Source organism: Streptomyces sp. GL_140 (assembly GCF_057834465.1).
The window spans coordinates 5,914,760-5,971,473 of the sequence record NZ_CM174404.1 but is presented as its reverse complement, the minus strand read 5'-3'; the positions used below and the strand labels follow the sequence as shown (position 1 = coordinate 5,971,473).

The following is a 56,714-nucleotide window of genomic DNA, read 5'->3' as shown; positions in this document are numbered from 1 at the left end:
CGGCCCGGCAGTCGCGCGGACGCACCGCGGGCCGGCTTCCCCTGACGTGGGGAAGCCGGCCCGTCGTGTGTGACTCGTGCCCTACTTGGTCTTGCGGGCGGTGGTCTTCTTCGCGGTGGCCTTGCGCGTCGCCGTCTTCTTGGCGGGCGCCTTCGTTGCTGCGGTGACCTTCTTCGCCGCCGGCGCGGTCTTCTTCGCCGTCGCGGTGGTCTTCTTCGCCGTCGCCGTGGCCTTCTTGACCGTGGCCTTCTTGGCCGCGGGGGCGGCCTTCTTCGCCACTGCGGTCTTCGCGACCGTCTTCTTGGCGGTGGCCGTGGCCGTGGTCTTCTTCGCGGCGGTCTTCTTCGCGGCCGTGGTCTTGGCCGCGGCAGCCGCCTTCTTGGCGGTGGCGGCCTTCTTTGCGGCGGCCTTCTTGACCGTGGCCGAAGGCGCGGTATTGCCAAGCGTGAGGCTGCCCTTGGGGGCCTTCTTCACCGACACCTCGCCGCCCTTGGGCAGCTTCTTGGCACCGCTGACCAGGTCCTTGAAGCCCTGACCCGCGCGGAAGCGCGGCACCGAGGTCTTCTTGACCCGCACGCGCTCACCCGTCTGCGGGTTGCGGGCGATGCGGGGGGGGCGGTCGACCTTCTCGAACGAGCCGAAGCCCGTGACCGAGACCCGGTCGCCCGCGACGACCGCGCGGACAATCGCGTCCAGTACCGCGTCGACAGCGTCCGCGGCCTGCTGACGGCCGCCCAGCTTGTCGGCAATCGCTTCTACGAGCTGCGCCTTGTTCAACGTCTTCCCCTTCGGAGACTTCGCCAGAACGAATGTGTTCAAGCTTATTTCGCACGTTAGGCGGATATATACCGCAAATCAAACACGAAACGGGCTTATCACCCTAGTGCCGCAACGCTCTAGGCCGTTACGGAGTTCCTTCGCATCAGTCGCCTTCAGGGAATCGACCCTCGTCGAGGTCCTTCATCAACCTGTCCAGGCGCACTGCCGCATCGGCGAGATCGTGCTTCGCCGCGGCCGTAACGACCAACAGCTTCCGGGTCAGCGCCATCCTTACGCCCTCCGGGACTTGCAGTGAGCGCACCCGCGTGTGCGCTTCTTTCAATCGGTCGGCGACAAGTTCGTAGAGCTTAAGTTGACTGTCGCGTTCCATGCACAGATTGTGCCATCTAGGGCGAGTTGTCGCCTCACGGGGCCTCAACACACAGCTGTGCCCCCTGTCGGACGACAGGGGGCACAGTGTTGCCTATGTGATCACCCGAAGGCGAATAAGCGCTGATCAGACGGGAATCACGCCTGAATCGTGCGCGGCTTGAAGGCGGGGCGAGCGCTTTCGTAGGTGGCGATGTCCGCTTCGTTCTGAAGGGTGAGCGAGATGTCGTCCAGCCCCTCCAGCAGCCTCCAGCGGGCGTTGTCGTCGAGTTCGAACTCGGCCACGACGCCTTCGGCCCGGACCTGGCGGTCGACCAGGTCGACCGTGATCTCGGCGGTGGGGTCGGCCTCGGTCAGCTTCCACAACTGCTCGACGGTCTCCTGCGGCAGGACCACGGTCAGCAGACCGTTCTTCAGCGAGTTGCCGCGGAAGATGTCGGCGAAGCGGGAGGAGATGACCGTCTTGAAGCCGAAGTTCTGCAGGGCCCAGACGGCGTGCTCGCGCGAGGAACCGGTACCGAAGTCGGGACCGGCGACCAGGACGGTCGCGCCTTCGCGCTCCGGGCGGTTCGTGACGAACTCCGGGTCCTTGCGCCAGGCCTCGAAGAGCCCGTCCTCGAACCCGTCGCGGGTGATCTTCTTCAGCCAGTGGGCGGGGATGATCTGGTCGGTGTCGACGTTGCTGCGGCGCAGCGGGACGGCCCGGCCGGTGTGGGTGGTGAAGGCTTCCATCGTTCTCAGACTCCGGCGGTCGCGGTGGCGTCGGACAGGTCGGCGGGCGAGGCCAGATGGCCCAGCACCGCGGTGGCGGCGGCCACCTGCGGGGAGACCAGGTGGGTGCGCCCGCCCTTGCCCTGCCGGCCCTCGAAGTTGCGGTTGGAGGTGGACGCGGAGCGCTCACCGGGCGCCAGTTGGTCGGGGTTCATGCCCAGACACATCGAGCAGCCCGCGTGCCGCCATTCGGCGCCGGCCTCCTTGAAGACCTTGTCCAGGCCCTCGGCCACGGCCTGGAGGGCGACGCGGACCGAGCCGGGGACGACCAGCATCCGTACGCCGTCGGCGACTTTGCGGCCCTCGATGATGCCCGCGACGGCGCGCAGGTCCTCGATGCGGCCGTTGGTGCAGGAACCTACGAAGACGGTGTCGACCTTGATGTCGCGCAGCGGCTGCCCGGCGGTCAACCCCATGTACTCCAGGGCCTTTTCGGCGGCGTGACGCTCCGAAGCGTCCTCGTACGAAGCCGGGTCGGGGACGTTGGCCGACAGGGGCGCGCCCTGGCCCGGGTTGGTGCCCCAGGTGACGAACGGCGAGAGCGTGGTGCCGTCGATGACCACTTCGGCGTCGAAGACCGCGTCCTCGTCGGTGCGCAGGGTCTTCCAGTACGCGACCGCCGCGTTCCAGTCCTCGCCCTTCGGGGCGTGGTCGCGGCCCTCCAGGTAGTCGAAGGTGGTCTGGTCGGGGGCGATCATGCCGGCGCGGGCGCCGGCCTCGATCGACATGTTGCAGATGGTCATGCGGGCTTCCATCGACAGGTTCTCGATGGCCTCGCCGCGGTACTCCAGGATGTAGCCCTGGCCGCCGCCGGTGCCGATCTTGGCGATGATCGCCAGGATCAGGTCCTTGGCGGTGACACCCTCGGCCAGCGCGCCGGTGACGGTGATCGCCATCGTCTTGGGGCGGGCCAGCGGCAGCGTCTGGGTCGCCAGCACGTGCTCGACCTGGCTGGTGCCGATGCCGAAGGCCAGCGCGCCGAAGGCGCCGTGGGTGGAGGTGTGCGAGTCACCGCAGACGACGGTGGTGCCCGGCTGGGTCAGGCCCAGCTGCGGGCCCACGACGTGGACGACACCCTGCTCGACATCGCCCAGCGAGTGCAGGCGTACACCGAACTCGGCGCAGTTCTTGCGCAGCGTCTCCAGCTGGGCCCGGGAGACCGGGTCCGCGATCGGCTTGTCGATGTCGATGGTGGGGGTGTTGTGGTCCTCGGTCGCGATGGTGAGGTCGAGGCGCCGGACCTTTCGGCCGGCCTCGCGCAGACCCTCGAAGGCCTGCGGGCTGGTCACCTCGTGCAGCAGGTGCAGATCAATGAAGAGGAGGTCGGGCTCACCTTCGGCGCGCCTGACGACATGGTCGTCCCAGACCTTCTCCGCGAGTGTCCTACCCATCGCTTTCCCTCCGGCCGGCCGGTTGTGCCGGCGCTTGATAGAGATCTTGTGCGCCTTATCGCCCGTACCCCACGTCCCGGACGACGGCTCGGACCCAGTGGTTCGTGGACCCGCACATACAGACTCGCTGGTTCTTGGAAAAATTGAACTTGCGTTTCACAGTGTGAGACGCGAATATCGTTTCATGGACAACTCTAGCGGCGTCGGCGTTCTCGACAAGGCAGCTCTGGTACTGAGCGCACTGGAGTCCGGTCCGGCCACCCTCGCCGGGCTGGTCGCGGCGACAGGGCTCGCACGACCCACGGCACATCGCCTTGCCGTGGCACTGGAACACCACCGCATGGTGGCGAGGGACATGCAGGGCCGGTTCATCCTCGGACCGCGGCTGGCGGAGCTCGCCGCCGCGGCCGGCGAGGACCGCCTGCTGGCCACGGCCGGACCGGTGCTCACCCACCTCCGGGACGTCACGGGAGAGAGTGCGCAGCTCTACCGGCGTCAGGGCGACATGCGCATCTGCGTAGCGGCCGCCGAGCGGCTGTCGGGTCTTCGGGACACCGTCCCGGTGGGCTCGACACTGCCGATGAAGGCGGGCTCGGCCGCGCAGATCCTGATGGCCTGGGAGGAGCCCGAGCGGCTCCACCGCGGCCTGCAGGGCGCGCGCTTCACGGCGACGGCGCTCTCGGGCGTACGGCGTCGTGGCTGGGCGCAGTCGATCGGTGAGCGGGAGCCCGGCGTGGCCTCCGTCTCGGCGCCGGTGCGCGGCCCCTCCAACCGCGTGGTGGCCTCCGTGTCGGTCTCCGGGCCGATCGAGCGGCTGACCCGGCACCCGGGGCGCATGCACGCCCAGGCCGTCATCGACGCGGCCGCCCGCCTCACGGAGGCCCTGCGGCGCTCAAGCTGACCTTCCAGTCCCCACATCCACCCCCGGGCCCGGGGGCGCGTATGACGCCGCACACGTCCTAACACGCGCCTCCGGGCCCGCACTTGTGCCCGCCCGCGTCCGGGAACGCGAAGAGGCCCTCCGCGATGAACGCGGAGGGCCTCTTCGATGCGTACCCCCGACCGGATTCGAACCGGCGCTACCGCCTTGAGAGGGCGGCGTGCTAGGCCGCTACACAACGGGGGCTAGCTGTCACTGCTGTACTGCGCTGGGCTACCAGGACTCGAACCTAGAATAAGAGAACCAGAAACTCTCGTGTTGCCAATTACACTATAGCCCACAGGTCTAGACCAGCTAGACACCGCGTACCCCCGACCGGATTCGAACCGGCGCTACCGCCTTGAGAGGGCGGCGTGCTAGGCCGCTACACAACGGGGGCCCTAGCGATCCTGCATCAAAACATCCGGGTGCGACCCTGGAGATCTCGCGGGAAGGATCTGTACCCCCGACCGGATTCGAACCGGCGCTACCGCCTTGAGAGGGCGGCGTGCTAGGCCGCTACACAACGGGGGCAAGCACTGCGTTACTGCTGAACTGCGCTGGGCTACCAGGACTCGAACCTAGAATAAGAGAACCAGAAACTCTCGTGTTGCCAATTACACTATAGCCCACCAAAACTCAAGCCCCTGAGGGACTTTCGTTCGGTTAGCGCCTCCGGCCCGGCCTTTCGGCCCGCTCGGGCGGCGCAGAAAGAACATTACCGGATGCCTGACCGTGCTCCAAAACGGGTATCCAAGGCCAGCAGCTCAGGAAGCCCTTCGAGTCCGGAGATCCGGTGCACGCCCTCGGGTCCCGGACCCCGGACCCCGTCGCGGTCGAGCCACACGGCGGTCAGTCCGGCGTCACGGGCGCCGCGCGCGTCGATCTCCGGCTGGTCCCCCACGTAGACCACCTCGTGCGGCTCCAGCGCGAGCTCCTCGCACGCCGCGAGGAAGGCCCCGGCCTCCGGCTTGCTGACGCCCAGCTCGACGGCGCACACCAGGACCTCGAAGCGGTCCCGCAGGCCGAGGTGGCGCAGCTTGGGGTCCTGGTTGACCAGGGAGGAGTTGGAGAGCACCCCGTGCCGGTAGCCGTCCGCGAGGGCGTCCAGTACGGGCACCACGTCCGGGAACAGCTCCCAGGCGGCCTGGTAGTGCCGGACGTACCGCCCGAACCAGTCGTCGGCCCCGGCGTCGCCCATCCCGGGCTCCTCCAGGAACTCCCGCACCCGGTCGCGGCGCTGCCCCTGGAAGGTCCCCTCGCCGGCGGCGAAGCGCTCCCAGTGCCGGTCGGTGATCCGGCGCCACAGGGCGAGCGCCTCGCGCGGAGCCCCGTAGCGCTCCGCGATCCCCTCGTCGGCCAGGTGCGCGGCCAGCCCGGCCCGGTCGGCTCCGGTGTAGTCGAACAGGGTGTCGTCGATGTCCCACAGCACGGCACGAATCGGCATACCGCCGACCCTACGCCGGAACGCCTCAGGGGCGGCGGCCTTTGCGGCCACCGCCCCTGAGGAATTGCGGGTACGACTACGCGGCCAGCTTCGCCAGGGTCGCGTCGATGCGGGACAGCGAGCGGTCCTTGCCCAGGATTTCGAGGGACTCGAAGAGGGGCAGGCCGATCGTGCGGCCGGTGACGGCGACGCGGACCGGGGCCTGGGCCTTGCCGAGCTTGAGGCCGTGGGCCTCGCCGGCGGTGAGGACGGCCTGCTTGAGGGACTCGGGGTCCGACCAGTCGGCCGCGGCGAGGTTCTCGCGGGCGGTGGTCAGCAGGGCCGCCGGCTCGCCCTTCATCGCCTTGTCCCACGAGGCCTGGTCCTCGACGGGCTCCTTGAGGAACAGGAAGTCCACGTTCGCGGTGATGTCCGAGAGGACCGTGACGCGGGTCTGGGCGTACGGCGCGATGCGCTCCCAAGTGGCGGTGTCGAAGTCTTCGGGCGCCCAGTTGGCGTGCGGGGCCTGGAGCCACGGGGCGCAGCGGTCCGCGAAGACCTTCGGGTCGAGCAGCCGGATGTGGTCGGCGTTGATCGACTCGGCCTTCTTGAGGTCGAAGCGCGCCGGGTTGGCGTTGACGTCCGGGATGTCGAACTTCGCGACCATCTCCTCGATCGAGAAGATGTCCTGGTCCTTGGAGAAGGACCAGCCCAGGAGCGAGAGGTAGTTCAGCAGGCCCTCGGGGAGGAAGCCGCGCTCGCGGTACAGGTTGAGCGAGGCCTCGGGGTCGCGCTTGGAGAGCTTCTTGTTGCCCTCGCCCATCACGTACGGCAGGTGGCCGAAGGCCGGGACGGCCTTGGCGACGCCGAGCTCGATCAGGGCCCCGTAGAGCGCGATCTGGCGCGGGGTGGAGGACAGCAGGTCCTCGCCGCGCAGGACGTGGGTGATCTCCATGAGCGCGTCGTCGACCGGGTTGACGAGCGTGTACAGCGGGGCGCCGTTGGCCCGGACGATGCCGAAGTCCGGCACGTTGTCGGGGGTGAAGGTCAGCTCGCCGCGGACCAGGTCCGTGAAGGTGATCGGCTCGTCGGGCATCCGGAAGCGGACGATCGAGGTGCGGCCCTCGGCTTCGTACGCGGCCTTCTGCTCGTCCGAGAGGTCGCGGCACGTGCCGTCGTACCCGGAGGGCTTGCCGGCGGCGCGGGCGGCGTCGCGGCGGGCGTCGAGCTCCTCGGTGGTGCAGTAGCAGGCGTAGGCGTAGCCGCCGTCCTGGAGCTTCTGCGCCACGTCCTTGTAGATGTCCATGCGCTCGGACTGGCGGTACGGGGCGTGCGGGCCGCCCACCTCGGGACCCTCGTCCCAGGTGAAGCCGAGCCAGCGCAGCGAGTCGAGCAGCTGGTCGTACGACTCCTCGGAGTCGCGCGCCGCGTCGGTGTCCTCGATGCGGAAGACGAACGTGCCGCCGTGGTGGCGGGCGAACGCCCAGTTGAAGAGTGCCGTCCGGACCAGGCCCACGTGGGGGTTGCCGGTCGGGGAGGGACAGAAACGTACGCGGGGGGTCGCGTTAGCCACGCTTGATCACCTTGTTGGTGAGAGTGCCGATGCCTTCGATGGTGACGGCGACCTCGTCGCCGACGTTGAGGGGGCCGACTCCGGCCGGGGTCCCCGTGAGGATGACGTCGCCCGGGAGCAGCGTCATGGCCTCGGTGATGTGCACGATCAGGTCCTCGATGGAGCGGACCATGTCGCTGGTGCGGCCGAGCTGGCGCTGTTCGCCGTTGACGGTGCACTGGATGGTCAGGTCGCTCGGGTCGAGCTCGGTCTCGATCCAGGGGCCGAGGGGGCAGGCGCTGTCGAATCCCTTGGCGCGGGCCCACTGCTTCTCGCGCTGCTGGACGTCGCGCGCGGTGACGTCGTTGGCGCAGGTGTAGCCGAGGATGACCTCCTTGGCGCGCTCGCGCGGGACCTCGCGGCACATGCGGCCGATGACCACGGCGAGCTCCGCCTCGTGGTGGAGGTCCTGGGAGAAGGAGGGGTACGTGATCGGGTCGCCCGAGCCGACCACCGAGGTGGAGGGCTTGAAGAAGGTGATGGGGGCATCCGGGACCTCGTTCCCGAGCTCCGCCGCGTGCTCCGCGTAGTTGCGGCCGATGGCCACGATCTTGTTCGGGAGCACGGGCGGCAACAGCCGTACCTTGTTCAGCGGGACCTTCGTGCCGGAGAGCTCGAAGTCCGCGAACGGGATGCCCTTGATGATGTCGAGGACGAGCTCGCCTTCGGACGCCGCGAGGGCAGTGCTGCCCTCGACCGCGCCGAACGCGACGTTGCCGTCGATCGAGAACCTGGCGATACGCACGTGTTGCGTCTGCCCCTCTGTATTTCCGCTGGCTGGAGTCTGCGGGCTCCAGGCTAACGCGGTGGGGGCCGACGCTTCGCGCGGCTTTCGCGGTGGTCGGGGAACACCTCTTCTTACTGGGCGGCGGCGACCGGCGCGTCCATCAGGATCGTGCGGCGCGGGTTGGCGGTCTGGGCCGGCAGCTCGACGGTGTGCTCCGGGGCCGGTACGGCCTGCAGCTCCTCGGCGTCCTTGAGGTGCGCGAGGGTGGTGCGGCGCGGGTTGGCTATGTTGCGGAACAGCATCGTCGTCTTCATCGGAGTCTGGGGCCCTCGGCTCGCTGGTCGGATGGGGACGGCGACGGCGGGTGCCGCCTGCCGTCTTCGGGGTGCCGCTTGTCGGACGCGCCAACCCTGTAAAGGTCAAGGCTAAACATCTGAATCCCCCGCCGAACCGGGAAGTAATGGCCATGGCTGTGTGAGTTTGCTCACCCGTGACCAGTCATTACGGTCATAACGGGCGGTCAATTTCACCTGAAAAAACGGACATTGCGCCACTGAATGCGCCATTCCGCTCCTGATCATCGCGACTGGGACAGCTTGCCAGGCATGGTGTTTGCATGGCGTAAGTCCGATTCCAGATGAATTGGCCCCCACCCCTGGTAGTGCCTGCGTCACAAGCCGTGACCGACGCTCCGGGCGGACACTCGCACCTTGTTGGAGATCCGCCTCTGTGCTGGAATTCGCGGGACCGCCGCGGGAATCAGCCGGCGCGCAGGTGGCGCGAGACAGCGCCGAGCGCGGCGGCAACGGAGAGGGAGACGCGCCGGTCACCGACGACCACCATGGGGCGCATTGCCCCACGACTCGACACCGTCCCACCGGTCGCCCGGAGGGACGCCTGGTCCAGAGGTTGCGACGCTAGTGCAGGGACGATTCAAGAGGGATGGCAAGGGGTCTCCCCAGGCCCGCCAGGGCCGAGGGGATGCTGCGGCAGAGCAGGAGCCGCGCTCCGGAACCGACCGTGGCTCCTCGCCCCAGCACGCCCAGAACCGCGGGCCGGCTGTCGAGGGCGCGAGCTCCGATGCCTCCGCCTCGGTGAAGGCGAAGGGGCGCGCCAAGCCCAAGGGCACGCCCAGGGGCAATGACGAGTCGGCCGAGCGCGACACGGCGATACCCAAGGCCCCCAGTGGGTCCGGTTCCCGTCTCGCCATGCAGAACTGGCGCATCAGCACGCGACTGGTGTCGCTGCTGACCCTGCCGGTCGTCGCGGCCACCACGCTCGGTGGCTTCCGCATCAACGACTCGCTCACCGACATCGCCCAGCTGGAGCACATGCAGCTGCTGACGACGATGACCCGTCAGGCCACCAACCTGGCCGCCATGCTCCAGACGGAGCGCGACCAGTCCGCCGGTCCGCTGTCCGTGGACAAGTCGGGCAAGGCCAACAGCCTCGTCAAGGGCGCCCGCGACCAGACCGACGCCGCGGCCAAGGCCTTCGCCGCCGCGACCGACAAGGTCGACAACGCGGGCGACAAGGACGAGACCCTCAAGTCGATCCGCAACAACGTCCTGCAGATCGGCCGCGGTCTCACCAAGATCGAGGACATCCGCGCCAAGGCGTACCAGAACGGCGCCCAGCAGACGGTCACCGAGTACAACGCGCTGATCGTCTCGCTGCTCTCGCTCTCCCAGGACATGGCGCAGGCCACCTCGAACCCCGAGATGATCAAGCGCACCCGCGCCCTGGCGGCGTTCTCCTCCGCCAAGGAGTACGCCTCGATCCAGCGCGCGATCATCGCGGCGGCGCTCCCCGCCGACCTCTCGCAGAGCGGCAACCTGCCCGAGAACGACCGCCTGTACGCCCTCGCCGCCCAGCGCGGCGAGGAGCAGGCGAAGACCACCTTCGAGCTCGTCTACCAGGGCAAGCCCGAGGAACTCCTCGCGGCCCTCGGCGACGGCAACACGGAGATCGGCACCGCCGACCACTACGCCCGTCGCGTGCTCGGCAACAAGGACCAGTTCGCCAAGGAGAAGAACCGGTCCTGGCTGGACTGGTACGACGCGGACGACAACAAGATCACGGCCATGAAGTCCATCGAGCTCACCCTGCTCGAAGACATGGAGCAGAAGGCCCGCGAACTCAAGAACACCGCTCAGCGCGACGCCATCATCAACGGTGCGCTGATCTTCCTCGTGCTCGGTGTCTCCCTCGTCGGCGCCTTCGTCATGGCCCGCTCGATGATCCGCTCGCTGCGCCGCCTCCAGGACACCGCGACCCGCGTCGCCCAGGACCGGCTGCCCGAGCTCGTCAAGCAGCTGTCCGAGTCCGACCCGCAGGACGTGGACACGACCGTGGAGTCGGTCGGTCTGCACACCCGCGACGAGATCGGCCAGGTGGCCGCGGCATTCGACGACGTGCACCGCGAGGCCGTCCGTCTCGCCGCCGAGCAGGCCCTCCTGCGAGGCAACGTCAACGCGATGTTCACCAACCTCTCGCGCCGTTCGCAGGGCCTCATCCAGCGTCAGCTCTCGCTCATCTCCGAGCTGGAGTCCCGCGAGGCCGACCCGGACCAGCTCTCCTCGCTCTTCAAGCTCGACCACCTCGCGACCCGCATGCGCCGTAACGGCGAAAACCTCCTCGTCCTCGCGGGCGAGGAGCCGGGCCGCCGGTGGACCCGCCCCGTCCCGCTCGTCGACGTGCTCCGCGCCGCCGCGTCCGAGGTGGAGCAGTACGAGCGCATCGAACTCGCCTCGGTGCCCGGCACCGAGGTCGCCGGCCGCGTGGTCAACGACCTCGTGCACCTCCTCGCCGAGCTGCTGGAGAACGCCACCTCGTTCTCCTCCCCGCAGACCAAGGTCAAGGTCACCGGTCACGCGCTGCCCGACGGCCGTGTCCTCGTGGAGATCCACGACACCGGCATCGGCCTCTCCCCCGAGGACCTCGCCGCGATCAACGAGCGACTCGCGTCGCCGCCGACCGTGGACGTCTCCGTCTCCCGCCGCATGGGCCTCTTCGTGGTCGGCCGCCTGTCCCTGCGACACGGCATCCGCATCCAGCTGCGCCCCTCCGACTCGGGCGGTACGACGGCCCTCGTCATGCTTCCGGTGGACGTCGCCCAGGGCGGCAAGAAGCCGGCCCCGATGCCCGGCCAGGGCGGCCCGGGTCTCCCCGGCAACCCCGGTGGGTCCGGCGGCCCCGGCCAGGTCGGTGCCGGCGCTCAGGCTCCGGCCTCCCTGTCCGCCCAGGGTTCCCGTCCCCCCGTGGGCGGCGGTCCCCAGCGCGGCCAGGTCGGCGCCGGCAGCCAGCGCGCGGCCCTGCCCGGCCGCGACGGCGCCTCCGCCGGCCCGCGTCCCCAGGGTCCCGGCCAGCAGGGCGGTCCGCAGGGACCCCTCGCCGGCCGTCCCCCGCAGCAGCAGGGCGGGCCCGGCGGGCAGACCCAGAGCGCGTTCGGCTCCGGTGCTCCGCTGCCGGGCCGCGGCCCGGTCTCCGGTCCCGGCGGCGCTCCCGCGGGCGGCTTCGGCGGTCCGCAGGCCCGTCCGGCCGGCGCCCCCGTGGCCTCCGGCCCCGGTGCCTTCCCGCAGGGCAACGGCTTCGAGCGTCCGCAGTCCCCCCAGTCTCCGCAGCAGGGCCAGCAGCCGCAGGCCGGTGGCCCCGGGGCTCCGGTTCCCGACGCCCAGGGCCAGCGCGGCCCGCGGCCGCAGCTGCCGCCGCGCGGTGGCGCGCCCCGTCCGGAGCTCCCCGGTTCGGTCGGTGCCCCCACCGGGATGCCGCAGACCACCAGTTGGGGCGCCGGGCAGCGCGGGCAGGACGTGCCGCGCGGCCACGACGAGCTGTCGGGCCCCGGTTCCACCTCCGAGTTCGCCCGTCCCGACTTCAACGCCCCGGCCCCGCAGGCCGGCGGCAACGTCAACGGCGGCGGCTACAACGGCGCGGCTCCGGCGGCTCCCTCGGCCGGCGGCTACGCCGATCCCTCCGCCACGGGCCAGTTCCCGCGGCCGGACTTCGCGGACCCCTCGGCCACGGGCCAGTTCCCCCGCCCGGAGTTCCAGGCCCAGCGGCCCGGCGGCCCCGGTGTCGGCGGCTACCCGCAGCCCGGTCAGGCCCCGCAGCCCCAGGGCGGCCAGGCCCCCGTACCGGCCGCGCGCGCCGAGGCTCCGCGGCTCCCGCAGGCTCCCCGGCCGGAGGCACTGCCCCCGGCCGGTCCGAGCACCGTCGAAGGCCGCAGCCCGATCTTCGACACGCTGGAGTCGAACTGGTTCCGGCAGGAGGGCGCCCAGCCCCCCGCGCAGGGACCGGCCGTACCCCAGCAGACTCAGCAGTCGCAGCAGCCCGCCCCGGCGGGCCCTGCTCCGCTGCCGGCCTCCCCCCAGCGCCCGCAGCAGCACCAGCTGCCGCAGCGCGGCCAGGAGCAGGCTCCGGCCGACGCGGCCCAGACCGGTGCCGTGCCGACCGTCAGCTGGCGGTCCTCGCCGAACGACGAACTGATGCGTCAGGCCGAGCGCGTGCGCCAGCCCGCGGCCGGCGGCATCACCACTTCGGGGCTGCCCCGCCGGGTACCGCGGGCGAACCTCGTGGCCGGAACGGCGCAGCAGCAGGCCGAGGCGCAGGCCGGTCCTCAGGTCTCGCGTTCGCCGGACGACGTCCGCGGCCGTCTGACCAACCTCCGACGCGGTATCCAGCAGGGTCGTCAGGCCGGCAACAACGGCCCGGCGACCGGCAGTTACCACATCGACCCCACTTACCAGCAGGAGCGATAGTTGAGTTCGATGAGCCAGGCGGCACAGAACCTGAACTGGTTGATCACCAACTTCGTGGACAACACCCCAGGGGTGTCCCACACCGTGGTGGTCTCCGCCGACGGACTCCTTCTGGCGATGTCCGAAGGCTTCCCCCGCGACCGGGCCGACCAGCTCGCCGCGGTGGCCTCCGGGCTGACCTCCCTGACCGCAGGTGCTTCCCGCATCTTCGAGGGCGGCGCCGTCAACCAGACCGTGGTCGAGATGGACCGGGGGTTCCTCTTCCTCATGTCGGTCTCCGACGGCTCCTCGCTGGCCGTACTGGCGCACCCCGAGTGCGACATCGGCCTCGTGGGCTACGAGATGGCCCTCCTCGTGGACCGCGCCGGCAGCGTCCTCACCCCGGACCTGCGCGCGGAGCTGCAGGGAAGCCTGCTCATCTGACTGCAACCCTCCCGGCCGGACGGTACTTCCGGCCGGGAGACCGGGGCCCGAGCCCCGGAACCCAGTACCACCACCAGGCCGTCATACCCGTCCCCCCACCGGCCGCCCCGTCAGACGGCACGCTGACCAATGCTGTCCAGCCCGGAGGATCAATGACCCCGCCCCCCGCCTACCCCGATACGTACGGAGACTCGTCGTACTCGGACGGCGACCAGCCGCTGGTTCGTCCGTACGCGATGACCGGCGGCAGGACCCGACCGCGCTACCAGCTCGCCATAGAGGCTCTGGTCAGCACCACGGCCGATCCGATGCACCTGTCCGGGCTGCTCCCGGAACACCAGCGCATCTGCACCCTCTGCCGTGAGGTCAAGTCGGTCGCGGAGGTCTCCGCACTGCTGTCGATGCCGCTCGGCGTCGCCAGGATCCTCGTCGCCGACCTGGCGGAGGCCGGCATGGTGGCCATCCACCAGCCGGGCAACGGAGAGGCCGGCGGCACTCCGGACGTAACGCTGCTCGAGAGGGTTCTCAGTGGACTTCGCAAGCTCTAACGGCGGAGCGGCTCCTCGCTCCACCACCTCCGCGAAGATCGTGGTGGCGGGGGGCTTCGGCGTGGGCAAGACCACGTTCGTCGGCGCCGTCTCCGAGATCAACCCGCTGCGCACCGAGGCCGTGATGACGTCCGCGAGCGCGGGCATCGACGACCTCACCCACACCGGGGACAAGACGACCACCACGGTCGCCATGGACTTCGGCCGCATCACCCTGGACCAGGACCTGATCCTGTACCTCTTCGGTACCCCCGGTCAGGACCGCTTCTGGTTCATGTGGGACGACCTGGTGCGCGGCGCGATCGGGGCGATCGTCCTGGTCGACACGCGGCGCCTGGCCGACTGCTTCCCGGCCGTCGACTACTTCGAGAACAGCGGCCTGCCGTTCGTCGTGGCCCTCAACGGCTTCGAGGGATACCAGCCGTACACCCCGGAGGAAGTCCGCGAGGCCCTGCAGATCGGCCCGGACGCCCCCATCATCACCACCGACGCCCGCCACCGCGCGGACGCCAAGAGCGCGCTCATCACGCTCGTCGAGCACGCCCTGATGGCGCGGCTCAAGTAGGCGTCACGCGGGGCGGGTGCTACGCCGGATGCTTATTGGGGGGCGGGCTGTGTCATGGGACACGGCCCGCCCCCCGCGTTCATAACGTTTCGACAGAGAATTGCCGGTAGTTGGCGACACGGTGCGTTCGCCCGGTCTCGCTGCGCTCACAACGGGCCCCATTTATGCCGCAGGACGCTCTTTATGTCCGATTTATGTGGGGCATAAGGCTCTATGAATGGCCGATTTCAACTGTTTGGAACAGGGCCGTCAACCGTGCTGGAATTCAACGAACTAGCTAGTAGCACCGCCGAGAGGTTGTTGGTCGAGTGAGGCGAAGCAACTCAAGCCCCGCGGATGAACCCGCGCGCGGCAACTTCACCCCGCCGCCACGCGCGGCCGCGTCGTCCATCGGCGTACCCCTGGAGGCTCCCGCGAGCAGCGGCAGCACCAGCAGGTTCTCGCCGCGGAACTGGCGCGTGCCGACCCGTCTGAACGCCATCCTGCTCGTGCCCGTCCTCGTCGGACTGGTCATGGGCGGCTTCCAGGTGAAGGGCTCGATCGACACCTGGAACGAGGCCAAGGACGCAGAGAAGACGGCCCGCATCGTCCAGGCGGCGGCCGAATACGGCCAGGCCCTCCTCAACGAGCGCGACCTGACGGCCGAGCCGCTGCTGAGGAACCAGCGCGAGTCCGACCCGGTCATGAAGGCGTACGCCGCCACCGACTCGGCCAAGGCGAAGTTCGCCCAGGCCGTGAAGGACATGCCCGAGGGCCAGGGCATGGAACGCCGTCTGGAGCTCTTCCGCCAGGAGGAGCCCAAGCTGGAGCAGGTCCGCAAGTCGGCCTACATGGCACAGCTGGAGACGGCGAAGAAGGACCTCCCCAAGTCGGCGGGCCCCATCCCGACCGAAGAGGGCTACGTGCTGGTCCAGCACTACCTCATGCAGTTCTCCAACGAGCTGGGCCTGGGCACCGGCAACGTGACCTCCTACGGCCGCATGGTCTACGCGATCGAGCTGTCCAAGGCCGCGAACTCGCTGCAGCGCTCCGTCGGCACCCACCTGCTGGTCCGGCCGAGCGACAACGAGGACGTCCGCAAGGCACAGCTGGTCGCCTTCTCCTCTTACGCGTACCTCGAAGAGATCGCCATCAGCGAGTACGTGGCCGCCGGCACCGAGGCGGACACCACCCGCCTCAAGGAGGTCATGGGCAAGCAGTCGCAGCTCGGCGCCGCCAAGCTCGCGAACGCCAAGACCGAGGCGGAGCAGGCCGGTACGGTCTTCCGCGCCCCGCCCATGGTCAACGGCTCCGCGCTCACCGGTATGACCGAGGCGATAGCCAGCGGCGCGAAGCCGGCCGCCCTCGCCCTGGGCGGCACCACCTCGCAGGCCTGGCAGGCCGCGGCGACCGCCAAGTTCGACGGCTACGCCGAGGTCGAGAAGGACCTGCTGGCCAAGGCCGTCAAGGACGCCGTCGCCGTCTCCGACTCGGCCCGCAACGATGCCATCCTGACCGGCTCGATCGTGGTCGTGGCCCTGCTCGCCGCCTTCATCCTGGCCGGCATGATGGCCCGCCAGATGGGCCGCGCGATGCGCCGCCTGCGCGGAGCCGCCTTCGACATCGCCGAGCAGCGCCTGCCGATGCTCGTCGACCAGCTCTCGCGCACCGACCCGGGCAAGGTCGACACCCGCGTGGTGCCGATCCCGATCGACTCCCAGGACGAGATCGGCGAGGTCGCCCGCGCCTTCGACCAGGTCCACCGGGAGGCCGTCCGGCTCGCCGCCGAGCAGGCGCTCCTGCGGGGCAACGTCAACGCGATCTTCACCAACCTCTCCATGCGCAACCAGTCGCTGATCGAGGGCCAGCTGAGCCTCATCACCGACCTGGAGAACAACGAGGGCGACCCGGACCAGCTGGAGAACCTCTTCCGCCTGGACCACCTGGCCACCCGCATGCGCCGCAACGGCGAGAACCTCCTCATCCTCGCGGGTGAGAACCCGGGCCGCCGCTGGGACCAGCCGGTCCCCCTCGTCGACGTCCTGCGCGCCGCCTCCTCCGAGGTGGAGCAGTACGAGCGCGTGGAACTGTCGGGCGTCTCCGAGGCCGAGATCCACGGCCAGGCCGTGACCGACCTCGTGCACCTGCTCGCCGAGCTGCTGGAGAACGCCACCACGTTCTCCTCCCCCCAGACCAAGGTCCGGGTCAACGCGACGCGTCTGCCCGACGGCCGCGTGATGGTCGAGATCCACGACAAGGGCATCGGCCTCACCGCCGAGGACTTCGCGGACATCAACCACAAGCTGGCCAACCCGCCGACCGTGGACGCCGCGATCTCGCAGCGCATGGGTCTCTTCGTGGTCGGCCGGCTGGCCGACCGGCACGGCATCCGCGTCCAGCTGCGCCCCTCGGGCGAAGCCGCCGGCACGACCTCGCTGGTCATGCTCCCCGACGTCATCACCCACGGTGGCGGCGGCGAGGTGCCCGGAGCGGAGTCGGACGACTTCACCGTCTCCTCGATCATCCCGCAGCAGCAGTCGCAGCACGCGGTACCGCTGCGCACCGCCGCCGAGCTCGGTTTCGACGACTCCCGCTACGAGGTCCACCGGGCCGACCAGCCGGGCCCCGACGGCCTCGATGCCGCCGACCCGGTCGGCCGCTCCCTGGGCCGCGAGGAGCGCCGTGCCGCGCTGGAGGCCCAGGTGGGCTATCCGCAGGCGCAACCGCCGGGGTACGAAGAGTTCGCCGAGGAGTCGGCCGAGGAGTACGCGGAACCCCAGCCGGAACACGCGTACCAGCCGTACCAGGGCTACGAGCAGCAGCCCGTGCAGGACTACGCCACCGGCTACGACACCGGAGTACCCCCGCAGGGCTACGAGGCGTACCCGCAGCAGGAATACGGCTATCCGGAAGCCCAGTACCAGGAGCAGCAGCAGGAGCTCCCGGCCTACGACGGCGGCTACGATTCCCTTTCCCCGCAGGCGGAGTGGCCCGAGCAGAACACGTACTCGGGCTCCTACCAGCAGGATTACGGGACCGAATCGGAATCACCGGCCGCTCCCGAACACGCCCCGGAGCGCGTAGGCTTCGACCGTCCGGGCACCGCTGAGGACACCGGTCACCAAGTGACCGGAGCGGGCCTGCCGCGACGCGGCAGCCAGCAGCAGCGGCAGCCGGCGCAGCAGGATGCGGAGTCCACCGGATCCCTCTTCGAGCAGCGGCCGCAGCGTCAGCAGCAGCCCGCTGAGCCGGAGCGGGACCCGGAAACCACGGAGGGCGACGCTGCATGGCGCTCGCGCAACGACGAGCGCTGGCAGCAGGCCGGCAAGCTCCGTGAGCCGAAGGCGGGCGGGGTCACCCCGTCCGGTCTCCCTCGGCGAGTGCCCAAGGCCAACCTGGTCGAGGGCGCTGCGGAGACGACCCCGCAGGGCGGCCCCCAGGTCTCCCGGGCCCCGGAGGACGTCCGTGGCAGGTTGAGCAACCTGCGGCGCGGTGTCCAGCAAGGCCGCAACGCGGGATCCGAGCAGTCAAGTAACAGCTATGACCAGGAGCGTTAGTGTGAGCGCGATGAGCCAGGCGGCGCAGAACCTGAACTGGTTGATCACCAACTTCGTGGACAACACCCCAGGGGTGTCCCACACGGTGGTGGTATCCGCCGACGGCCTCCTTCTGGCGATGTCCGACGGATTCCCGCGCGACCGCGCCGATCAGCTGGCGGCCGTGGCCTCCGGACTGACGTCGCTGACCGCCGGGGCCTCCCGCATCTTCGAGGGCGGCGCCGTCAACCAGACCGTGGTCGAGATGGACCGGGGATTCCTCTTCCTCATGTCCGTCTCCGACGGATCCTCCCTCGCGGTGCTCGCGCACCCCGAGTGCGACATCGGCCTCGTGGGCTACGAGATGGCCCTCCTCGTGGACCGCGCCGGCAGCGTCCTCACCCCGGACCTGCGCGCCGAATTGCAGGGCAGCCTGCTCAACTAGCAGACAGGCAGTGCGTTTCGCGCCATCGCACCATAGGGTGCGGTGGCGCGGTTCCACAGGGAGTACTGCGTTCTTGGAGTCGGAGGAGGACACGTGACAACACCCGGAGGACATCCCTATGGCGGCGCGCAGCAGCCGCAGGGTGGGCACGACCAGAACCGCTTCAATTTCCCTTCCGCTCCCAGCAGCCGGCCCTCGCCGGAGCACAACCCCGCGGGACAGCCCTACCAGCGGCAGCCCTATCAGCAGCCGTCGTACGGTCAGCCGCAGCAGCCCTACCGGCCTTCGCAGCAGCCTCCGCGCGCTTCGCGTCCGCAGGCTCCGCAGGCGCACAACCCGCTGGTCCGTCCGTACGCGATGACCGGCGGTCGTACCAGGCCGCGCTACCAGCTCGCCATCGAGGCGCTGGTCAGCACCACGGCCGATCCCGCGCGTCTGCAAGGGCAGTTGCCCGAGCACCAGCGCATCTGCCGGCTCTGCATCGAGATCAAGTCGGTCGCCGAGATCTCGGCACTTCTCTCCATTCCTCTTGGTGTCGCCCGGATCCTCGTCGCCGACCTGGCGGAGGCGGGCCTCGTCGCCATCCACCAGCCCGGCGGCGACGAGTCCGCCGGCGGCCAGCCAGACGTGACACTGCTCGAAAGGGTGCTCAGTGGACTTCGCAAGCTCTAACGGCGGAGCGGCTCCTCGCTCCACCACCTCCGCGAAGATCGTGGTGGCGGGCGGCTTCGGCGTGGGCAAGACCACGTTCGTCGGCGCCGTCTCCGAGATCAACCCGCTGCGCACCGAGGCCGTCATGACCAGCGCCTCGGCCGGTATCGACGACCTCACCCACACCGGGGACAAGACGACCACCACGGTCGCCATGGACTTCGGCCGCATCACCCTGGACCAGGACCTGATCCTGTACCTCTTCGGTACCCCCGGTCAGGACCGCTTCTGGTTCATGTGGGACGACCTGGTGCGCGGCGCGATCGGCGCCGTCGTGCTCGTCGACACCCGCCGTCTGGCCGACTGCTTCCCTGCCGTCGACTACTTCGAGAACAGCGGCCTGCCGTTCGTCATCGCCCTCAACGGCTTCGACGGGCACCAGCCGTACACCCCGGAGGAAGTCCGCGAGGCCCTGCAGATCGGCCCGGACGCCCCCATCATCACCACCGACGCCCGCCACCGCGGAGACGCCAAGAGCGCGCTCATCACCCTGGTCGAGCACGCCCTCATGGCCCGCCTGCGGTAGCCGTCCGGTCGTACGCGAAAAGGCCCCCCGCACTCGATGGAGTGCGGGGGGCCTTTTGCTCGCTGCCTGCGGTGCCTAGCCCTGCCAGCTGTGCGGGGCGCGGAAGCCGGGGGTGCGCTCCAGGCGGCGCCAGCCGGCCTGGGAACGGCCGGTGGCGACCGTGGTGTCCTCGGGGGTGGCGGCGGCGCGGGCGAGGAGGATCGCGGTGATCGCGGCCAGTTCCTCGGGTTCGGCGTTGCCCTTTTCGACGCGGAGCAGCGTGTCGGTGCTCATCGGTGGCTTGTCTCCTTACTGCGGCGGGTTGCCGTGCTTGCGGGACGGCAGATCGGCGTGCTTGTTGCGGAGCATCGAGAGGGCGCTGGCGAGCACCTCGCGGGTCTCGGCGGGGTCGATGACGTCGTCGACGAGGCCGCGCTCGGCCGCGTAGTACGGGTGCATCAGTTCGGCCTTGTACTCCTTGACCATGCGCGCGCGCATCGCCTCGGGGTCTTCGGCATCCGCGATCTGCTTGCGGAAGATGACGTTGGCGGCGCCCTCGGCGCCCATCACGGCGATCTCGTTGGTGGGCCAGGCGTAGGTGAGGTCCGCACCGATGGACTGGGAGTCCATGACGATGTAGGCGCCGCCGTAGGCCTTGCGCAGGATCAGCGAGATCCGGGGCACCGTCGCGTTGCAGTACGCGTACAGGAGCTTGGCGCCGTGGCGGATGATGCCGCCGTGCTCCTGGTCGACGCCGGGCAGGAAGCCGGGGACGTCCAGGAGGGTGATGATCGGGATGTTGAAGGCGTCGCAGAGCTGGACGAAGCGCGCCGCCTTCTCGGAGGCGTGGATGTCCAGGACGCCGGCGAGGTGGCCGGGCTGGTTGGCGACGATGCCGACGACCTGGCCGTCGAGGCGCGCGAGGGCACAGATGATGTTGCGCGCCCAGCGCTCGTGGATCTCCAGGACGTCGCCTTCGTCGACGAGCTCCTCGATGACCTTGAGCATGTCGTACGGGCGGTTGCCGTCGGCGGGCACCAGGTCCAGCAGGACGTCCGAGCGCCGGTCGGCGGGGTCGTTCGTCTCGTGGACCGGGGGGTTCTCGCGGTTGTTGGAGGGGAGCATCGTGATGAGGTAGCGGACCTCGGAGATGCAGGTCTCCTCGTCGTCGTACGCGAAGTGCGCGACGCCGGAGGTCTCGGCGTGCACGTCGGCGCCGCCGAGGCCGTTCTGAGTGATCTCCTCGCCGGTCACCGCGCGGACCACGTCCGGGCCGGTGATGAACATCTGCGAGGTCTCGCGGACCATGAAGACGAAGTCGGTCAGGGCCGGGGAGTACGCGGCGCCGCCGGCGCAGGGGCCGAGCATCACCGAGATCTGCGGGATGACGCCCGAGGCCTTGGTGTTGCGCTGGAAGATGCCGCCGTAGCCGGCGAGGGCGGAGACGCCCTCCTGGATACGGGCGCCGGCGCCGTCGTTGAGGGAGACCAGCGGGGCACCGGCCGCGATGGCCATGTCCATGATCTTGTGGATCTTCGTGGCGTGGGCCTCGCCCAGTGCGCCGCCGAAGATGCGGAAGTCGTGTGCGTAGACGAAGACCGTGCGGCCTTCGACCGTGCCCCAGCCGGTGATGACACCGTCGGTGTACGGCTTCTTGGCCTCCAGGCCGAACCCGGTCGCGCGGTGGCGGCGGAGCTGTTCGACCTCCTTGAAGGAACCTTCGTCGAGCAGCAGCGCGATGCGCTCGCGGGCGGTCAGCTTGCCCTTGGCGTGCTGCGCTTCGGTTGCCCGCTCGCTCGGGCCGCGCCGCGCCTGCTCGCGCAGGTCGTGCAGCTCGGCCACTCGCCCACGGGCGTCGGTCGGCTCGCTCGGAATCTGGTCCACAACGGTCATGTACCGACCTTACGAAGCAGGACCATCAAAACCCTCCGTCGAATCCGCACAGTGTCGGGTGTCTTCCGCTGTCCGGGCCGGACAGAACCGGGCGGCGATGAGCGGGGACCACTAGTCGGGACCATGGTCCTTTGTGGGCACCCCACAAAACCCTCCGACACGCATCCAGCTAGTTGAAATTTGAACGGAATGGGTCTAGCGTCATTCTCGTTGAAACTTCAACGAACACGCCGCGTCGAAGACACGGCACGCTACCGAGGAGGAAGCCATGGGTCTCTTCACCCGCCGCCCCCAGACCACCGCCACTGCCGCCACGCTCGAAGTGGACCCGACCCTCGCGAAGCTCACCGGCGACTACGTCATCGACCCCGCCCACACCAGCATCGGCTTCACCGTCCGGCACGCGATGGTCACCAACGTCCGCGGCTCCTTCGCCGAGCACGAGGGCACCCTGCACCTCGACGGCGCCGACCCGGCCCGCTCCACCGCCGCCATCGACGTGAAGATCGCTTCCGTGGACACCGGCATCGCCGACCGCGACGGCCACCTGCGCTCCGGCGACTTCTTCGACGCCGAGACCTTCCCGCTGATGACCTTCCGCTCCACCTCGGCAGCGCAGACCGGCGGCGACACCTACCGGATCGACGGCGAGCTGACGATCAAGGACGTCACCCGCCCGCTCTCCATCGACCTGGAGTTCAACGGTTCGGCCACCGACGTCTACGGCAACGAGCGCGTCGGCTTCGAGGGCTCCGCCGAGATCCTGCGCTCCGACTGGGGCCTGACTTGGAACGCGGCCCTGGAGACGGGCGGCGTCATGGTCAGCGACAAGGTGAAGCTGACCTTCGACATCTCGGCCATCAAGAAGGCCTGACCCCTCCCCGGGACCGGGGGCGGCTCAGAAGTCGCCCCCGCCGAAGCCGCCACCGCCGTCGAAGCCCCCTCCGCCGCCGAAGTCCCCGCCACCGAAGTCGGACGGGTTGAAGTCGGCTCCGGAGACGTCGCCCCCGCCGAAGCCACCGCCGTCGAATCCGTTGCCGCCGCCGAAGTCGGAGGCGTAGGCCGGGGTGGACATCATCGAACCGAGCATCGTGCCCATGAGCAGACCGGGCAGCATGCCGCCGCCGAAGTAACCGCCGGCCCAGGGACCGTACGCCGGGCCGGCGTCGTAGTAGGGGCGCGGCCCGTGCTCGGTGTCGACGGTACGGACCGCCGGGTCCTGGCCGTCGCGCAGCCGTACCGCGTCCGCCGCGCAGACCGGGACCGTACGGGCGGCGCCGCCCGCCGGGGCCCAGTCGGCGTCCTCGGTGCTCGGCCCGTGGCGCGGGTCGAAGAAGCAGGGGGCGCGGCGCTCGGGCAGCGGCTTGCCCTGCCGGCGTGCATCGAGGCACGCCAGGGCGTACCGGCCGTCCTCCAGCGCCTGGGTGACTCCCTTGACCTCTTCGGGGTACTGCACCGAGGCCATGATCTGCTTGGCCTTCTCGTACGAGTCCAGGCCCTGCTCGTAGTCCTTGCGCATCGCGTCGTCCGCGCCGGGCTCGCCGGGGTGGAAGTCGAGGCGGTCGAGCTCCTCGCCGAAGGCCGTGATGTCCTCGTCGACGACCACGCCGAGCCGGGCGACGGCCTCGCGGCGGATCTCTTCCTTCTTCTTGCGGTTGCGCTTGACCAGCAGGTACGCGCCGCCGCCGCCGACCGCGGCCACCGCGCCCAGGCCGATCAGTGCGCCGGCCGGGGACCCGCCGTCGGCGCTCGCGCCGCCCCAGGAGGCCGGGGCCTTGCCCTTGGCCTGGCTCAGGGCCTGGTCCACGAAGTTGTTGAGCTCGGTGTTCGCGTCGACCGCTCCGCCCGCCTTGACGGCATCGACCAGGTTGCGGACGGCGTTGTTCGGCATGACGGCCTTGTCGGCGCCCGCGTTGAACCCCTCGCCGAGCCGGATCGCGTAGAGCCCGGTGATCCCGGTCTCGGTACGGATCGTGCGCAGCACGCTGTCGGCGGGGAACTCCGCACCGGCCGGCAGCACGGCCACGAAGACCGGCTTCCCGGCGTCCTTGATCTTCTTCGCGAGCGCGTCCGCCTGCGCGGGCGAAAGCTGTGCCTCGGCGCGGGGATCGACGTAGACCGGCCCCTTCTTGAGGGCCTGGGCCACGGTGGTGGTCCCGGTGTCGGCCGATGCCTGCGGCGCGACCACGAGCGCGGTCGCGGACAGGGCCAGCAGCAGACCGGCCAGCAGGGGGCCGAAACGTACAGAAATAAGCCTGGTCCTCATGGCCACGACGCTACCGGAACGGGCGTAATCCCGTGTGAGCGGGACATAAGGGCCACCGGCCATTCCCGCCCGTGTGTTCGATCTAGACTCCCGATCAGGGGGTGAGTCGATGCGACGCGTACGGCTGGCGGGGACGGTGCTGGTGACGGCGGGGCTGCTGGCCGGGTGCTCACCCGCGCAGCTGGACCTGATCGCCGTCTACAACGGGGACGACGGCAGGCCCTGGGTCATGCTCGCCCCCTGCGGCAAGGACACCATCACTTCGGTGGAGTTCCAGAGCTGGCCCAAGGGCAACCCGATCGGGCCGACGGACGAGCCGAGCTGGAAGAGCAGACGATTCACCCCTGGCATCGGTGGCGGATCGTTTCCGCTGTTCTCTCCGCCGGCATCGTGGAACGCCGTCGTGAAGGGCGAGCAGCAGGTCCTGCCCGGCTTCAGGTACAGCGTGAGCTTCTACTCGCCCGACGACGGCGCCTACTACGGGAACGGCTTCTTCGCCGCCGAGGACCTCGCCGGGTTGAAGCCCGGCGAGGTGTGGGCCGCCGGGGAGGCGATGACCCGGCAGGAGTTCCGGGACCACCGCTCCGACACCTGCTAGCGGCAGCTACTCCGCCGGCTCGACGCCCGCGTGCAGGAGGCCGTAGGTGAAGGCGTCCTCCAGGGCCTGCCAGGAGGCCGCGATCACGTTCGGGGCCACCCCGACCGTGTTCCATTCGCGGGAGCCGTCCGTCGTGGTGATCAGCACGCGGGTCGTGGACTCCGTGCCGTGCTTGCCCTCCAGGATGCGGACCTTGTAGTCGATCAGCTCGAACTTCGCCAGTTGGGGGTAGAAGCGCTCCAGGGCTACGCGCAGCGCCCGGTCCAGTGCGTTGACCGGGCCGTTGCCCTCGGCCGTCGCGACGATCCGCTCGCCCTTGGCCCACAGCTTCACCGTGGCCTCGTTGGCGTGCGTGCCGTCGGGGCGGTCCTCGACGATGGCCCGCCAGGACTCGATCCGGAAGTACTTGCGCGCCCGGCCCTCCGCCTCGGCGCGCAGCAGCAGCTCGAAGGAGGCGTCGGCGGCCTCGTAGGTGTAGCCCTGGAGCTCGCGCTCCTTGACCCGCTCCACGACCCGGGAGATCAGCGCGCGGTCCCCGCCGAGGTCGACGCCGAGCTCCTTGCCCTTGAGCTCGATGGAGGCCCGGCCGGCCATGTCGGAGACCAGCATCCGCATGGTGTTGCCGACCCGCTCGGGGTCGATGTGCTGGTACAGGTCCGGGTCGACCTTGATCGCCGAGGCGTGCAGGCCCGCCTTGTGCGCGAAGGCGGAGACGCCGACGTAGGGCTGGTGCGTGGAGGGGGTGAGGTTGACGACCTCCGCGATGGCGTGCGAGATGCGGGTCATCTCCGCCAGGGCGCCGGCCGGGAGGACCGTGCGCCCGTACTTGATCTCCAGCGCGGCGACGACCGGGAAGAGGTTGGCGTTGCCGACCCGCTCGCCGTAGCCGTTCGCGGTGCACTGGACGTGGGTGGCGCCCGCGTCCACGGCGGCCAGGGTGTTGGCGACGGCGCAGCCGGTGTCGTCCTGGGCGTGGATGCCCAGGCGGGCGCCGGTGTCGGCGAGCACGGTCGCGACGGTCGCGGTGACCTGTGCGGGCAGCATGCCGCCATTGGTGTCGCACAGGACGACGACGTCGGCCCCGGCCTCGTGCGCGGTGCGCACGACGGACTTCGCGTACTCGGCGTTGGCCCGGTAGCCGTCGAAGAAGTGCTCGCAGTCGACGAAGACCCGGCGGCCCTGGGCGACCAGGTGCGAAACGGTGTCCCGGACCATCTCCAGGTTCTCGTCGAGGGTGGTGCGCAGGGCCAGCTCGACGTGCCGGTCGTGGGACTTGGCCACCAGCACGATCACCGGGGCGCCGGATTCCAGCAGGGCGCGGACCTGCGGGTCGGTGGCGGCCGAGCCGCCCGCCCTGCGGGTCGCGCCGAAGGCCACCAGCTGCGCGTGCTTGAAGTCGATCTCCGCGCGGGCGCGGGAGAAGAACTCCGTGTCCCGGGGGTTGGCGCCGGGCCAGCCGCCCTCGATGAAGCCCACCCCGAAGTCGTCCAGGTGCCGGGCGATCGTCAGCTTGTCCGCGACCGTGAGGTTGATGCCCTCACGCTGGGCGCCGTCGCGCAGGGTCGTGTCGAAGACGTGGAAGCTGTCGTCGGGGCCCGAGCCCGGGGCAGTCGGCTCAGTCGCCTCTGTCGTCGTCATGCTGGTCTGACTCCTGTCGGATGAGTGGTTCCGGATGCCCTGGCTCCACTGCCCCCATCATCGCGCGCTGCCCGCTCCCGGCGTGTTGGGGCCGGAAAACGAAAAAACCTCTCGCGGGTGCGAGAGGTCTGCGCGCGGGTCTGGGGCACCATGGCCGCTTCCGCGAAGTTCTTCCACGGTTCAGCGGTCACTGCGGACCGGCGCGCTGCTGTCCATAATCATGAGCTGAGCAGGCACGTCCGCAGTGTGGCACAGGCGTCCACGCGAATGGACGAACGTCTCACGATACGAGCGCCTCGTCGAGGAATTCCGAGACGTGGGTCAGGATGTCGCCCCGCCCTATACCCGGCAGGCCGACGGCGACCTGGATGCTGAACCCGTCGAGCAGGGCCCGCAGCCTGGCCCCGAAGCGGTCCGGGTCGACCGGGCGGAACTCCCCGCGCGAGATGCCCTCGGCGAGCAGCGCCACCAGGTCCCGGTGCCAGGCGCCCTCGATGGCCGCCTGGCGCTCGCGCTCCCCCGGTCCGGCGTTCTGCGAGCGGTTCCAGACCTCCAGCCACAGGGTCCAGTGCGGATCCCGGGCGGCCCGGGGCACGTACAGGTCCACGTACGCCTGGAGGCGCTCGCGGACCGGGCCGAGGCGGGAGAGCAGTGCGCGCCGCTCGGCGCCGAGGGCCGCCTCGCTCCACTCCAGGGTCTGGAGCAGGAGCTCGTCCTTGGTGCGGAAGTAGTAGAGGAGGTGGCCGCTGCTCATGCCGACCTCGCGGCCCAGGCCGGCCATGGTCAGCCCTTCCAGGCCGCGTTCGGCGATGGTGGCCATGGCGGCGACCAGTACGTCTTCGCGCGGCGGCGCGTTCTTGCGCGCGGCACGTACCTCACCCGCCACCATGGCCCACTCCTCGTTCGGGTCCGCCGTCCGGTCCGCCCTTCCGCTTCCCGGGACGGGTCAGACCTTCGGCTGCTGCTGGGTGATGCAGTGGATACCGCCACCCCCGGCGAAAATCGTACGTGCGTCGACGAGCGTCACGGTCCGCTCGGGGAAGAGACGGCGGAAGATCTCGGCCGCTTCCTCGTCCCGCGGGTCGTCGAAGGCGCACAGGACCACGCCGCCGTTGCAGAGGTAGTGGTTGATGTAGGAGTAGTCGACCCACTCCCCGTCCTCCTCCAGCACGGTCGGCGCCGGGATCTCCACGACCTCCAGCTGCCGGCCCTGGGCGTCGGTGGACGCGCGCAGGATGGCGGCGATGGTCTTGCCGCGCTCGTGGTCCGGGTGGGCCGGGTCGGGCTGGGAGTGGACCATGACCACGCCGGGGCGGGCGAAGGCCGCGACGATGTCCACGTGGCCCTGGGTGCCGTAGGTGCCGTAGTCGCCCGCCAGGCCGTACGGGAGCCAGATCGCCTTGGTGGTGCCCAGGTGGGCGTGGATCTCGGCCTCGACCTGCTCGCGGGTCCAGTCGGCGTTGCGGCCCTTGCCCAGCTGCACGGTGTCGGTGAGCAGGACGGTGCCCTCGCCGTCCACGTGGATGGCGCCGCCCTCGTTGATCAGGGTGGTGCTGTACGTACGGGTCCCGACGATGTCCGACACGTGCCGGGCGATCTTCGAGTCGTTGTCCCAGCGGGCCCACTCCTGGGCGCCCCAGCCGTTGAAGGTCCAGTCGACGGCGGCGAGCTCGCCGGCGTCGTTGGTGACGAAGGTGGGGCCGATGTCGCGCATCCAGGCGTCGTCCAGATCGCGCTCGACCAGCTCCACATCGCCCCCGACGATCGCGCGGGCGCTCTCGGCGTCACCGGGGGACACCACGAGGGTCACCGGCTCGTAGGCGCGCACGGCGCGGGCGACGGCTCCCCAGGCCTGGCGGGCCTCGGCCAGCTCGGTCTCGTTGGTGAAGGTCGGGTTCGGGCTGGGCCAGGCCATCCAGGTGCGCTCGTGGGGCGTCCACTCGGCGGGCATCCGGAAACCGTTGTTCGCGGGCTTTGCAGTCATGGCAGGTCCTTAAAAACGGTACTGGTCTAAAGGAAGTACAGGCGGTTGAGGGAGACCGAGTCGGCCGCTTCGGAGCGCAGCGGTTCCCCGTCGAGGGAGACGAGGCCACTGCGCGCGTCCACATCGACCGCGCCCACCCGGGAGTTGAGGAGGAGGTCCCCCGGGCCGATGCCGCGGGTGCCGCGGACGGCCACGCGGCGGCGGCGGGTCGGCATCTCGTCGCTGCCCAGGGCCGCTGCGGCGGCCGAGACGAAAGCGACGGAGATGTCGGCGGCGGTGGCCCCGTACGAGCCGAACTGCGGTCCGAGGACCAGCGGTTCGCAGGTGTCGGTGGCGGCGTTGGGGTCGCCGGTGACCCCGTAGGCCGGGAAGCCGGACTTGAGGACCAGCTGCGGCTTGGCTCCGAAGAACTGCGGGCGCCACAGCACGATGTCGGCGAGCTTGCCGACCTCGATGGAGCCGATCTCGTGGGCCAGGCCGTGTGCGATGGCCGGGTTGATGGTCAGCTTGGCCATGTAGCGCAGCACGCGGGCGTTGTCGTCGCCCTCGCCGTCGCCGGCCAGCGGGCCCAGCTCGCCCTTCATCTTGGCGGCCATGGCGAAGGTGCGCCGGATGGTCTCGCCCGCGCGGCCCATGCCCTGGGCGTCGGAGGAGGTGATCCCGATGGCGCCCAGGTCGTGGAGCACGTCCTCGGCGCCCATGGTGCCGGCGCGGATCCGGTCGCGGGCCATGGCCGCGTCGCCGGGCAGGTCCGGCTTCAGGTCGTGGACCGAGACGATCATCCCGTAGTGCTCGGCGACCGCGTCCCGGCCGAAGGGCAGGGTCGGGTTGGTGGAGGAGCCGATGACGTTGGGTACGCCGGCCATCTTCAGGACGTTGGGGACGTGTCCGCCGCCGCAGCCCTCGATGTGGAAGGCGTGGATGGTCCGGCCGTCCAGGACGCGCAGGGTGTCCTCGACGGAGAGGCATTCGTTGAGGCCGTCGCTGTGCAGGGCGACCTGTACGTCGTGCTCCTCGGCAACGCGCAGGGCGGTGTCCAGGGCGCGGGTGTGCGCGCCCATGTCCTCGTGGACCTTGAAGCCGCTGGCGCCGCCCTCGGCCAGGGCCTCGATCAGCGGGGCCGGGTCCGAGGAGGAGCCGCGGGCGAGGAAGCCGATGTTGACGGGCCAGGCGTCGAAGGCGTTGAAGGCGTGCTTGAGCGCCCACGGGGAGTTGACGCCCACGCCCCAGACCGGTCCGAACTCCTGGCCGATGATCGTGGTGACGCCCGCGGCGAGCGAGGCCTCCATGATGCGCGGGGAGAGCAGGTGCACGTGGGTGTCGACGGCGCCGGCGGTGGCGATCATGCCCTCGCCGGAGACGATCGACGTACCCGTGCCGACGACCACGTCCACCCCGTCGAGGGTGTCGGGGTTGCCGGCCCGGCCGATCGCGTGGATGCGGCCCTCGCGGATGCCGATGGAGACCTTGCGGATGCCGAGGACGGCGTCGATGACCAGGACGTTGCTGATCACGACGTCGCAGGTGTCGCGGACGGCGGCGGCCTTGAGGTGCAGGCCGTCGCGGGCGGTCTTGCCGAAGCCGGCCAGGAACTCGTCGCCGGGCTTCTGGGAGTCGGACTCCACGCGCACGGTCAGCCCGGAGTCGCCGAGCCGGACGCGGTCCCCGGCCCGGGGGCCGAATACGGAGGCGTACTCGTGCGGGTCGATGTGCCGGCTGCCGGGGGCGCAGTGGTCGCTGTGCCTGGTCTGCTTGCTCACGTCTGGTCTCCGTCCGTGACGTCGGTGGTCCCGGTTCCGAGGTAGCCGCAGGCGGCCGCACGGCGCAGGGCCTCCGCCTTCGCGCCGGGCGCGTCCAGCGGGCCGTCCACCAGTCCGGCGAAGCCGATGGCGATGCGTTCGCCGCCGATCGGGACCAGGCCGACCTCGGCCTCGCCGCCGGGGTCGAAGCGGACCGAGGAGCCCGCGGGCACGCACAGCCGCATGCCGTAGGCCGCGGCGCGGTCGAAGTCGAGGCGGGGGTTGGCTTCGAAGAAGTGGAAGTGCGAGGTGACGCTGACCGGCACGGAGGCGGTGTTGCGCACGTGCAGGTGGACCGTGGGCTCCGGCTGGGGGGCGCCGGGGCCCGGCACGACCGCGCCGGGGGCGTTCTCGCCCAGGCCGAGGGCGCCGCGGATCGGCGAGGAGACCACGGCGAGGCGGGATCCGTCGTCGAAGACGGCCTCCACGTGCACCTCGGTGACCACGTCGCTGACGCCGGGCAGGACGTCGTCGGGGCCCAGCACGGAGCGGGCCTCCTCGATGGCCTCCGCCAGCCGCTTGCCGTCGCGGGCGGCCTCGCAGACGGTGTCCGCGATGAGCGCGGTCGCCTCCGGGACGTTGAGCTTGAGTCCGCGGGCCCGTCGGGCCCTGGCCAGTTCCGCAGCGCTGCGGAGCAGCAGCCGGTCGCGCTCCGTAGGGGTCAGCCGCACGCCGATCCACCACCTTTTGAGTCGATGGGTTAGAGCATCACTCTAACTCTTCATTTCTCCGCAATGAAGCATTGACCTGGGACCAGGGCTTAGGTCACATTGAGTGTCGCTCAAACAATGCATCGCCACCCCCCGCCCTGCCAAGGGAGTCCCCCCATGCCCATCGAACAGCGCGGAGTCGACACCATCCCGGAAGAGGAGCGAACGAGCGGTCCCCGTGACCTGATGTCGATCCTCCTCGGCTCCAATCTCTGCCTCGGTGTGATCGTCTTCGGCTGGCTGCCCCCGTCCTTCGGACTGGGTCTGTGGCCCTCGCTCACCGCAATCGTGACCGGCACCGTCGTCGGAATCGCCGTCACCGCGCCGCTGGCGCTGGTATCGCTGCGCACGGCGACCAACCTCTCCACCTCCAGCGGAGCCCAGTTCGGCGTACGCGGCCGACTCGTCGGCTCCGTGGTCGGTCTGCTGCTCTCGCTCGGCTACACCGCCCTGACCCTGTGGATCGGCGGCGACGTCATGGTCGGCGCCCTGTCCCGGCTCACCGGGCTGCCGGACACCGGCGTCTCCCGGGCCGTGATGTACGGCGTACTCGCCGCGTGTACCGTCGTCGGAGCCGTCTTCGGCTACCGGCTGCTGCTGCGCATGAGCAAGGTGCTGTCCATCGGCATGGTGATCCTGCTGGCCGTCGGCATCTACGCCTACGCCCCGGACTTCACCACCACCGCGCCCGTGGACGCCTACCTGCTGGGCTCCTTCTGGCCGACCTGGCTGCTGGCCGCCGTCGCCGCCGGGCTCAGCGGGCCCGTCGCCTTCATCACCCTGCTCGGCGACTACACCCGCTACATCTCGCCCGCGAAGCACAGCCCCCGCAAGGTGCTCTGGGCCACCGGCTTCGGCCTGCTGATCGGCCTGCTGATCCCGCAGCTCTTCGGCACCTTCACCGCACTGGCCGCCCGCGCCGGAGCCGAGGACTACGCCGGTCCGCTGGTGGCCGCCTCGCCGCTCTGGTACCTGGTCCCGCTGCTCGTCGCCGCCGCGGCCGGCTCGGTGGGCAACGCCGGGCTGATGCTGTACTCCATGGGCCTCGACCTCGACGCGATCGTCCCCAAGGCCACCCGCACCAAGGCCACCGTGATCGCCGCCGCCGTCGCCACCGCCTTCGTGTTCGTCGGCTCCTTCGAGTGGAACGTCCAGTCCGCGATGACCTCCTTCGTGCTGGTGCTGACCGCGATCGGCACCCCGTGGGCCGTGATCACCCTCATCGGCTTCGTCCGCTGCCGCGGGAAGTACGACGCCGACGCCCTCCAGGTCTTCAACCGCCGCTCGGTGGGCGGGATCTACTGGTACCGCAACGGCTGGAACGTGAAGGCCACCCTCTCCTGGGTCATCGGCGCGGGCGTCGGCCTGCTCGCCGTGACCACCCCGTTCTACGAGGGCCCGCTGCTGGCCCTGACCGGCGGAGTGGACTGCTCCTTCATCCTCTCCGGCCTGGCCGGCGGCCTGGTCTACACGGCCCTGACCGCCCGCGAGCAGGCCCCCGTCACCACCGGGGCCCCCACCGCCGCGGAGGAGCCGGTGGCCGCGTAGCAGCCGGCCACCCCACGGGATCCCTGGCAGGGCTCCCCGAACGCACGAAGGCCCGTACCCCCTCGATCAAGGGGTACGGGCCTTCGTGCGTGCGGGGGGCGGCTGCTAGCCGAGCGGGTGCATCCAGCCGTGGGTGTCGGCGGCGTGGCCGGTCTGGAGGTCCAGGAGCGCCTTGCGGAGCTTCATGGTGACCTCGCCGGGCTCGCCGTTGCCCTGGGTCCAGTTGGCGCGCTCGGACTTGACCGAGCCGACCGGGGTGATGACGGCGGCGGTGCCGCAGGCGAAGACCTCGGTCAGGGTGCCGTTCTCGTTGTCGCGCTTCCAGTCCTCGGTGGTGATCCGGCCCTCTTCGGCGGTGTAGCCGAGGTCGCGGGCGATCGTGAGGAGGGAGTCGCGGGTGATGCCCGGAAGGAGCGAGCCGGTGAGCTCGGGGGTGACGATGCGCCGGGTCCCGTCCTCGTCCGCGTAGACGAAGTACAGGTTCATCCCGCCCATCTCCTCGATCCAGCGGTGCTCGACGGCGTCGAGCCAGACCACCTGGTCGCAGCCGTGCGCGGCGGCCTGGGCCTGCGCGACGAGGGAGGCAGCGTAGTTGCCGCCGGTCTTGGCCGCACCCGTGCCGCCCTTGGCCGCGCGGACGTACTCCTCGGAGAGCCAGACGGAGACCGGCTTGACCCCGCCGGGGAAGTACGCGCCGGCGGGCGAGGCGATGACGATGAAGAGGAACTCGTTGGCCGGGCGCACGCCCAGGCCGACCTCGCTGGCGAACATGAAGGGCCGCAGGTACAGCGAGGCCTCGCCGGAGTCCGGCACCCAGTCGCGGTCCTGCTGGATGAGCGCGTCGCAGGCGGCGATGAACAGGTCGGCCGGCAGCTCCGGCATCGCCATGCGGCGGGCGGAGGACTGGAAGCGCTCGGCGTTCGCCCGCGGCCGGAAGGTGGCGACGGTGCCGTCGGGCTGCTTGTACGCCTTGAGGCCCTCGAAGATGGTCTGCGCGTAGTGCAGGGTCATGTTCGCCGGGTCCATCGACAGCGGCGCGTACGGGACCAGCTCGGCATCGTGCCAGCCGCGGCCCTCGGTCCACTTGACCGTGACCATGTGGTCGGTGAAGTGGCGGCCGAATCCGGGGTTCGCCAGGATCGCTTCGCGCTCCGCGGCGGACAGGGGGGTCGAGGAGGGCTTCAGCTCGATCGTGGGCGTCGTCATGAGTGCTTGTCCTTCACCGGTTGTGTATGGCGGACCGCGCTCACGGCGTACTAGGACGTCCGAGCTTCCCCGTAGTCCGCGGCCTCGCGTTCGATTATCGCGCGGGAGGAGGCTTCGGTGAAACGGGGCGATTGCGGCCCAGGGGAGATGGTGGCACCCGGGGCCGCACAGGAAAAGCCGCCGGGTGCGGTGGTCGCGTCCCGGCGGCTTCCTCGAGGTGGGGCTACCGGGTCAGCCGGCTACTCGCGCGGCGAGGGCGTCGCCGATCGCGTCGGTGGAGCGGAAGGTGCCGTCGCGCTCGGCGAGGTCGGCGGAGACCGCGTCCTCGATGCGGACGGCCTGGGCCTCGTAGCCCAGGTGGCGCAGGAGGAGTGCGACCGAGAGGATCGTCGCGGTCGGGTCCGCCTTGCCGGTGCCGGCGATGTCCGGGGCCGAGCCGTGGACGGGCTCGAACATGGACGGGAAGGCGCCGGTCGGGTTGATGTTCCCGGAGGCGGCCAGGCCGATTCCGCCGGTCACGGCCGCGGCCAGGTCGGTGAGAATGTCACCGAAGAGGTTGTCCGTGACGATGACGTCGAAGCGCTCGGGCTGCGTGACGAAGAAGATCGTCGCGGCGTCGACGTGCAGGTAGTCGGTGGTGACCTCGGGGTACTCCTGGCCGACCTTGTCGAAGATGTTCTTCCACATGTGGCCCGCGTACACGAGGACGTTGTTCTTGTGGACCAGCGTCAGCTTCTTGCGCGGCCGGTCGTTGGCCCGCTCGTAGGCGTCACGGACCACGCGCTCGACACCGTAGGCCGTGTTGATGCTGACCTCGGTGGCCACCTCGGCCGGGGTGCCGGTGCGCAGGCTGCCGCCGTTGCCGGTGTACGGGCCTTCGGTGCCCTCGCGGACCACGACGAAGTCGATCTCCGGACGGCCGGCGAGCGGGGTGGCCGTGTTGGGGAAGAGCTTCGACGGGCGCAGGTTGATGAAGTGGTCGAAGGCGAAGCGGAGCTTCAGCAGCAGACCGCGCTCGAGGACCCCGGACGGGACCGAGGGGTCGCCGATGGCGCCCAGCAGGATCGCGTCGTGGTGCTTGAGGGCTTCGAGCTCCGCTTCCGGGAGGGTCTCACCGGTGCGGTGCCAGCGCTGGGCGCCGAGGTCGTATTCCTTGGTCTCCAGCTTCACATCCTGGGGCAGGACCGCGGTAAGGACCTTGAGGCCCTGAGCCACGACTTCCTGGCCGATGCCATCACCGGGGATCACTGCGAGATTGATGCTGGTCGACATGGTGGAACCGTACTCCTTGTCCCATCCCTCAGACATATCGAGTCCACTATGTGGACTCGATATGTCCGGGACGGGGCCTGTGGGCCGACGGTCGGCCGACGGGTCGCTCAGTGGCCGGTCGAGCCGCCGTTGTCGCGGCGGTCCAGCGCCCGCTGGAGGGCGGCGGCGGCGTTCTTGCGGTCCGCGTCGGCGGCGGCGGAGCGACGGACGCGACGGGCGGCGGTGGTGGGGGTGTGGGTCATGGTGATCGACTCCTTGAGATCACAACGTGGCGGGGCCACGGATGAGGGATTCCTTCAAGGCGCCGGATGAGGCGGGGAGCGGTGCGCGACAGGGGTTGCCTGTCACAGGGCGCACGCTCTCGACCGCCATTCGCCCGATCGGCGAGACGTTCGGCTTCTACAAAGCTAGGGCAGCTCCCGCTGTATGTCCCCGCAATTACTCGGACTTCCTAGTATCTGAGACGGCGAACCGCCCGGAAGGCCGCTTCCGGGACCTCGATTTCAGCCGTTCCCGGCACGGAATTCGCTGATCAGAGCCCTTACAGCGAGGGTTGAGGCGGATTCCGGCGTGGTGACGTATCCCACCTGCCTCACCGGCCCCCGCGGACCCAAACCGGTGATGTCGACGGCCTCGGTCGCCTCCCGGAGGGACAGCTCCGGCATGATCGCCATACCGAGCCCCCGGCCGACCATGGTCAGCACCATCGCGTCGTCCTCCGCCTTGACGGTCGCCCGCGGGATCCGGTCCTGCGCCCGCCACCAGGCCCGCGTCCAGGAGCCGCAGGTCTCGTCCCAGTCCATCAGGCCGTGCGCCGCGCCCAGGGTGGCGATTGCCGAGGTCCGCGCGGCCCGCGGCGACCTCCCCGGCCGCGCCTGCGCCGCTCTCGCGGACCACCCGGACCTCCGGGCGGATGCCCGGGTGGCGGGCGGTGAGCCGCTCCAGGACGGGCGGCAGCAGGTGCAGGGCCGCGCTGCGGAACGCGGCGATCCGCAGCACGCCCTCCAGCGCTCCCGCGCCGCCCGGTCCGCCGGCGGGGTCGGAACGGCCACCGGCCGCATCGCCCGGCTCCTCGGCGCCCGCCGGATCATCGGCAGCGCGGGCTCGGCGGCGAGGGTCCACCACCTCACCGGGACCCTCGGCTTCGACGCTGCCTTCGACTACCACGACGGGCCGGTCGGCGAGCAGCTCGCGCAGGTGGCCGCTGCCACCGGGGGCGGTATCGACGTCTACGCGGACAACGTGGGCGGGGACCATCTGGAGGGCGCGATCGACGTGCTGCGCGAGTTCGGCCGGATCGCGCGGGTCGGCGGGATCTCGATGTACAACGGCGACCGCTCCCCCGCCGCGCCCCGCAACCTCTTCGAGGTCGCACACGAGTCGTTGCGCCTGGAAGGGGTATTGGTTCGCAATCACACCAATCTCCAGGACGGGCTGGAAGACCTCCTCGTCCCACTCCTGCGCAGTGGCCGGATCGGCACCGACATCGCCGTTGTACAGGGATTCGATCACACGGTGGACGCCTTCCTGGGCATGTTCCGCGGGGACAATCTGGGCAAGATGCTCGTACGGATCGAAGGCTGATTCCAGCCACCCGGATGTTCACCGAGTTCTTACCGCACGGATGTAGACCTTTGGCGCGGCTACCGTCACTCTTGCCGTCAATGTGCCAGCGGGGCACTTGAGTTGGAGGCGAGTAGCCAGTGACACCGATCAGCCGCAGAGGATTCGTGGGAATCGGCGCCGGGCTGATGGCGGGGGCCGCCCTGCCCGCGATCGCGCCGACGTCGGCGGCCGCTGCCGCCGCGTCCGGCACGATCACCGATGTGAAGCACGTGGTGATCCTGATGCAGGAGAACCGCAGCTTCGACCACTACTTCGGCAAGCTGAAGGGTGTCCGCGGCTTCAGTGACCGCGCCGCCGGCAACATCCCGGGCGGCTGGGGCACGTTCAACCAGCCCAACTGGGGCGGCCGCCAGTACCCGTGGAAGCTCAGCTCCACCCCCGCGGTGGGCGGCGTCGACGGCGAGACCCTCGCCCAGTGCAACGGCGACCTCCCGCACAGCTGGACCTCGCAGCACGCGGCCTGGAACAAGGGCCGCATGGACAACTTCGTCACCGGTGTCGGCAACACCCGCACCCTGGGCTACCTCGACCGCGGGGACATACCGTTCCACTACGGCCTCGCCGACAACTACACCATCTGCGACGCCTACTTCTGCTCCACCCTGAGCGCGACCGGCCCCAACCGCACCTTCCTGTGGAGCGGCAAGGTCGACTCCGGCAGCAAGGACGGCGGCGACGAGTCCGGGCTGACCTGGGAGACGTACGCCGAGGCCCTCCAGCGTGCCGGGATGAGCTGGAAGGTCTACCAGAACGCCCAGGACAACTACGGGGACAACGGGCTCGCCTACTTCAAGAAGTTCACGGACGCCGCGCCCGGCAACCCCCTGTGGGACCGCGGCATGGGCTCCGTCCCCAAGGTCACCGGCTCCACCCCCGACGACATCGCCGCCGCCATCCGCGCGGACGTGGTCGCCGGCACCCTTCCCCAGGTCTCCTGGGTCGTGGCGAACGAGGCCTTCTCCGAGCACCCGTACGCCCCGCCCGGCGACGGCGCGCACTTCGTGGACCTGGTCTACCGCGCCCTGTCGGCGAACCCCGAGGTCTTCGACTCCACCGTCCTGTTCCTCAACTACGACGAGAACGACGGCTTCTTCGACCACGTCCCGCCGCCGATCGCCCCGCCCGGCACGGCCGGCGAGTACATCGACGGCGTCCCGATCGGGCTCGGCTTCCGCGTCCCGATGATCGTGATGTCCCCGTGGACCCGCGGCGGCTGGGTGAGCTCCGAGGTCTTCGACCACACCTCCGTGCTGCGCTTCATGGAGAGCTGGACGGCGGCCCTGGGCACCCCGGCCACCTGTCCCAACATCAGCGCGTGGCGCCGCAAGGTCACGGGCGACCTGACGGGCGTCTTCGACTTCGCGCACCCGGTCTACGGGGTCCCCGCGGGTCTCCCGTCCACGGCCAAGGTCATCGGCCAGGCGACCTGCGGCCCGCTCTCCAACCCGGCGCCGCAGGACAACGCGCAGCCGGTGCAGGAGGCCGGGACGCGGCCGGCGCGCGCCCTTCCGTACCAGGTGAACGGAAACCTGGACCGCTTCGAGTTCGGGGCGGCCGGCAAGATCCTGGCCTGGTTCTCCATGACGAACGCCGGCGCGGAGGCCAAGCAGGCGGCGCACTTCTCGATCCACCCGCACCAGTACCGCGACACGGCCGCCTGGCAGTACACGGTGGACGTCGGCGCCACGTCCACGGACTACTTCAACATCGGCACCGGCAGCGGCTCCGGCAAGTACGACATCTCGATGTACGGGCCGAACCGCTTCCTGCGGCGCTTCATCGGCGACGCGTCCAAGGCGGGCAAGTCGATCGAGGTCGCGGCCCGCTTCGCGGTGGAGCCGGGCACGGGCAAGACGGCCGTCTACTTCAAGATGACCAACAGCTCGGCCTCGCCGGTCACCTTCACCATCCGCTCGAACGCCTACCGCACGGACGGCCCGTGGACGTACACCGTCCCGGCGAACTCCTTCCGGGAGGACTACTTCAACGCCGTCGCCTACAGCAACGGCTGGTACGACTTCACGATCCTGGCCGACTCCGACGGCACCTGGTCGCGCCGCTACACCGGCCACATCGAGTCGGGCGCGCCGAGCATCTCGGGGTCCTAGCCACCACGGCTACAGGACGTCCCCTTCGCGCCAGTCGAACCGCAGGGGACCGGCGGCGGGGTCCGGCCGGACCCCGCCGCCGGGCGGCGTCCACACGTACGTGGACCCCTCCTCGTCGGCGAGCCGCTCGGGCCCCCCGGGCCCGAGCACCCCGATCTCCCCGCCCCACACCTGCCAGCCCCGCCCGGCGTACAACCGGGCCCCGGCGGCGGAGGCACTGAGCGCCCCGAGCACGTAGGCCCGCGCGACGACCCCCTCGATCGCCTCCATCACCACCCCGCCGAGCCCGCACCGCCGCCGGTCGGCCCGCACGGCCACGGCCTCGACGTACCCGGTGCGCAGCGCCCGCCCGTCGTGCAGCACCCGCCGCTGCACGACGCTCCCGTGCGCGACGAGCTCCCCGCCCTCGTACACCAGCGCGTGCATCCCGCCGAGCGCGTGCTCGAAGTCCTCGTCCCCGAACTCCCCCGCGAAGGCCCCGTCGAGCAACTCCCGCACCCGCCCCACCTCCCCCTCGCCGAGCTGTGCGGTGTGCCGCAGGAGCACGGCCCCCGTCCCTACGTCCTGTGCGTCCCGGTCACCCATGCCGCGACCGTACCAATCGGCCCCGGCCCGTGCCGGTGCCCGGCATGCGGACGCGGAGCGGCGCTCACCGGCCGGATTCGGCCGACGCGGGTATGGCGGTCTGGACCATTGCCTCGGCAGACTCGGCCCATGTCTCCCGATACCCAGCAGTGGACCCCGATCCACGGCCAGCCGTACCGTCCCGCCCCCTACCGGCCGGAGCGGATGGCGGGCGAGGAATCCCTCGCGCGCGCCGCCGAGTTGCGCACGCGGATGGACGAGCGCAGGACCGTACGCCACTTCTCCCCCGACCCGGTGCCCGAGCAGGTGGTGCGGGACGCCATCGCGTGCGCCGCGACCGCGCCCTCCGGGGCGCACCAGCAGCCGTGGACCTTCGTCCTGGTCAAGGACCCGGCCGTACGGGAGCAGATCCGGGCGGCCGCCGAGCAGGAGGAGCAGCTGTCCTACGACGGCCGCCTCGGCGACGAGTGGCTCGCGGCCCTGCGCCCGATCGGCACGGACGCGGTGAAGACCCATCTGACGGACGCCCCGGCCCTGATCGTGGTCTTCCAGCAGCGCTACTGGCTCGGCGAGGACGGGACGAAGCACAAGCACTACTACGTGGACGAGTCCGTCGGCATCGCGGTCGGCATGCTCCTGTCCGCGCTCCACCTCTCCGGCCTGGCCGCCCTGATCCACACCCCGAGCCCGATGCGGTTCCTGTCCCACGTCCTGAACCGCCCCGAGAACGAGAAGGCCTTCGCGGTGATCCCGGTCGGTTACCCGTCGGCCGACTGCGAGGTCCCGGACCTGGTCCGCAAGTCCCTGGACCAGGTCCTGGTGGAGGTCTAGGCCGTCTCTTGGGCGCGCGGGCGCCGCGAAATGGAAACCGCCCCCGCTCCGGACTTGGGGGTACCGGAACGGGGGCGGGGTTCAGTGGGGCGCAGGTCAGCCCATGTGCGGGTAGCCGTACTCGGTCGGCGGGACCAGCGTCTCCTTGATGGAGCGGGTCGAGGTCCAGCGCATCAGGTTCGAAGCGGCGCCGGCCTTGTCGTTGGTGCCCGAGGCACGGCCGCCGCCGAAGGGCTGCTGGCCGACGACGGCGCCGGTCGACTTGTCGTTGATGTAGAAGTTGCCCGCCGCGAAGCGGAGCTTCTCCATCGCGTCGGCGGCCGCGTAGCGGTCCTGCGCGATGACGGCGCCGGTCAGCGCGTACGCCGACACCGACTCCATCTGCGCCAGCATCGCGTCGAACTCGGCGTCCTCGTAGACGTGGATCGCCAGGATCGGGCCGAAGTACTCGGTCGTGAAGACCTCGTTCTCCGGGTCCGTGCACGCGATGACGGTCGGGCGGACGAAGTAGCCCTCCGAGTCGTCGTAGGTGCCACCGGCGATGATCTCGCAGGTCGGGTCGGCGATCGCCCGGTCGATGGCGGCCTTGTTCTTCGCGAAGGAGCGCTCGTCGATGACCGCGCCGATGAAGTTGGTCAGGTCGCGGACGTCACCCATGGTGATGCCGTCGACCTCGGCCGCGAAGGCCTCCTTGAAGCCGTCGTTCCAGATCGAGGCCGGGACGTAGGCGCGCGAGGACGCCGAGCACTTCTGGCCCTGGAACTCGAAGGAGCCGCGGGTCAGCGCGGTCTTGAGGATCGCGCGGTCCGCGGACGGGTGCGCGACGACGAAGTCCTTGCCGCCGGTCTCGCCGACCAGGCGCGGGTAGGACTTGTACTTCTCGATGTTGGTGCCGACCGTCTTCCACAGGTACTGGAAGGTCTTGGTGGAACCGGTGAAGTGGATGCCCGCGAGCTCCGGGTGGGTCAGCGCCACGTCGGAGACGGCGATGCCGTCGCCCGTCACCAGGTTGATGACACCCTTCGGCAGGCCGGCCTCCTCCAGCAGCTCCATGAGGAGGACCGCGGAGTGGGTCTGCGTCGGGGAGGGCTTCCACACGACCACGTTGCCCATCAGGGCGGGGGCGGTCGGCAGGTTGCCGGCGATGGCCGTGAAGTTGAACGGCGTGATCGCATAGACGAAGCCCTCGAGCGGGCGGTGGTCGCTGCGGTTCCACACGCCGGCGGAGTTCGCGACCGGCTGCTCGGCCAGGATCTGGCGGGCGAAGTGGACGTTGAAGCGCCAGAAGTCGACGAGCTCGCACGGGGTGTCGATCTCGGCCTGCTGCGCGGTCTTCGACTGGCCCAGCATGGTGGACGCGGCCAGCTTCTCGCGCCACGGACCGGACAGCAGCTCGGCGGCGCGCAGGATGATCGCGGCGCGGTCGTCGAAGGACATCGAGCGCCAGGCCGGGGCGGCGGCCAGGGCGGCGTCGACGGCTTCCTGGGCGTCGGCCTGCGTGGCGTTCGCGTAGGTGCCGATGACCGACTTGTGGTCGTGCGGCTGCACGACGTCGAAGCGCTCGCCGCCGCCCATCCGCTTGACGCCGTTGATGGTCATCGGGAGGTCGATCGGGTTCTCGGACAGCTGCTTGAGCTGCGTTTCGAGGCGCGCGCGCTCCGGGGTGCCGGGGGCGTACGAGTGGACCGGCTCGTTGACCGGCGCGGGGACCTGGGTCACAGCATCCATGGGGCGGGAACTCCTTGAGCTGAGGGGGGAGGAGGAGGGACCTTGAGCTGGTGGGGTGCCTAGTTCTTGGTGATCATCGAGCGGAGGAAGAAGAGCAGGTTGGCCGGCTTCTCGGCGAGGCGCCGCATGAAGTAGCCGTACCAGTCCGTCCCGTACGCCGTGTAGACGCGCATCCGGTGGCCCTCGGCGGCCAGCCGCAGGTGCTCCTCGCTGCGGATGCCGTACAGCATCTGGAACTCGTATTCGTCGAGCTTGCGTCCCGCCTGCCGGGCGAGCTCCTGGCCGATGGCGATCAGGCGCGGGTCGTGGGACCCGATCATCGGGTAGCCCTCGCCCTCCATCAGGATCTTCATGATGCGGACGTACGCCTTGTCGATCTCGGCCTTGTCCAGGTACGCGACCTCGGCGGGCTCCTTGTAGGCGCCCTTGACGATCCGTACGCGGCTGCCCGCGGCGGCCAGGCGCCGGGCGTCGGCCTCGGTGCGGAAGAGGTACGCCTGGATCACGCAGCCGGTCTGCGGGAACTCGCGGCGCAGCTCCTCGTGGATGGCGAACATCGAGTCGAGGGTGGTGTGGTCCTCGGCGTCCAGGGTCACGGTGGTGCCGATGGCGGCGGCGGCCTCGACGACCGGGCGGACGTTGGCGAGGGCGAGCTCGTGGCCGCCCTCCAGCGCTTGGCCGAACATCGACAGCTTCACGGACATCTCGACGGTCTCGCCGAGGCCCAGGTGGGCGAGCTGCTCGATGAGCTGGAGGTAGGCGTCGCGGGCGGCGTGCGACTGCTCCACGGTGGTGATGTCCTCGCCGACGACGTCGAGGGTCACCTCCAGTCCCTTGCCCGTGAGGTCCTCGACGATCGGGATGACCTGATCGACCGTCTCACCGGGGATGAACCGGTTCACCACGGGCTTGGTCACCGGGGCGGCAGAGACGATTCGGCGCATCTTGTCGCTGCGTGAGGCGGCGAGGATCGCGGGACCCAGCACGGGTACCTCCAACGGGTGGCGGGCAGAAGCCGACAAAAGGCCGATGCCGGGACGACGGCGGCCATCAGGAAAACGCAAGTAAAACCACCGTGAAACCTAGGGATCTCCACGATCCTCTGCCATCGACAGCTGTCACGCATCCGTGGCCCGGATCTCATACATGTGTCTGAAGACCCGGTCGCGGGGTGGGAGAATGTCCGAGTGAAGGGCGATTACCAGGACCTGGTGGACGAGATCTCGGCGCTGCTCGGCGCTCCGGCGACGCTGGAGAACCGGGACTTCCGCCTCATCGCCTTCGGCGCCCACGACAGCGACGACGATCTCGCGATGGACCCGGTCCGGACCCGCTCGATCCTCACCCGCCAGTCGACGGCCGCCGTCCGGGCCTGGTTCGAGGGCTTCGGAATCGCCCGCGCCTCCGAACCCGTCCGGATCCCGGCCGCCCCGGAGGCCGGGGTCTTCCGGGGCCGGATCTGCCTGCCGGTGCGCTACCGCGGGATCGTCCAGGGCTACGTGTGGCTCCTCGACCAGGAGCCCGGAATCGACGCGGGAGCGCTGGCCGCGGCCATGGAGGTGGCCCAGCGGATCGGGGTCCTCCTCGCGGAGGAGGCCCGCGCGGGGGCCGACCTGTCCCGGGAGTTCCGCGCGGTGCTCACCGCCGGGCGCGGCTGGCAGCAGGACATGGCGGTGGCGGCGCTACGGGTGGCGCTCGGTCCGGGGGCCGACGGACCGCACGCCGCGGTGTGCGTGACCCCGTGGCCCGGGGAGGCTCCGGCATCGGTCCCCGGGGCGGCGGCGGTGTGCGTGGCCCCCTGGCGGGCGGCCGCCGAGGAGGAGCCCGGCACCGGCCCGGGCGACCCGGTCGGCGGCAGCGCCCCGTCCGGGCGGTCGCTGGCGGTGCTGGTCCGGCTCCGCGGCACGGACGCCCTGGCTCCGGCCCTGACGGCCGTCTCCCGCCTCCTCCCCCGCGCGACGGCGGGACCGGGCGCCCCCGGGGCCACGGCCGGGGTGTCCGACCCGCTGCGGACCCTCGCCGGGCTGCCGACCGCCTGGCAGCAGGCCGCCGCGGCGGCGCGGGCCGCCCTCGCCCAGCCCCTGCTCGGACCGGTCGCGCAGTGGTCCGCGATCGGGCCCTACCGGATGCTGGCCTCCGTGACCGCCGAGGCCCTGGACGACCCGGCGGCCCGCACCCTGCTCGGCCCTGCCCACACCCAACTGGCCCGGACCGCCGAGGTGTTCCTGGACTGCGCCGGGCAGGCGGGCCGCGCGGCGGCGGCCCTGGGCATCCACCGCCAGACCCTGTACTACCGCCTCGCCCGGGTGGAACAGCTGACCGGCCTGGACCTGGACGAGGGCGAGGACCGGCTGCTGCTCCACATGTCCCTCAAGGCGGCCCGGCTGCACGGCTAGGGGGTGCCGCGCCGGATCACCCCGTGATCCGGCCGCCCGCGACGTCCAGGGTGACCCCGCTGAGCCAGGACGCCCCGTCCGAGGCGAGGAAGAGCGCGCAGGCGGCCACGTCCCCGGGAAGGCCGAGCCTGCCCAGCGGGTGGATCCGCGCGAGCTGTTCACGGATCTCCACCGGCATCCCGACCGCGGTCCGCTCGGTCAGGATCACCGAGGGCGCCAGGCAGTTGACGCGGATCCCGCGCGGGCCGAGCTCGGTCGCCAGGTGCTGGGTCAGCATCACCAGCCCGGCGTTGGCCACCCCGTAGGCGAGGTTCGCCTGGCTGGGCCGGCGGCCCGCCGCGGAGGACATGGTGATCACGCAGCCGCGGCCGCGCTCCAGCATGCCGGGCAGGAAGGTCCGTACGGTCAGGAAGGCGGAGGTGAGGTCCGAGTCCAGGACCTCGCGCCAGCGCTCCTCGGTGAGTTCCGGGGTGGGGACCGGCCGACCCTGGCCGCCCGCGAAGGCCGCCAGTACGTCCACCGGGCCCAGCCGCCCTTCGGTCTCCTGCCGGACCCGGGCCAGCGCCGCCGCGTCCGTGACGTCGGCGGTCACGGACATCGCCGTACCGCCCTCGGCGCCGATCGCCTCCACCACGCCGGCCAGTGCCTGCGCGTCCCTGCCGACGACACAGACCCGGGCCCCCTGCGCGGCGAAGGCATGGGCGGTGGCGGCTCCGATGCCGCGACTGCCGCCCGTGACGACGACCGTACGGCCGTCCAGTTCGGGGTAGCTCGTCATCTCAGCGCGCCCCCGCCCGGCCGAGGCCGTGCCGGGTCCGCGGGAGCTTCACCGCGACCCACACCAGCCAGGCGAGCCCGCCGAAGCGCAGCACGGGCAGCAGGTACTGGAACCCGTCCACCACCAGCCCGAGCAGGGCCAGCATCCCGACGGCGGCCAGCACCAGCCCGGCCCACGCCAGGGGCCTGGGCAGCAGCCCCGCGAGCAGCCCGGGGACGGCGACCCCGGCGAGCAGCAGGGCGAACATCGCGGAGTACGCGGGTCCGCCGGCGAAGAACGCCAAGTCGGCCAGGGCCCGCGCGAGGTCGGGTCCGGCGCCGTCCGTGAGCCGGGCCCCCGCCCAGCCGGACATGGCGCTCAGCATCAGGGCCGCGGCGGCCAGCACCCCGCCGGCCAGGGTGATCGCGGATCCGGGTGCGGTGATGCCGAGCGCGCGCAGTCGCCGGTAGAGGACGGCTGCGATCAGGGCCATCGGGACGGCCGCGCCGAGCAGGAGGAGGGCGCCGAGCTGTGCGGTGGTGCGGTGCCCGGCGGCGTAGTGCAGGACCTCCAGGCCGGTGGCGTCGGGGTGCGGGGTGGCCCGGTTCAAGGCCACGTAGGCGATGGTCAGGCCGACCAGGGCCAGTACGGGGGCCAGCAGGGGCGGCCCGGCCTGGGGCCCTCGGCCCGTCCGGTCGGCCGTTTCCACGGGGGCATGTGCGGCGGTCATGGCGTTCTCGTCTCCTCGTCCGTCCAGTCCGTTCCTTTCTAGAATGATTACAAGCCGAAACGATTGTCAAGCTGTTACGGTTTCCCCATGGGAACGACGGATGACGGTGACGGCGGCCCGCGCCCGCACGGCGGCGTGGCCTTCCTGCTGGCCCAACTCGGCGCACACGCGGCCGGCCGCTTCGCCGAGCGGGTCTCCGCGCTCGACCTGACCCCCGCCCAGGCGGGGCTGTTGCGCCTACTGGCCCGCACCCCCGGCCGCAGCCAGCGCGAACTGGCCGACGTACTCGGCATGCCGCCGAGCCGCTTCGTGGCCTTCGCCGACGACCTGGAGGCGCGCGGGCTGATCGAGCGCCGCCGCAACCCGGAGGACCGGCGGCTGTACGCGCTGTTCCTCGCCGACGCCGGGACCGCCCTGCTGGCCGATCTGCGCGAGGTGGCGACGGCGCACGAACAGCAGGTCTGCGAGCCCCTGTCGGCGGAGGAACACGAGCAACTGGCTTCCCTGCTGGGCCGACTGGCGGCCGCTCAGGGCCTGACTCCGGGCGTCCACCCGGGCTACCGCTCGGTGCGCCCGCCCGCGGGCGGCGGCAGCGACACCCCGCCGGGTCGTCCCGGCGGCGGACCGCGTCGGCGCACGGCGCCGCCGAAGTAGGCGGGCGCCGCGCCCGACGCGTACAACTCGAGGGGACTCCCCCTCAGATCCGGCCCCCGGCTTCGGCGTCGGGCGCCGCCTTCGCCATCGCCTCCACCGCCCGCCGCATCCCCTCGGTCAGTTCCGCCGGGGTCGCGGCCGACTCCGGGTCGAAGAGCCACTGGAGCATGAACCCGTTGAGCAGGGCCTGGTAGAAGGCACCGGTCGTCCGCAGATCGCCCTCGGTCACCTCCTCCTCGGGCACTCCGGTGAACATGGAGATCAGCGCCTTGCGCCCCTCCCCCTGCGAGGCGGCGAGCAGCGCCCGCAGCTCCGGCAGCCGCTCCCGGGTCAGCGCGACCTCCATGCTGGCCGCCCAGATCGGGGCCGAGGACTCATGTCCGGCATGCACCCCGTCCCACACGGAACGGAAGCGCTCCAGCGAGCCGCCCTCACCTTCCACACCAGCCGTGAACTGGTCGCCCCACGTCTCGACCAAGGCGAGGAACGCCTGCGTCAGGAGCTCGTCCTTGGAGCCGTAGTGGTAGCCGATGGAGGCCAGATTCGCACCCGAGGCCTTGACGATGTCGCGCGCGGTCGTGCGCACGAAACCCTTCTCGACCAGGCACGCCTTGGCGCCTTCCAGTAGATCTTCGCGATGTCCCATGGCCCCACGGTAGCAAGACGTCCGTATAGGGCAACCGCCCCACACGGCCGTTCCACACGACCGTTCCATACGGCCGTCAGAAATCTATACGGGCGTACTAGACACTCGTTTATGACGCTTGTGCATTGCTGCTCATGACGAACCCCGCAGCACGTCTCGCCGGTCGCCGGGAATGGATCGCCTTCACCGTTCTCGTGCTCCCCCTGCTCCTGGTCTCGATGGACGTCTCCGTCCTCTACTTCGCCATCCCGGCCATCACCCGGGAGCTCGACCCCAGCTCCACCCAGCAGCTCTGGATCTTCGACAGCTACGCCTTCGCCCTCTCCGGCCTGCTGATCACGATGGGCTCGCTCGGGGACCGGATCGGCCGCCGCAAGCTGCTGCTGATCGGAGCGGCGGCCTTCGGACTCGCCTCCGTCGCCGCGGCCTACGCCTCCAGCGCCGAGATGCTCATCGCGGCCCGCGTGCTGCTCGGCGTCGGCGGCGCGACCTTGATGCCCTCCACGCTCGCCCTGGTCCGCAACCTCTTCCAGGACGACAAGCAGCGCGGCAAGGCCATCGCGATCTGGTCCGGGGCCATGACCGGCGGCATCGCGCTGGGCTCGGTGCTGAGCGGCGTGATGCTGAACCACTTCTGGTGGGGCTCGGTCTTCCTGATCAACGTGCCCGCGATGCTGCTCCTGCTCGCCCTGGTCCCCGTGCTGGTCCCCGAGTTCAAGGACCCGGCCCCCGGCCGCTTCGACCTGCTGAGCGTGCCCCTGTCCATGGCCGCCGTCCTGCCGGTGGTCTACGGCCTCAAGGAGATCGCCGCCGAGGGCTTCACCCCGCTCCACGCCGCCTGCATCGCCGTAGGCCTGGCCTTCGGATACGCCTTCGTCCGCCGCCAGCGCACCCGTGAGGACGCCATGGTCTCCCGGGCCCTCTTCCGGGGCCGCGGCTTCGGAGCCGGCATCGGCCTGAACACCATCGCCGCCTTCGCCATGATGGGCTCGGCCTACTTCAACACCCAGTACCTGCAGTCGGTGCTCGGCATGGGCACCCTCGAAGCCGCCCTCTGGAGCCTGGCGCCGTCCCTCCTCATCGGCGCCGCCGCCCCGGTCAGCGCCGTGCTCGCCCAGAAGACCGACCGGGCCTACGTCATCTCCGGCGGCTTCGCCCTCGCCGCCGCCGGGTTCGCCCTGATCAGCCTGGTCGGCACGGACTCCCTGTGGCTGCTGCTGACCGGCGCCGGCGTCCTCGCCAGCGGCATCGTCACCGTGATGTCCCTGGTCTCCGACATGGCGCTCGGCGCCGCCCCCGCCGAGAAGGCCGGCTCCGCCGCCTCCCTGCTGGAGACCGGCCAGGAGTTCGGCGGCGCCCTGGGGATGGCCGTCCTGGGCAGCCTCGGCACCGCCGTCTACCGCTCCGACCTCGCGGACTCCGAGCCCGCCGTACGGGAGACCCTGGGCGGAGCGGTGGCCACGGCGCAGCAGCTCGGCGGCGCACCGGGCGGACAGGTCCTGGCCCTGGCCCGCGAGGCCTTCGTCCACGGAATGCAGTACGCGGCCTGGGGCGGTACGGTCCTGCTCCTCGCGGCGGCGGTGCTCGCCACGGTCCTGCTGCGGGGTCGCGGAGCGCCGGACCCGGCCGAGGCGGAGCAGGCCTGCGGCCGCGGAGCCCTCGCGCACTGATCCGCGTAGGGAAAGAGGCTCCGTACACACGAAAGGGCCCGGGGGAAACCCCGGGCCCTTCGTGTTCGTCCGTTGTGAAGCGGACCGCGGTGGATCAGCCGAGGCTGACCGTGCGGGCCGAGACGGCGCCGATCTCGGTGGAGATGTCCGCGAGGACGTTCACCGGGACCTCGGCGTCGACGGTGAGGACGACGAGCGCCTCGCCGCCCTCCTCGGCGCGGGCGACCTGCATGCCCGCGATGTTCAGACCGGCCTCACCGAGGATGCGGCCGACGGTGCCGACCACGCCCGGACGGTCGGTGTAGCGCAGGACGACCATGTGGTCGGCGAGCGCCAGGTCCACGTCGTACTCGCCGATGCCGACGATCTTCTGAAGGTGCTTCGGGCCCACGAGCGTGCCGGAGACCGAGACCTCCCCGCCGTCCGAGAGGGTGCCGCGCACGGTCACCACGTTGCGGTGGTCCGGGGACTCCGAGGAGGTGGTCAGACGGACCTCGACGCCGCGCTCCTGCGCGAACAGCGGGGCGTTGACGTAGGAGACCGTCTCGTCGACGACGTCCTCGAAGACACCCTTGAGCGCGGAGAGTTCGAGCACCTTGACGTCGTGCTGGGTGATCTCGCCGCAGACCTCGACGTCGAGACGGACCGCGACCTCGCCCGCCAGAGCGGTGAAGATGCGGCCGAGCTTCTCGGCGAGCGGCAGGCCCGGACGGACGTCCTCGGCGATGACGCCGCCCTGGACGTTGACCGCGTCCGGCACGAGCTCGCCCGCGAGCGCGAGGCGCACCGACTTGGCGACCGAGACACCGGCCTTCTCCTGGGCCTCGTCCGTGGACGCGCCGAGGTGCGGGGTGCAGACGACCTGGTCGAGCTCGAACAGCGGGGAGTCCGTGCAGGGCTCCTTCGCGTACACGTCGAGACCGGCGCCAGCGACGCGGCCCTCCTTGATGGCCGAGTACAGCGCGGCCTCGTCCACGATCCCGCCGCGGGCGGCGTTGACGATGCGGACGGACGGCTTCACCTTGTGCAGGGCCTCGTCCCCGATGAGACCGAGGGTCTCGGGGGTCTTGGGCAGGTGCACGGTGATGAAGTCGGCGACCTCCAGGAGCTCGTCCAGCGTCAGCATCTTGACGCCCATCTGGGCGGCGCGCGCGGGCTGTACGTAGGGGTCGTACGCGACGATCTTCATGCCGAAGGCCGACATCCGCTGGGCGACCAGGACGCCGATGCGGCCGAGGCCGACGACACCGAGGGTCTTCTCGCTGAGCTCGACGCCCGTGTACTTGTTCCGCTTCCACTCGCCGTTCTTCAGCGCGGTGTTGGCCTGCGGAATGTAGCGCGCGGTCGCGACGAGGAGGCCACAGGCCAGCTCGGCGGCGGTGACGATGTTGGAGGTCGGGGCGTTCACGACCATCACGCCGGCCTTGGTGGCGGCGGAGACGTCGACGTTGTCCAGACCGACTCCGGCGCGCGCGACGACCCTGAGCTTCTTCGCGGCGGCGATGGCCTCGGCGTCCACCTTGGTCGCGGAGCGGACCAGGATGGCGTCTACGTCCGCGATCGCGGGCAGCAGCTCGGCGCGGTCGGCGCCGTTGCAGTGCCGGATCTCGAAATCCGGGCCGAGCGCCTCGACGGTCGCCGGCGACAGCTCTTCGGCAATGAGTACGACAGGTTTCGAGCTCACGTGGGTCCTCACAAGTCCAGTGCGGACGGCCGTCCCGACGGCCGCAGGCGGTGGAGGGGGTAGCCGCGTGGAAGACGCACGACACTGTGGGCCTGACGCGTTGTGTTGAGCAGTGTAGTGGCGGAATCGGAAAGGATTTCCGCCGCTACGGAAGGATCACCCGTCCGAGATTGGCCGGGGTGGACAAGCGGGCCTCCGGGAGACCGCTTTTCCGCGTGCAGGTGGTGCGGTGCGGCGGAGCCGGGACTCACCGTCCCGGCCCCGCCACGTGCAAGATCAGCTCTCGTCGTTGTCGACCCAGCTCATCAGCTTGCGCAGCTTCTTGCCGGTGGTCTCCAGCAGGTGCGCCTCGTCGGCCTTCTTGTACTCGTTGTACTTCGGCAGACCGGCCTTGTACTCGGCCATCCAGGTGTTGGCGAACTCGCCGTTCTGGATCTCCGCGAGGACCTTCTTCATCTCGGCCTTGGTGGCGTCCGTGATGATGCGGGGGCCGGTGATGTAGTCGCCCCACTCGGCGGTCTCGGAGACCGACCAGCGCATCTTCTCCAGGCCACCCTCGTACATGAGGTCCACGATGAGCTTCAGCTCGTGCAGGCACTCGAAGTACGCGATCTCCGGCTGGTAGCCGGCCTCGGTCAGGGTCTCGAAACCGGCCTTGACCAGAGCGGAGGCGCCACCGCACAGGACGGCCTGCTCACCGAACAGGTCGGTCTCGGTCTCCTCGGTGAAGGTGGTCTTGATGACGCCGGCGCGGGTGCCGCCGATGCCGGCCGCGTACGAGAGCGCGAGCTGGAAGGCGGAACCGGTGAAGTCCTGCTCGACGGCGGCGATGCAGGGCACGCCGCGGCCTTCCTCGTACTGACGGCGGACCAGGTGACCCGGGCCCTTCGGGGCGACGAGGGCGACGTCCACGTTGGCCGGGGGCGCGATGAAGCCGTAGCGGACGTTGAAGCCGTGACCGAAGAAGAGCGCGTCGCCCTCGTTCAGGTGCTTCTCGATGGACTCGGCGTAGATCTCGGCCTGGAGCGGGTCCGGGGTCAGGATCATGATGACGTTGGCCCAGGCGGCCGCCTCGGCGACGGGGAGGACCTTCAGGCCCTGCTCCTCGGCCTTGGCCTTGGACTTGGAGCCCTCGTGCAGACCGACGACGACGTCGACGCCCGAGTCGCGGAGCGACAGCGCGTGGGCGTGGCCCTGGCTGCCGTAACCGATGACCGCGACCTTGCGGTTCTGGATGATGGACAGGTCGGCGTCGTTCTCGTAGAACAGCTCGGCCACTGGGAACTCTCCTTGATGCGCTGGTGTTGCTCCCACCGTACGGCGGGGAACGGAATACGGGTTTCTCGGTCTCGCCATCCGAGCTGACGGGCCGGTCCCGGTGATCGGGGGCCGGCTCCGCCCGGGCGGCTCAGGCGCTGCGGTCGAGCGCGCGCAGGCTGCGGTCCGTGATGGACCGGCCGCCGCGCCCTATGGCGATCGTGCCGGACTGGACGAGCTCCTTGATGCCGAAGGGCTCCAGCATCTTGAGCATCGCGCCCAGCTTGTCGGTGCCGCCGGTGGCCTCGATGGTGACGGCCTCCGGGGAGACGTCGACGGTCTTGGCGCGGAACAGCTGAACGATCTCGACGATCTGCGAGCGCGTTTCGTTGTCGGCGCGGACCTTCACCAGAACGAGTTCGCGCTCGATGGCGTTGTGCTGCTCCAGCTCGACGATCTTGAGCACGTTGACCAGCTTGTTGAGCTGCTTGGTCACCTGCTCGAGCGGGAGGTCCTCGACGTTCACGACGATGGTGATGCGCGAGATGTCGGGATGCTCGGTGACACCGACCGCGAGGGAGTCGATGTTGAACCCGCGGCGGGAGAACAGCGCGGCGATCCGGGCGAGGATGCCGGGCGTGTTCTCGACCAGGACGGAGAGCGTGTGCTTGGACATGTGAGTCTTTCTCTCTCTCGGCTCTCTCGGCTCAGTCGTCTTCGTTGTCGCCGAAGTCGGGACGGACGCCCCGGGCGGCCATGACCTCGTCGTTCGAGGTGCCGGCGGCGACCATCGGCCACACCATGGCGTCCTCGTGGACGATGAAGTCGACGACCACCGTACGGTCGTTGATCGCGTTGGCCTCGGCGATGACCCGGTCCAGGTCGGCCGGGTCCTCGCAACGCAGCGCCACGCAGCCCATGGCCTCGGACAGCTTGACGAAGTCCGGGACGCGGGTGCCCTTGCGGGGGGCGCTGGACTCGCCGAGCTGGGAGCCGACCGCTGTGTCCTGGCCGGTCTCGTCCGCGTGCAGCACGGTGTTGGAGTACCGCTGGTTGTAGAACAGGGTCTGCCACTGGCGGACCATTCCCAGGGCACCGTTGTTGATGATCGCGACCTTGATCGGGATGTTGTTCAGCGCGCAGGTGACCAGTTCCTGATTGGTCATCTGGAAGCAGCCGTCACCGTCGATCGCCCAGACCGTGCGGTCCGGCATGCCGACCTTGGCGCCCATCGCGGCCGGGACCGCGTAGCCCATGGTTCCGGCTCCGCCTGAGTTCAGCCAGGTGCGGGGCTCCTCGTACTTGACGAAGTGCGAGGCCCACATCTGGTGCTGGCCGACGCCGGCCGCGTAGATGGTGTGCTCGGGGGCCAGCTGGCCGATCCGCTCGATGACCTGCTGCGGGGACAGCATGTCCTCGGAGGGCTTCTCGTAGCCCAGCGGGTACGTGTCGCGCCAGCGGCTGAGGTCCTTCCACCAGGCGCTGTAGTCGCCGGCGTGGCCCTCGGTGTGCTCGGCCTGGACGGCCTGGATCAGGTCGGCGATGACCTCGCGGGCATCACCGACGATCGGGACGTCGACCGCGCGGTTCTTGCCGATCTCGGCCGGGTCGATGTCCGCGTGGATGATCTTGGCGAACGGGGCGAAGCTGTCGAGCTTGCCGGTGACGCGGTCGTCGAAGCGGGTGCCCAGCGCGATCAGCAGGTCCGACTTCTGCAGCGCGGTGACGGCGGTGACCGCACCGTGCATGCCGGGCATGCCCACGTGCAGCGGGTGGCTGTCGGGGAAGGAGCCCAGGGCCATCAGGGTGGTGGTGACCGGGACGCCGGTCAGCTCGGCGAGGACCTTCAGCTCGGCGGTCGCGCCGGACTTCATGATGCCGCCGCCGACGTACAGGACCGGGCGCTTGGCCTGGCAGATGAGCTTGGCGGCCTCGCGGATCTGCTTGGCGTGCGGCTTGGTGACCGGCCGGTAGCCCGGGAGGTCCTGCGTGGGCGGCCACGAGAAGGTGGTCTTCGCCTGCAGGGCGTCCTTGGCGATGTCGACCAGGACCGGGCCGGGGCGGCCGGTCGAGGCGATGTGGAAGGCCTCGGCGATCGTCCGCGGGATGTCCTCGGCCTTGGTGACCAGGAAGTTGTGCTTGGTGATCGGCATCGTGATGCCGACGATGTCCGCCTCCTGGAAGGCGTCGGTGCCGATCGCCTTGGAGGAGACCTGGCCGGTGATCGCGACGAGCGGGACGGAGTCCATGTGCGCGTCGGCGATCGGAGTGACCAGGTTGGTGGCACCCGGGCCGGAGGTCGCCATACAGACGCCCACCTTGCCGGTGGCCTGCGCGTAGCCGGTGGCGGCGTGGCCGGCCCCCTGCTCGTGGCGGACCAGGATGTGACGGACCTTCTTGGAGTCCATCATCGGGTCGTACGCCGGGAGGATGGCGCCGCCCGGGATGCCGAAGACGGTGTCGCACCCCACCTCTTCGAGAGAGCGGATGAGGGACTGCGCACCCGTGACGTGCTCAACTGCGGGGGACTGGTGTCCGCCGTTACGGGCCCGCGGCTGCGGATGGTGGGCCCCGGTGGCCTGCTCGGTCATCGGCATTCTCTTCTCGAAGCTGAGGGTTTTGCGAGGAGGGTTTAACGAGATTCGACGTTGCCAGTGCAACAAAAAACCCCTCGTGCCGGGAGGCAAGCGAGGGGAGCGCGTCGGGTGCGTTGAGCGGGGACATGCTGGTCCCAGCTTCAGCCGACGCGCTTTCCAAGTACGAGAATTCGGGTGCGCATGGCATTGACCCTCCCTCCGGCGGGAGGGTGATGTCAAGCGGGTGGGACGGGCGTCTCATTATGTGAGCCTCTGTGGATGACCATGGAGCCCCCGAGCGAGCCACCGGCCCATGCGGGTTGAGCCGCACCGCCCGGTACTGGGAACGTACCTCTCACGAGCGCTCGGCGCAGCCTGTACTCGTCCAGAGGCCCGGAGAAGGCCATCCCCTGGCCGTGGGTGCAGCCCATCGCGCGCAGGGCCAGGACCTGCTCGGGCAGATCCACTCCTTCGGCTGCCGACTGCATGCCGAGGTCGTTTGCGATCCGCAACAAACCTGCGGTGATCTTGTGGAGGCGGGGGGACTCCACGACCCCTTCCACCAGGCCGCGGTCCAGTTTGAGCATGTCCACCGGGAGCCGCCGGAGGGCGCTGATGGCCGCGTAACCGCTGCCGAAGCCGTCCAGGGCGATCCGCACCCCGAGCCGGCGCAGGGCCGCCAGGCGGCGCTCCAGGTCGTCGAACGGCACCCTGGGGTCGGAGACCGCGAGCTCCAGGACGAGCGCCCCCGAGGGCAGCCCGTGCCGGGCCAGCAGGGCTTCCACCGAGCCGAGCGGCATCGAGCGGTCCAGCAGCCGCTGCGCGGTCATCCGTACGGCCACGGGCACGTCGTGCCCGGCCCGGTGCCGCTCGGCGGCCTGTCCGACGGCCTCCTCCAGCAGCCAGCGCCCCAGCTCGGCGGTGCGCGAGGCGTCCGGCAGGGCGGCGTGCCCGCTCCCCTGCCGCTGCCCGCCCCGGTCGTGCCCCTGCCCCGGTCCGCCGCCCTCGCTGCACTCGGCGACCCGCAGGAACTCGGCGGGCGTGAACAGGATCCCCTGGGCCGAACGCCACCGGGCCTGCGCGGCCACGGCGGAGATCTCGCCGGTGGCCAGGGAGACCACGGGCTGGTGCAGCAGGGCGAACTCTCCGTCGTGCAGCGCGGTGCGCAGCCGCCCCGCCAGCTCGGCCTTGCGGACCACCTCGGCCTGCATCTGGGGCGCGTACATCTCCACGCGGTCCTTGCCGCCCGCCTTGGCCCGGTACATCGCGAGATCCGCGTTGCGCATCAGGTCCGAAGGGGTGATGCCGGGGTCCGCGAAGGCCACGCCGATGCTGGCGGCGACCCGCACCTCGCTGCCCGCGATCCGGTAGGGCTGGGAGAGCGTGGTGCGCAGCCGGTCGGCGATCTCGTGGACCTGGTACTCGCGGGCGCTGCGGTCGCGGCTGCCGTCGCCCAGGATCAGCGCGGCGAACTCGTCGCCGCCGAGGCGGGCCGCGGTGTCCCCGGCCCGGACCGATTCCTGGAGCCTGCAGGCGGCCTCGATGAGCAGCTCGTCGCCCGCCTGGTGGCCGATGGTGTCGTTAACGGCCTTGAAGCCGTCCAGGTCGATGAAGAGCACGGCGGTGCTGTGGTCCCCGGCCCGCCGGCCGGTCAGCGCCTGGCGGACCCGGCGGGTGAACAGGGCCCGGTTGGGGAGGTCGGTGAGCGGGTCGTGTTCGGCGCTGTGCTGGAGCTGCGCCTGGAGCCGGACCCGCTCGGTGACGTCGCGGCTGTTGAGGATGAGTCCGCCCTGGTGGCGGTTGACCGTGGATTCCACGTTGAGCCACTCGCCGCCGCCGGACTTGAAGCGGCACTCGATGCGGGTGGTCGGCTCCTCGGTGGGCGGGGCGGCCAGGAAGCGGCGTACCTCGTGGATCACGCGGCCGAGGTCCTCGGGGTGGATCAGGGTGGCCAGCTCGGTGCCGACCAGCTCCTCCGCCTCGCGGCCGTAGACCCCGGCGGCGGCGGGGCTGACGTAGCGCAGGGTCCCGGTGGGCGCGGCGATCATGATGACGTCGCTGGAGCCCTGGACCAGGGAGCGGAAGTGGTTCTCCTTCTGGGCCAGTTCCTGGGTCAGCGCGATGTTGTCGAGGAGCATGATGCCCTGCCGGACCACCAGCGCGAGCACCACCGTGCAGCCGGTGAAGACGACGACCCGGTCGACCTTCCGGCCGTCCACGACGTTGTAGAGGATCCCGAGGGTGCAGACGGCCGCCGCGAGGTACGGGGTCAGGGCGGGCAGGGAGCCGGTGATGGGACGGCTGTGCGGCCGCTCGGCGCGTACGGGCACGGGCAGCGGGACCGGGCTTATGCGACGGGCGCCCCACGGCGCGTAGGCGAGGAGCAGCGAGCCCGCGAACCATCCGGCGTCGAGGAGCTGGCCGGACTGGTACCCGGCGCTGAGCAGGGGCGAGGTGAACAGTGCGTCGCTGAGCACGGTCAGCGCGAGGGCGGCGATCGCGGTGTTCACGGCGGAGCGGTTGGCCTCGGAGCGGCGGAAGTGCAGCACGAGGACCATCGAGACGAGCGCGATGTCCAGGAGCGGGTAGGCCAGCGAGAGCGCCGCGCGCGGCACGCTCCCGGGCGCGCCCGACTGCGCGGTGCGCGCCGCGTGCGCGAGGGCCAGGCTCCAGGACAGGGTGAGCAGGGAACCTCCGATGAGCCAGGAATCGAGCGCGAGGCAGACCCAGCCGGCTCTGGTGACCGGGCGCTTGGCCAGGACGAGGAGGCCCACGATGGCGGGCGGCGCGAAGCACAGGAAGGCGAAGTCGGCGATGGAGGGCTTGGGCACCGCCTCACCGAGGACCACCTCGTACCAGCCCCAGACGGCGTTGCCGCAGCCGCCCATGAGCGAGGAGAACGCGAACAGCAGCCACGCGGGGCGTTCCCGGCTGTCGATGGCCCGGGCGTACGTGAAGCACGAGCCTGCGGCCAGCAGGCCGGCGGCGCTGAGTCCGAAGTCGCCCATGACTTCGGCGAGTTCCTCGGAGCCCCAGCCGAGCGCGGCGCCGACGGCGTATCCGCTGCAGACCACTGCGAGGAGGAGCT

Annotated in this window: 47 protein-coding genes, 5 tRNA genes and 2 pseudogenes (1 of these 54 cut by a window edge); 18 read left to right on the top strand and 36 right to left on the bottom strand. The window is 70.5% G+C overall.

Features of this window, described 5'->3' with window-relative positions:
- Window positions 1-81 precede the first annotated feature (81 nt).
- The 4 genes from AC3IYJ_RS27705 to leuC form a co-directional block, all read right to left on the bottom strand.
- A complete protein-coding gene (locus tag AC3IYJ_RS27705) occupies window positions 82-777 on the bottom strand; it encodes an HU family DNA-binding protein (RefSeq protein ID WP_489397423.1) in 696 nt (231 codons plus the stop codon).
- 145 nt (window positions 778-922) lie between these two features.
- Window positions 923-1,150, bottom strand: a complete 228-nt coding sequence (locus AC3IYJ_RS27700) for an SCO5555 family protein (RefSeq protein WP_330298768.1) — start codon at window positions 1,148-1,150, stop codon at window positions 923-925.
- A 137-nt stretch (window positions 1,151-1,287) separates the two neighbouring features.
- Window positions 1,288-1,881, bottom strand: a complete 594-nt coding sequence (leuD, locus tag AC3IYJ_RS27695; protein ID WP_489397422.1) for a 3-isopropylmalate dehydratase small subunit — start codon at window positions 1,879-1,881, stop codon at window positions 1,288-1,290.
- A 5-nt stretch (window positions 1,882-1,886) separates the two neighbouring features.
- Entirely contained in the window at window positions 1,887-3,311 is a 1,425-nt protein-coding gene (gene leuC, locus AC3IYJ_RS27690; RefSeq protein ID WP_489397421.1) for a 3-isopropylmalate dehydratase large subunit, read from the bottom strand.
- A gap of 184 nt (window positions 3,312-3,495) precedes the next feature.
- Between leuC and ndgR the strand changes: the two genes are divergently transcribed.
- Complete coding sequence (gene ndgR, locus AC3IYJ_RS27685; RefSeq protein WP_112450208.1) at window positions 3,496-4,212, top strand: IclR family transcriptional regulator NdgR; 717 nt, start codon at window positions 3,496-3,498, stop codon at window positions 4,210-4,212.
- A gap of 152 nt (window positions 4,213-4,364) precedes the next feature.
- Here ndgR and AC3IYJ_RS27680 read toward each other — a convergent pair.
- From AC3IYJ_RS27680 to AC3IYJ_RS27640, 9 genes are all read right to left on the bottom strand, one after another.
- Window positions 4,365-4,437 (bottom strand) — tRNA-Glu (locus tag AC3IYJ_RS27680).
- 22 nt (window positions 4,438-4,459) lie between these two features.
- Window positions 4,460-4,531 (bottom strand) — tRNA-Gln (locus AC3IYJ_RS27675).
- A gap of 26 nt (window positions 4,532-4,557) precedes the next feature.
- Window positions 4,558-4,630, bottom strand: a tRNA-Glu gene (locus tag AC3IYJ_RS27670).
- Between the two features lie 61 nt (window positions 4,631-4,691).
- A tRNA-Glu gene (locus AC3IYJ_RS27665) sits at window positions 4,692-4,764 on the bottom strand.
- 26 nt (window positions 4,765-4,790) lie between these two features.
- Window positions 4,791-4,862, bottom strand: a tRNA-Gln gene (locus AC3IYJ_RS27660).
- 86 nt (window positions 4,863-4,948) lie between these two features.
- Complete coding sequence (locus AC3IYJ_RS27655) at window positions 4,949-5,677, bottom strand: HAD family hydrolase (RefSeq protein WP_489397420.1); 729 nt, start codon at window positions 5,675-5,677, stop codon at window positions 4,949-4,951.
- Window positions 5,678-5,753: 76 nt separating this feature from the next.
- Window positions 5,754-7,229, bottom strand: coding sequence for a glutamate--tRNA ligase (gene gltX, locus AC3IYJ_RS27650; protein ID WP_489397419.1), 1,476 nt, complete (start codon window positions 7,227-7,229; stop codon window positions 5,754-5,756).
- Window positions 7,222-8,013 (bottom strand): fumarylacetoacetate hydrolase family protein, encoded by a 792-nt coding sequence (locus tag AC3IYJ_RS27645; protein WP_489397418.1) that lies wholly within the window; start codon window positions 8,011-8,013, stop codon window positions 7,222-7,224. Before AC3IYJ_RS27645 ends, gltX begins: the two co-directional genes overlap by 8 nt.
- A gap of 113 nt (window positions 8,014-8,126) precedes the next feature.
- Window positions 8,127-8,309 (bottom strand): hypothetical protein, encoded by a 183-nt coding sequence (locus tag AC3IYJ_RS27640; protein WP_489397417.1) that lies wholly within the window; start codon window positions 8,307-8,309, stop codon window positions 8,127-8,129.
- Window positions 8,310-8,915: 606 nt separating this feature from the next.
- Here AC3IYJ_RS27640 and AC3IYJ_RS27635 point away from each other — a divergent pair.
- From AC3IYJ_RS27635 to AC3IYJ_RS27600, 8 genes are all read left to right on the top strand, one after another.
- A complete protein-coding gene (locus AC3IYJ_RS27635) occupies window positions 8,916-12,752 on the top strand; it encodes a sensor histidine kinase (protein ID WP_489397416.1) in 3,837 nt (1,278 codons plus the stop codon).
- Window positions 12,753-12,761: 9 nt separating this feature from the next.
- The gene (locus AC3IYJ_RS27630) at window positions 12,762-13,175 is read left to right on the top strand and encodes a roadblock/LC7 domain-containing protein (RefSeq protein WP_008739864.1); all 414 of its coding nucleotides are present in this window, start codon (window positions 12,762-12,764) and stop codon (window positions 13,173-13,175) included.
- A 152-nt stretch (window positions 13,176-13,327) separates the two neighbouring features.
- Window positions 13,328-13,723, top strand: a complete 396-nt coding sequence (locus AC3IYJ_RS27625) for a DUF742 domain-containing protein (RefSeq protein ID WP_489397415.1) — start codon at window positions 13,328-13,330, stop codon at window positions 13,721-13,723.
- On the top strand, window positions 13,704-14,288 hold the full coding sequence (locus AC3IYJ_RS27620; RefSeq protein WP_073776607.1) for a GTP-binding protein: 585 nt from the start codon (window positions 13,704-13,706) through the stop codon (window positions 14,286-14,288). The genes AC3IYJ_RS27625 and AC3IYJ_RS27620 overlap by 20 nt, the downstream gene beginning before the upstream one ends.
- A 308-nt stretch (window positions 14,289-14,596) precedes the next feature.
- The gene (locus AC3IYJ_RS27615) at window positions 14,597-17,824 is read left to right on the top strand and encodes a sensor histidine kinase (RefSeq protein ID WP_489397414.1); all 3,228 of its coding nucleotides are present in this window, start codon (window positions 14,597-14,599) and stop codon (window positions 17,822-17,824) included.
- Window positions 17,825-17,834: 10 nt separating this feature from the next.
- Window positions 17,835-18,248 carry a roadblock/LC7 domain-containing protein gene (locus AC3IYJ_RS27610; RefSeq protein WP_030037347.1) on the top strand — a complete coding sequence of 138 codons (414 nt, stop codon included), beginning with the start codon at window positions 17,835-17,837 and terminating at the stop codon, window positions 18,246-18,248.
- Between the two features lie 93 nt (window positions 18,249-18,341).
- Entirely contained in the window at window positions 18,342-18,920 is a 579-nt protein-coding gene (locus tag AC3IYJ_RS27605) for a DUF742 domain-containing protein (RefSeq protein WP_489397413.1), read from the top strand.
- On the top strand, window positions 18,901-19,485 hold the full coding sequence (locus AC3IYJ_RS27600; protein WP_136214583.1) for a GTP-binding protein: 585 nt from the start codon (window positions 18,901-18,903) through the stop codon (window positions 19,483-19,485). The genes AC3IYJ_RS27605 and AC3IYJ_RS27600 overlap by 20 nt, the downstream gene beginning before the upstream one ends.
- 75 nt (window positions 19,486-19,560) lie before the next feature.
- On the opposite strand, the gene AC3IYJ_RS27595 is transcribed toward AC3IYJ_RS27600, so the two are convergent.
- Both AC3IYJ_RS27595 and AC3IYJ_RS27590 read right to left on the bottom strand, forming a co-directional pair.
- A complete protein-coding gene (locus AC3IYJ_RS27595; protein WP_489397412.1) occupies window positions 19,561-19,758 on the bottom strand; it encodes an acyl-CoA carboxylase subunit epsilon in 198 nt (65 codons plus the stop codon).
- 15 nt (window positions 19,759-19,773) lie between these two features.
- Entirely contained in the window at window positions 19,774-21,357 is a 1,584-nt protein-coding gene (locus AC3IYJ_RS27590; RefSeq protein ID WP_489397411.1) for an acyl-CoA carboxylase subunit beta, read from the bottom strand.
- A 268-nt stretch (window positions 21,358-21,625) separates the two neighbouring features.
- On the opposite strand from AC3IYJ_RS27590, the gene AC3IYJ_RS27585 reads away from it, so the two are divergent.
- A complete protein-coding gene (locus tag AC3IYJ_RS27585; RefSeq protein WP_489397410.1) occupies window positions 21,626-22,231 on the top strand; it encodes a YceI family protein in 606 nt (201 codons plus the stop codon).
- Window positions 22,232-22,255: 24 nt separating this feature from the next.
- On the opposite strand, the gene AC3IYJ_RS27580 is transcribed toward AC3IYJ_RS27585, so the two are convergent.
- Entirely contained in the window at window positions 22,256-23,623 is a 1,368-nt protein-coding gene (locus AC3IYJ_RS27580) for a hypothetical protein (RefSeq protein WP_489397409.1), read from the bottom strand.
- 109 nt (window positions 23,624-23,732) lie between these two features.
- Between AC3IYJ_RS27580 and AC3IYJ_RS27575 the strand changes: the two genes are divergently transcribed.
- Entirely contained in the window at window positions 23,733-24,221 is a 489-nt protein-coding gene (locus tag AC3IYJ_RS27575; RefSeq protein ID WP_489397408.1) for a hypothetical protein, read from the top strand.
- 6 nt (window positions 24,222-24,227) lie between these two features.
- On the opposite strand, the gene cimA is transcribed toward AC3IYJ_RS27575, so the two are convergent.
- The 5 genes from cimA to ureA all read right to left on the bottom strand — a co-directional run bounded on the left by cimA (window position 24,228) and on the right by ureA (window position 30,313).
- Window positions 24,228-25,859, bottom strand: a complete 1,632-nt coding sequence (gene cimA / locus AC3IYJ_RS27570; RefSeq protein WP_489397407.1) for a citramalate synthase — start codon at window positions 25,857-25,859, stop codon at window positions 24,228-24,230.
- A gap of 280 nt (window positions 25,860-26,139) precedes the next feature.
- Complete coding sequence (locus AC3IYJ_RS27565) at window positions 26,140-26,748, bottom strand: TetR/AcrR family transcriptional regulator (RefSeq protein WP_489397406.1); 609 nt, start codon at window positions 26,746-26,748, stop codon at window positions 26,140-26,142.
- A gap of 57 nt (window positions 26,749-26,805) precedes the next feature.
- A complete protein-coding gene (locus tag AC3IYJ_RS27560; protein ID WP_489397405.1) occupies window positions 26,806-27,843 on the bottom strand; it encodes an agmatine deiminase family protein in 1,038 nt (345 codons plus the stop codon).
- Between the two features lie 26 nt (window positions 27,844-27,869).
- Entirely contained in the window at window positions 27,870-29,603 is a 1,734-nt protein-coding gene (locus AC3IYJ_RS27555) for an urease subunit alpha (RefSeq protein WP_489397404.1), read from the bottom strand.
- Window positions 29,600-30,313 carry an urease subunit gamma gene (gene ureA / locus AC3IYJ_RS27550; protein ID WP_489397403.1) on the bottom strand — a complete coding sequence of 238 codons (714 nt, stop codon included), beginning with the start codon at window positions 30,311-30,313 and terminating at the stop codon, window positions 29,600-29,602. Before ureA ends, AC3IYJ_RS27555 begins: the two co-directional genes overlap by 4 nt.
- Window positions 30,314-30,469: 156 nt before the next feature.
- On the opposite strand from ureA, the gene AC3IYJ_RS27545 reads away from it, so the two are divergent.
- The gene (locus tag AC3IYJ_RS27545; protein ID WP_489397402.1) at window positions 30,470-31,900 is read left to right on the top strand and encodes a cytosine permease; all 1,431 of its coding nucleotides are present in this window, start codon (window positions 30,470-30,472) and stop codon (window positions 31,898-31,900) included.
- Between the two features lie 105 nt (window positions 31,901-32,005).
- Here the strand turns inward: AC3IYJ_RS27545 and AC3IYJ_RS27540 are convergent, their stop codons facing one another.
- From AC3IYJ_RS27540 to AC3IYJ_RS27525, 4 genes and pseudogenes are all read right to left on the bottom strand, one after another.
- A complete protein-coding gene (locus AC3IYJ_RS27540; RefSeq protein ID WP_489397401.1) occupies window positions 32,006-33,106 on the bottom strand; it encodes a branched-chain amino acid aminotransferase in 1,101 nt (366 codons plus the stop codon).
- Window positions 33,107-33,337: 231 nt separating this feature from the next.
- Complete coding sequence (locus tag AC3IYJ_RS27535; protein ID WP_330298747.1) at window positions 33,338-34,378, bottom strand: 3-isopropylmalate dehydrogenase; 1,041 nt, start codon at window positions 34,376-34,378, stop codon at window positions 33,338-33,340.
- 107 nt (window positions 34,379-34,485) lie between these two features.
- Window positions 34,486-34,620 (bottom strand): hypothetical protein, encoded by a 135-nt coding sequence (locus tag AC3IYJ_RS27530; RefSeq protein WP_371618057.1) that lies wholly within the window; start codon window positions 34,618-34,620, stop codon window positions 34,486-34,488.
- A 261-nt stretch (window positions 34,621-34,881) separates the two neighbouring features.
- Window positions 34,882-35,398, bottom strand: a pseudogene (locus AC3IYJ_RS27525) (LysR substrate-binding domain-containing protein); the annotation flags it as partial.
- A gap of 6 nt (window positions 35,399-35,404) precedes the next feature.
- Here AC3IYJ_RS27525 and AC3IYJ_RS27520 point away from each other — a divergent pair.
- Together AC3IYJ_RS27520 and AC3IYJ_RS27515 are read left to right on the top strand one after the other, a co-directional pair.
- Window positions 35,405-35,962: pseudogene (locus tag AC3IYJ_RS27520) on the top strand (zinc-binding dehydrogenase); the annotation flags it as partial.
- Between the two features lie 119 nt (window positions 35,963-36,081).
- Window positions 36,082-38,112 carry a phosphocholine-specific phospholipase C gene (locus AC3IYJ_RS27515; RefSeq protein ID WP_489397400.1) on the top strand — a complete coding sequence of 677 codons (2,031 nt, stop codon included), beginning with the start codon at window positions 36,082-36,084 and terminating at the stop codon, window positions 38,110-38,112.
- 9 nt (window positions 38,113-38,121) lie between these two features.
- Here AC3IYJ_RS27515 and AC3IYJ_RS27510 read toward each other — a convergent pair whose 3' ends face one another.
- The gene (locus AC3IYJ_RS27510) at window positions 38,122-38,697 is read right to left on the bottom strand and encodes a GNAT family N-acetyltransferase (RefSeq protein WP_489397399.1); all 576 of its coding nucleotides are present in this window, start codon (window positions 38,695-38,697) and stop codon (window positions 38,122-38,124) included.
- Window positions 38,698-38,826: 129 nt separating this feature from the next.
- Between AC3IYJ_RS27510 and AC3IYJ_RS27505 the strand changes: the two genes are divergently transcribed.
- The gene (locus AC3IYJ_RS27505) at window positions 38,827-39,528 is read left to right on the top strand and encodes a nitroreductase family protein (RefSeq protein ID WP_489397398.1); all 702 of its coding nucleotides are present in this window, start codon (window positions 38,827-38,829) and stop codon (window positions 39,526-39,528) included.
- A 96-nt stretch (window positions 39,529-39,624) separates the two neighbouring features.
- Here the strand turns inward: AC3IYJ_RS27505 and pruA are convergent, their stop codons facing one another.
- Window positions 39,625-41,256: an L-glutamate gamma-semialdehyde dehydrogenase gene (pruA, locus tag AC3IYJ_RS27500; RefSeq protein ID WP_489397397.1), complete on the bottom strand. Its 1,632-nt coding sequence runs from the start codon at window positions 41,254-41,256 to the stop codon at window positions 39,625-39,627.
- A gap of 59 nt (window positions 41,257-41,315) precedes the next feature.
- Window positions 41,316-42,242, bottom strand: coding sequence for a proline dehydrogenase family protein (locus tag AC3IYJ_RS27495; protein WP_489397396.1), 927 nt, complete (start codon window positions 42,240-42,242; stop codon window positions 41,316-41,318).
- Window positions 42,243-42,443: 201 nt separating this feature from the next.
- Here AC3IYJ_RS27495 and AC3IYJ_RS27490 point away from each other — a divergent pair, with 201 nt between their 5' ends.
- On the top strand, window positions 42,444-43,652 hold the full coding sequence (locus AC3IYJ_RS27490) for a PucR family transcriptional regulator (protein ID WP_489397395.1): 1,209 nt from the start codon (window positions 42,444-42,446) through the stop codon (window positions 43,650-43,652).
- 16 nt (window positions 43,653-43,668) lie between these two features.
- Here the strand turns inward: AC3IYJ_RS27490 and AC3IYJ_RS27485 are convergent, their stop codons facing one another.
- Together AC3IYJ_RS27485 and AC3IYJ_RS27480 are read right to left on the bottom strand one after the other, a co-directional pair.
- A complete protein-coding gene (locus tag AC3IYJ_RS27485; protein WP_489397394.1) occupies window positions 43,669-44,430 on the bottom strand; it encodes an SDR family NAD(P)-dependent oxidoreductase in 762 nt (253 codons plus the stop codon).
- A gap of 1 nt (window position 44,431) precedes the next feature.
- The gene (locus tag AC3IYJ_RS27480; protein WP_489397393.1) at window positions 44,432-45,139 is read right to left on the bottom strand and encodes a DUF4386 domain-containing protein; all 708 of its coding nucleotides are present in this window, start codon (window positions 45,137-45,139) and stop codon (window positions 44,432-44,434) included.
- 87 nt (window positions 45,140-45,226) lie between these two features.
- On the opposite strand from AC3IYJ_RS27480, the gene AC3IYJ_RS27475 reads away from it, so the two are divergent.
- On the top strand, window positions 45,227-45,793 hold the full coding sequence (locus AC3IYJ_RS27475) for a MarR family winged helix-turn-helix transcriptional regulator (RefSeq protein ID WP_489397392.1): 567 nt from the start codon (window positions 45,227-45,229) through the stop codon (window positions 45,791-45,793).
- 43 nt (window positions 45,794-45,836) lie between these two features.
- On the opposite strand, the gene AC3IYJ_RS27470 is transcribed toward AC3IYJ_RS27475, so the two are convergent.
- Complete coding sequence (locus tag AC3IYJ_RS27470) at window positions 45,837-46,439, bottom strand: TetR/AcrR family transcriptional regulator (RefSeq protein ID WP_489397391.1); 603 nt, start codon at window positions 46,437-46,439, stop codon at window positions 45,837-45,839.
- Window positions 46,440-46,573: 134 nt separating this feature from the next.
- Here AC3IYJ_RS27470 and AC3IYJ_RS27465 point away from each other — a divergent pair, with 134 nt between their 5' ends.
- Window positions 46,574-48,109: an MFS transporter gene (locus AC3IYJ_RS27465; protein ID WP_489397390.1), complete on the top strand. Its 1,536-nt coding sequence runs from the start codon at window positions 46,574-46,576 to the stop codon at window positions 48,107-48,109.
- Window positions 48,110-48,203: 94 nt separating this feature from the next.
- Here the strand turns inward: AC3IYJ_RS27465 and serA are convergent, their stop codons facing one another.
- The 5 genes from serA to AC3IYJ_RS27440 form a co-directional block, all read right to left on the bottom strand.
- Entirely contained in the window at window positions 48,204-49,793 is a 1,590-nt protein-coding gene (gene serA / locus AC3IYJ_RS27460) for a phosphoglycerate dehydrogenase (protein WP_489397389.1), read from the bottom strand.
- A 276-nt stretch (window positions 49,794-50,069) separates the two neighbouring features.
- Window positions 50,070-51,071: a ketol-acid reductoisomerase gene (gene ilvC, locus AC3IYJ_RS27455; RefSeq protein WP_489397388.1), complete on the bottom strand. Its 1,002-nt coding sequence runs from the start codon at window positions 51,069-51,071 to the stop codon at window positions 50,070-50,072.
- A 130-nt stretch (window positions 51,072-51,201) separates the two neighbouring features.
- Window positions 51,202-51,726: an acetolactate synthase small subunit gene (ilvN, locus tag AC3IYJ_RS27450; protein WP_053677671.1), complete on the bottom strand. Its 525-nt coding sequence runs from the start codon at window positions 51,724-51,726 to the stop codon at window positions 51,202-51,204.
- 31 nt (window positions 51,727-51,757) lie between these two features.
- Window positions 51,758-53,647 (bottom strand): acetolactate synthase large subunit, encoded by a 1,890-nt coding sequence (locus AC3IYJ_RS27445; RefSeq protein ID WP_489397387.1) that lies wholly within the window; start codon window positions 53,645-53,647, stop codon window positions 51,758-51,760.
- A gap of 215 nt (window positions 53,648-53,862) precedes the next feature.
- Window positions 53,863-56,714, bottom strand: partial view of a putative bifunctional diguanylate cyclase/phosphodiesterase gene (locus AC3IYJ_RS27440; protein ID WP_489402953.1) — the 3' portion only. 70 nt of this gene lie beyond the right edge of the window; only the last 2,852 of its 2,922 coding nucleotides appear in the window; the start codon falls outside the window, past its right edge — the gene reads right to left on this strand; it ends in the stop codon at window positions 53,863-53,865.

What these genes read in the sequence shown, in the direction of transcription:
- AC3IYJ_RS27630 (WP_008739864.1), top strand. Translation starts at nt 12,762, where the DNA reads ATGAGCCAGGCGGCACAGAACCTGAACTGGTTGATCACCAACTTCGTG.
- AC3IYJ_RS27475 (WP_489397392.1), top strand. Translation starts at nt 45,227, where the DNA reads ATGGGAACGACGGATGACGGTGACGGCGGCCCGCGCCCGCACGGCGGC.
- AC3IYJ_RS27560 (WP_489397405.1), bottom strand. Translation starts at nt 27,843, where the DNA reads ATGACTGCAAAGCCCGCGAACAACGGTTTCCGGATGCCCGCCGAGTGG.
- AC3IYJ_RS27480 (WP_489397393.1), bottom strand. Translation starts at nt 45,139, where the DNA reads ATGACCGCCGCACATGCCCCCGTGGAAACGGCCGACCGGACGGGCCGA.
- AC3IYJ_RS27510 (WP_489397399.1), bottom strand. Translation starts at nt 38,697, where the DNA reads ATGGGTGACCGGGACGCACAGGACGTAGGGACGGGGGCCGTGCTCCTG.
- ilvN (WP_053677671.1), bottom strand. Translation starts at nt 51,726, where the DNA reads ATGTCCAAGCACACGCTCTCCGTCCTGGTCGAGAACACGCCCGGCATC.
- AC3IYJ_RS27485 (WP_489397394.1), bottom strand. Translation starts at nt 44,430, where the DNA reads ATGACGAGCTACCCCGAACTGGACGGCCGTACGGTCGTCGTCACGGGC.
- AC3IYJ_RS27590 (WP_489397411.1), bottom strand. Translation starts at nt 21,357, where the DNA reads ATGACCGTTGTGGACCAGATTCCGAGCGAGCCGACCGACGCCCGTGGG.
- AC3IYJ_RS27575 (WP_489397408.1), top strand. Translation starts at nt 23,733, where the DNA reads ATGCGACGCGTACGGCTGGCGGGGACGGTGCTGGTGACGGCGGGGCTG.
- AC3IYJ_RS27565 (WP_489397406.1), bottom strand. Translation starts at nt 26,748, where the DNA reads ATGGTGGCGGGTGAGGTACGTGCCGCGCGCAAGAACGCGCCGCCGCGC.
- AC3IYJ_RS27700 (WP_330298768.1), bottom strand. Translation starts at nt 1,150, where the DNA reads ATGGAACGCGACAGTCAACTTAAGCTCTACGAACTTGTCGCCGACCGA.
- AC3IYJ_RS27540 (WP_489397401.1), bottom strand. Translation starts at nt 33,106, where the DNA reads ATGACGACGCCCACGATCGAGCTGAAGCCCTCCTCGACCCCCCTGTCC.
- AC3IYJ_RS27505 (WP_489397398.1), top strand. Translation starts at nt 38,827, where the DNA reads ATGTCTCCCGATACCCAGCAGTGGACCCCGATCCACGGCCAGCCGTAC.
- AC3IYJ_RS27625 (WP_489397415.1), top strand. Translation starts at nt 13,328, where the DNA reads ATGACCCCGCCCCCCGCCTACCCCGATACGTACGGAGACTCGTCGTAC.
- AC3IYJ_RS27530 (WP_371618057.1), bottom strand. Translation starts at nt 34,620, where the DNA reads ATGACCCACACCCCCACCACCGCCGCCCGTCGCGTCCGTCGCTCCGCC.
- AC3IYJ_RS27610 (WP_030037347.1), top strand. Translation starts at nt 17,835, where the DNA reads ATGAGCCAGGCGGCGCAGAACCTGAACTGGTTGATCACCAACTTCGTG.
- pruA (WP_489397397.1), bottom strand. Translation starts at nt 41,256, where the DNA reads ATGGATGCTGTGACCCAGGTCCCCGCGCCGGTCAACGAGCCGGTCCAC.
- AC3IYJ_RS27545 (WP_489397402.1), top strand. Translation starts at nt 30,470, where the DNA reads ATGCCCATCGAACAGCGCGGAGTCGACACCATCCCGGAAGAGGAGCGA.
- AC3IYJ_RS27535 (WP_330298747.1), bottom strand. Translation starts at nt 34,378, where the DNA reads ATGTCGACCAGCATCAATCTCGCAGTGATCCCCGGTGATGGCATCGGC.
- AC3IYJ_RS27585 (WP_489397410.1), top strand. Translation starts at nt 21,626, where the DNA reads ATGGGTCTCTTCACCCGCCGCCCCCAGACCACCGCCACTGCCGCCACG.
- cimA (WP_489397407.1), bottom strand. Translation starts at nt 25,859, where the DNA reads ATGACGACGACAGAGGCGACTGAGCCGACTGCCCCGGGCTCGGGCCCC.
- AC3IYJ_RS27655 (WP_489397420.1), bottom strand. Translation starts at nt 5,677, where the DNA reads ATGCCGATTCGTGCCGTGCTGTGGGACATCGACGACACCCTGTTCGAC.
- AC3IYJ_RS27445 (WP_489397387.1), bottom strand. Translation starts at nt 53,647, where the DNA reads ATGCCGATGACCGAGCAGGCCACCGGGGCCCACCATCCGCAGCCGCGG.
- ndgR (WP_112450208.1), top strand. Translation starts at nt 3,496, where the DNA reads ATGGACAACTCTAGCGGCGTCGGCGTTCTCGACAAGGCAGCTCTGGTA.
- AC3IYJ_RS27470 (WP_489397391.1), bottom strand. Translation starts at nt 46,439, where the DNA reads ATGGGACATCGCGAAGATCTACTGGAAGGCGCCAAGGCGTGCCTGGTC.
- leuC (WP_489397421.1), bottom strand. Translation starts at nt 3,311, where the DNA reads ATGGGTAGGACACTCGCGGAGAAGGTCTGGGACGACCATGTCGTCAGG.
- AC3IYJ_RS27640 (WP_489397417.1), bottom strand. Translation starts at nt 8,309, where the DNA reads ATGAAGACGACGATGCTGTTCCGCAACATAGCCAACCCGCGCCGCACC.
- leuD (WP_489397422.1), bottom strand. Translation starts at nt 1,881, where the DNA reads ATGGAAGCCTTCACCACCCACACCGGCCGGGCCGTCCCGCTGCGCCGC.
- AC3IYJ_RS27465 (WP_489397390.1), top strand. Translation starts at nt 46,574, where the DNA reads ATGACGAACCCCGCAGCACGTCTCGCCGGTCGCCGGGAATGGATCGCC.
- AC3IYJ_RS27580 (WP_489397409.1), bottom strand. Translation starts at nt 23,623, where the DNA reads ATGAGGACCAGGCTTATTTCTGTACGTTTCGGCCCCCTGCTGGCCGGT.
- AC3IYJ_RS27595 (WP_489397412.1), bottom strand. Translation starts at nt 19,758, where the DNA reads ATGAGCACCGACACGCTGCTCCGCGTCGAAAAGGGCAACGCCGAACCC.